Below are 57,671 nucleotides of genomic sequence, written 5' to 3' on the forward strand. Positions count from 1 at the left end.
CACATATTTCTCCTAGCCTAACATACATACATTTATCCCACAAATCCGAATTTGATAATTCGAATAGTCCTTTCTTTACTCATTTCGCCTCTAGTGCTATTAAATAATTGACAAAAGCAGAACAAACCACCAGCATATACTTCGCTTCTTCGAACGTAGAATTCTTTCCTCCTACATTTTTTGCATGTCGAATTCCACTTGCATCACTGGTATATCCATATAATGAGCTGTATGCCGCTTTTAATGCCGGATGTATTTTAATTCCTTTATCTTCTAATTTTTTCAACATGCTTCCAAGCGTGGCCTCTTTTCCTCCCGTTGAAGTTAATATTTCACAAATAGCCTCGACTGCGCTTATACTTTCTTTTATTGAATTTTCATAATCCGGATTTTCTCTATCTGCTAACAAAGTATTTGCCTTAACAATATGTTCTCGCACTGGCTGATACTTATTTTCTAGCGCTTCTCGTATCGCTGATACCTCATGTTTATCACTAATAGGCACTATTTTTTCGTCTATAAATCTATAACCTATGTATTCTCTTTCAAAAATCGAATTTACATAATCAAATAAAGAGTTATCTGTATATCCAACATACTCATTATAATAACTAGGATTGCTGCCTTTCAAATAATCATCCCAATATTGAACAATAGCTTCTGTTAATGTTAGCACATCATCATATTCATCATTTAACATCGTATTGTTAATCAATTTAAAAATTTCAGTATCCTTATATATTTTCTGTGAATTAACCGGTTCTGCGTATATTTCACCAAGAACAAATTTGAAAAAATTTTGTGTATTTCTTCCGCTATAACCGTACTTTAACTCCCCGCTATATATGTCCCCATATAATTCACTGATCAAGTTTTGCAATTGTATTCTTGTCCTTTGATCAAATTTTTTTAATTGAATCTCTACGCTTTCTGGTTTAATTCCATTTCTATCAGAAAATCCCCCACGTTTACTCACTCTAGGCAATTTGGTCCCCTCCTATTTCAATAATTTCTCCAGCTCATCCATCTCTTTCCCGATCTCCTGCTCCAATTGACGGATGTCTGCCCTGATCGGCTCAGCTGTGTTCGGTCTTGGTAAAGATCAGGATCGCCGTAGATACTCCTGATTTCAAAACAGATTTTAATTTCTTTTCATCACTTGACAACAAATGTATTTTTACGTAGTATAAATATTAAGAAATGGGTTTTCACCGTACAGTCTTATGACTCAAGCGGGCTGCTCGTTTCTTTTTTTATTTCTAAAAAATGTTTTACGTTTCTCGTCATCAGCGTCCTTCTTTCCCTTTATAAATTCAATAACCTCTCCAACTCATCCATCTCTTTCCCAATCTCCCATTCCAGCTGGCGGATATTTGCCATGATTTCCGATGTCGGCGGATACTCCACCGGGATGTATTCTACTTCTTTGTATTTGTTAATGCTGAGATCATACCCGTTCTCCACAATCTCTTTTTTCGGAACCAGGAAAGATTTGTCCGTGCGTTTTCTGTCCACTTCCTGATCGAGATGTTTAAATCGCTCTATGATATCCGGAATATCATTTTCCGCAATTGGTGACCGTTTGTCATCCAGGCTGAGGCCATCGGCGGTCATGTCGTAGAACCAGACCTGATCGGTTCCGCCATGTTCGGTTTTGGTGAAGATCAGGATCGCCGTTGATACTCCCGCGTAAGGCTTAAATACACCGGACGGCATGGAAACAACTGCTTCCAGTCTCTGGTTTTCTACGATTTCTTTTCGAATTGCCTTGTGCGCCGTAGACGACCCAAATAAAACTCCATCTGGTACAATGCAGGCACAGCGACCGCCGATTTTCAGCATCCGCAGAAATAATGCCAGGAATAACAGTTCTGTTTTTTTCGTCTTGCACACTTTCAGCAAATCACCGGATACGGACTCTGCGTCAAGGCTTCCTTTAAATGGAGGGTTTGCCAGAATAAGCGTATATTTATCTTTGTCGCCATTCTGATCAGATAAACTGTCTCTATACTCAATGAATGGATTGTCAATTCCATGTGTCATCATATTCATCGCGCCGATACGAAGCATCGTTCGATCCATATCGTATCCATGGAACATATGATTCATGTAGTGATCTTTTTTCTGTTTATCAAAAAAGATTTCTTCTTTTTTTGTTTCTTTTAAATACTCTCCTGCTGCAACCAGAAAACCAGAAGTTCCGCAGGCCGGATCGCAGATCATTTCACTGCTGGATGGATCCATCATTTCCACCATCATACGAATAATGTGGCGAGGTGTTCTAAACTGACCGTTACGGCCGGACTGAGCAATTTTCGAAAGAAGATATTCATACACATCTCCCCGTACATCGGTTGCCTGAATTTCGCTCATCATTTTATAAATTTCGTCCAACGAGTCTACCACCTTCGACAGTACCAGCGGTGTCGGCAGTTTAAAGATTGCGTCATCCATATATTTGGAATACGCACTGTTTTTGTCACTATGCAATGTCTTAATGAATGGAAATACCCATTCCTGCATCACAGAATACATCCGATCAGCAGGAAAGTCGTGAAATACCGACCATTTCAGCTGCGATCCGTCAATCGTTCTTTCTCCTATTTTTACTTCTTCCACGAAAATACTCTGATACGGCAGGCCAAGCATGGCACTCTCTTTGGCACGAATATTATCTGAGTCGTCCAGATCATGGATAAACATCAGATAGGTGATCTGTTCAATGACTTCCAGCGGATTTACAAGGCCTCCCGCCGCAAAAATATCCCACAATGCATCAATTTTATTTTTTAATTCACCAGTAATCATCTCTTCAACTTCTCCCTTTTGTTAATTATTATTCCATGTATATTTCGTATATCGCCCGCCGCCGATTTTCAGGATTTCACCAGACGATAGCAAATCAGCAAGTGCCCTCTGAACCGTTACCTGGCTGATGTCCGGACACATTTTTAATATTTCCATTTTGGTAATCTGCCCCGGTGTTGTACGAATGATTTCTTTTACACGATCCGGCTTTGACATTCCAGATGTTGTCAGCAGATTCACTCTGGAAGAAAAATCTCGGTATGCCGCAATCATAATGCTGAGCATGTATTTCACAAATGGCTCATAATCATTTTCGTTTTCATGCCATTGTTCGGAGCTCTGCCGCAGGCACTCATAATATTCTTCTTTTGTCGTTTCGATTAATTTCTCGATACTGATATATTTTCCTACAATATAGCCTGCCCGATAGTATAAAAGTAAAGTAAGCAGACGGCTCATTCTTCCATTTCCGTCATGCAATACCACATTGGGACTCACAAAGAAATCTATAATTGATTTCCACTTTTTGAGTACGTTCTTTGCCGGTTCCCTCTGCTTGATACACATATATACTGTCAATCAGTTCAACCAGCATAGAACGGTTTAACTCTGTTACGTTTTCATACTTGCGTATGGTTTCTAAAAATTGGTTTGTATTTTTCGTCTTGTAGTCCTCGGCTTCGATTTTCTCTTTTAATGCCTTACGCCTTTCTTCAAGTTCTCTCTGCTCATTTTCATAAGTTACAGACATTTTTTCAAAACGTCCATCAGAAATCTTTCCTGCTACATTCTGCTCAAACAGCTTCATTATGATACTGTCAATTTCAGCAATACGCTTTTCTGCCAGTTCCAATTCCTGTTTAAACTGCTTGATTTTCTTACCGCCGCCGGATTCACTCAACACCCTCATTTCTTCAATGAACTGGTCGCCTAATGTTTCCATATTCTTGATATGCTTTTGAATGTCGTCCATGACAATCTTCACTAATGCGTCATAGGAAATTGCATGAGTTGTGCAGAGGTTGCTGTTTCTGGCATATGTCCTGCAACGAAATCTCGGCTCTCTCCCGTTTGGATTGGAGAACGCCATATTGCGTCCACAGTCCGGGCATTTTACAAGCCCCACAAACATATTTGGTCGTCCAGTCTTATTTGGTCTTTTCTTTACACTGATGAATTTCTGTACCAGTTCAAAGGTTTCTTCATCAATGATAGTTTCATGGGTGTTTTTTACAACAATCCAATCTTCCTTAGGAACCGCTACCAGTTTTCTGTTCTTGAATGATTTTGTCTGTGTCTTGTGCGATACCATATGACCGAGATACACTTGATTTTCCAAAATCATCTTAACATTTTTTCCAACCCAGTCGGTAGGGAATCGGAACCCTGTGCTTGTTTCCAGCGTGCCATTCTTCATTGCTCTGTAGGCTCTCGGAATCAAAATCTTTTCTTCACACAATGTTCTTGCTATCTGATGAACACTGTTTCCCTGTTTCGACATTTCAAAAATACGCTTGACGATAGGCGCTGTTTCCGGGTCTATCAGTAGTTTACGCTTATTGTTCGGGTCAACCCTATAACCATACGGAGCGAATGAACCGCAGAACCCGCCACTTAAAGCAGTTGTTTTCTTGACGCTTCGGATTTTCTTTGAGGTATCACGTGCATAATACTCATTCATAATAGATTTGAATGGCATCATCTCGTTATCCTCATATCTTGTGTCAACATCATCATTCAGTGCGATAAAGAGAATGTCATTGTTCGGGAAGATTTCTTCCACGTAATACATGAACATGGCATTGTTGCGACCGAACCTTGACATATCCTTTACCATGATTCCACTAGGCTGTGTATCTTCCATAGCGTCCTCAATCATGCGGTTTAAATCCGGTCTGTTGAATGTTGTGCCGGAATAGCCATCATCTACATACTCGTCAATGATTTCAAATCCTTTTTCCTTTGAATAATATCGGAGCATTTGCAACTGGTTTGTGATACTGTTGCTTTCTTTATCAGCGTCACCATCATCTTTGGATAAACGTGCATATAATCTAACTCTTAATCTTGCTTGCTGTTTCGTCATTTTTACTCCTTTCCAACAGCAAACAAACAACTTATATCCTGTTAATATTATACCACGCTACTTAATTATTTTCAGCCGCTTATTACACTGTTCTCAATTTAATATCCATTGTTTTCCTGCTCGATTTCCTTTTGAATCAGCCTTTTAATCAAATGCTGCAAATCCACTGTACCGGAGAACACTGACGTTACATAAAAGGTCGTATTTCCTATTTTTATTGTATTGGACTGTACTGTTTTTCCTATAATCCCACCTCATTTCTTCCAACAAAAAAACACCATTTCTGGTGTCTTTCTGCTAATCTACACTGATTACTTTGCGTTCATACTTCTTTTCCTGCAAATCAATCTCCGCATAAACCATGTATTTGTCATTAAGTTCCGTCTGTCCAGTCTGAATACAGGTTGTCTGATGAATCTGGTTTATCCACTTTCCTTTCTCTGTGTCAGGACTTTCATGTATATGTCCGTGCAGAGAAAGAAGTGGATGTTTTTCTTTCAGAAATTCGTAAATATCAACAGAGCCTATATCCAAATCTTGATAGCGCAACTGTCCTAATCTCAATCCCGCAGGCGGCATGTGCATAACGTAAACCGCTTTTTGTCTATCGTCCGGCAATGGAAGTTTCTTCAGCACATCACACATATGCGGTAATTCTGTTCTGGAATATTCCAGCCAGTTGTAAATCCTGTCATAATCAACAGCATTAGAGATTCCGGCTACAGGACTTAACTGACGCTGCGGAATATAATGTGTTTCTGTAACAACCCTGTCTTTACAACCGAACGGATGGTCTAAAATATAGTTCATGCCGATAAATTCATATCCATTGACAGAAAATTTCCTACCAGCTATATTGCAGACATTTTCAAATCTGTCGCAAAGATTGTCAAACATTTCATCTGTTGCCAGTAAATCATCATTTCCAAGCATGGCAAGGTATGTGATGTCCTGCTTTTTCAGTTCCTCAAAATATTCATCAAGGAATCCATTGATAAAAAACGATTGCTCACTGTGGCGGTCACATTGTTTTGGTAACATATCCCCGCCATTTACAATGACTTTGATTTCCTTTTCAATGGCTACGTCCAGAATCTTTCTGTACTTCTTTTTATCTCCGTGTAAATCTGTAACATACAATATCTTCATATCACTTTCTACCCCTTTTAATACAACATTTCTTCCTAATCATAGTTAAAAGTATACCATATCAGAGATAGATTATCAGCAGCTTATATCTGACATACAGACTGCAAAATTTTTGCCTTATGCACCTCCTTTACTGTGTGTTTCCGAAGCAGTCAGATGGCTTTGGAAGCTCCACTGGACTTTCACCATTCTCATTCCTATGAGCAGAACCGCACCATGCGAGTGTATCATTATTCAGATATACAGGTCATGGCAGAACGACCATTCCACAAGTCGCTCTCGGATCATTGCATGAATCGCTCGCTTTTTTAGGTCATGGCGTACAATTTCCGCTGGCTCGCTGCATATCAAACGTATCTGACTGCTTTATTCAGTTGTCAAAGAACTACCGACTGTATTTGCCAGTCTATGAAAATCCACTACCTAGATAATGGACTTTCATAGATTGACAAGCGGAGCAGAGGAAAGGGGAAAATGCTCCGCCCGTCTGAATGATTAGATTACGACTATCTCAAAGTTTGCAATCATATCCATGACTGCTGCCTGTATTCTGCCTTTTAATTCAGAATCCACTACCATGTAGACGTTACCGTATTCGTCATACAATTTGCGTAAGCTCAACTTTGATATGTACCCGTCATAGAAATCCAAGATTTCCTGTATTGCAGTTTCATCACCATTCGTAGCCGCCACAATCACAGCAAACGGTATATGTTTTTGGTCTTTGTCCATGCTTATTCCTCCTCCATCATTTTTCGTAATTCTTCCAGAGTGCTTGTCCTGTGACGGTAAACAGTAGTGCGTACCACGTTCATAAGCTCTCCGATTTCTGCGTCAGACATATCCATAAAGTATGACAACAAAATGATATTGCGTTTTCTCTCTGGCAAACATTTGAGTGCTTTGCTTAACTGGTCGTCAGATACTTGTACTTCCATGCCAAGAACATTGAACGCTGTATAATCGCTGGAATACTTGTCATAAACGCCTGCTTTGTTCAATTCCAAATCTGAAATTTCAGAAAACGGAACTTCATGTTTCAAGCGTCTTGAAATATCACGGTTATACTTCATTGCTGCTCTTTTAATGACTTTCTTTGTAAGGCAATCAAACTGTGCTTGAATAGCCTGCTGGAAAGAAGATGACTTCATGCCGATTCACCTCCTTTCTGCGTGAGAGTAGATGAGGTTGTTTTCCCTCTATCCCCCTTTCCGCACAGTAGCTACCCACGCAGCAACTATTTGTTGCGTTTTCAGAAAAGATTTTGAAAAAAATTTTTAAGCAGCAAAAAAGCACAAGGACATAAAAGAAATGCTGTTCTTGTGCTTTTAAAATTGTTCCTGCTATGTAATGTAAAAAACCACATTCAAGAGTATATTGTGCCGCTTTGAAAGCTAAGATTTTTTTGACAATAACAGATATGTTGAAGATTGTCGATTATACAGGTCTTTCAATGCGGCTACCTCCCAGAGCCGCCAAACAAAACCAATATGCTATTTTTCATTGTTGGAAAAAGAAAAAGGCGGCTTTCCAAACCGCCATTTAAGTAAAGATATTTTTTGACACGCAAAAATGGTACTGTTAATAACGGTTTTTTTTATTTACCGCAGGGCAGTACCTTTTTGCTTTTATACGCATAATAGGAACTATCAAACCATGCTATACGTTTTTCTGTACCTGTTAGAAAATCAACAGGAACTGTAGAATATAGTGAGGTGATTACATATGCGTAAAAAGGAAGATAAGTACGATTTTAGAGCCTTTGGTCTTGCCATCAAAGAAGCTCGTATGAAACAGGGTTTAACCCGTGAACAAGTGGGAACAATGATTGAGATTGACCCACGTTATCTAACAAATATTGAAAATAAAGGGCAGCACCCAAGTTTACAGGTATTCTATGACCTTGTATCATTACTCAATATTTCCGTTGATGAATTTTTCCTGCCTGTGTCTGATCTGGATAAAAGTACCAGAAGACGACAGTTGGAAAAGCAACTTGACAACCTTTCCGATAAGGATTTAGTTATCATGGAAAGTGTTGCTGACGGAATCATCAAGTCTAAGGAAGTGGAGGGAAATTAACCCTCCATTTTTATATTCTTCTTAAATGAGTGTGTACCAGTTAAAATAGCTGTAATACAAGCGATTATATGGCTAATCAAAACTGCAATCCATATACCATTTAAACCAAGTCCGATATATGAAAAAACATAAGCTAAAGGTATGCGAACAACTAAATAATAGAAAATCATCAAAATCATACTCTTTGTAGGTTTTCCCATTCCATTCAAGCAGCCTAAATAACAATTTGTTACGGTATTTAATACATATCCAATACTAATAATAATGAAATATTCTTCTACAATCTGTGCTACAGGGTCGCTTGAAACAAATAAGCCTGCTAATTGTTTTGAAAAAATAATAATCAGAATTGAAAGTATAAATAAAACCGTAATCCCATATTTCAAGGATAATTTTAAATAGTCTTTTGCTCTGTCAACTCTTTTTGCACCAATACATTGTCCAACAATGGAAGTCAAAACCATATTAAATGCCATTGCAGGATAAAATAATATTGTTTCTAATTTTCCTGTAATGCCATATGCTGCAATGGCAGAAATACTATAAGTGCTGACAAGCGAAGTTAAAAAAGTGGTACTAATTGCCGGAATACTTTGCTGAATTACAGATGGTACAGCACTTTTTATTAGTGGGATAATTTCTTTTTTATCAAAATCCGCAAATGAAATTTTAAAAACATTTCGTTTCTTAATATAAATAATCATAAAAATTAAACACATTGATTGTGAGAGTAATGTCGCAATCGCAGCTCCATGAAATCCTATTTTAAGAATGAAAATAGGGTCTAAAACGATATTTAAAATTGTCGATATAAGCATAGCAATCACTTGAAATATTGTATTTCCAAAACTACGAAGAACCGCTGTAAAATATAAGTAAAGATATACAGCTATGTAACCTAAAATGTAAATTGATAAATAATCTCTTGCCATGTTCATTGTTTCCGCTGGCGTATTTAATGCTGCTAATATAACAGGCAAAAACAATTCCAAAATAAAAGTAATGAACAAAGAAAAAATTACTGCAATACAAAAGGACGTAGAAATCACTTTCTTTTTCTTTTGTTCGTTTCTAGCTCCTATTGCCTGCGAGAGCAAAATAGAAATTCCATTTGTTGCTCCCATCGCAACAGAAGTCAAAAGTAGTACGATAGGTGTAGAATTAGTTAATGCAGCATACGCTAATTCTCCGAGTAAATTTCCAATCCAAAGACTGTCAACCAAGTTATAAGCCATATTTAAAAACATGGCTACAATCATAGGTAGTGTCATTGCCAGCAAACATTTTTTTGTATTTCCGTTTATAAAATCTAGTTTTGTGTTCATATAATTCTCCTTACTGAATGAATTTCATTCATTTATTATTTAAAAATTTTCCCTGCCCGTAAAAGCAGGGGAAAGATTATAGCTTGAATAAGTCAAATAAAATTGCTTTTATCTTTCTGTTTTTTTCTTCTGGTGTTAAATTATCATCTGTCAAAATTCCAAGCTGACCGTATACACAAAAATTAGCATATGATTCTACATCAGAAATATTAAGTTCTCCTGTTACATTTGCTTTTTTTATCAGCTTTACAACGACAGGTACTAACTTTTTGCATATACTTAAAGAGAGCAAGTCGTGAAAAGTTTTATTTTTTTCATCATGGAATGTATCATAATATGTATCATTTGTGCTTTCTGATAATACTTCCATATGATTTAAAATATCCTTTATGGAATCCTGTTCGATATTGATGTTTGTTTTTAATTTATCGACTAATATATTTGCATACTCATTGACTGCTGTTTGAAAAAGAATATCTTTTGATGGAAAATAGCGGTAACATAGTCCTTGTGCCACTCCGATTTCTTTTGCAATATCAGATATGGACGTTTTTTCATATCCTTTTTCAGCAAACAATTTCATAGCGGTTTCTAATATTTCTTGCTTTCTTGCTTCTGGTTCTTTGGAAATACGCATACAATAACCTCCTTTTCTATAGAGTAGCATTTACAAAATAAAGTGTCAATGACTGATATTCACTCAATCTATTTAGTCGCAAATGACATACAAGAAGTAATTCCGATACGCTCCCAATTAACATTATGAAATTTCCTTAATAAAAGGTGAATCATTTCTTTTTTTGAATATATCTTTACATCACCCTCCTTGCTGTGCTTCATATACATGTTCATTAGTTGTCGTGCAAATAATGGTTGCCAGCAATCACCAATAATAATTATGCCACTGTCTTTTAAAACACGGTATGCTTCATCTAATACTTTTTCTGGTGCTGGATAATGATGAAAAGAATCATTACAAATGACAATATCAAATGTATTATTCTTAAAGGGTAAATCTTCTGTATCACCTATTACAAAATGAGCATTGTTAATCTTTTTTTTATTAGCCATATCAATCATTTTATCAGATATATCTATACCTGTTAAATCTTTTGAATGATATATTTGTTGTATTTGATAAAGAAGTTCTCCTGTACCGCACCCTAAATCTAAAATAGAAGAAAAATGTCTACCTTTTAGCATATTTAATATGTAAGGATAAAGGGTTCTGGCGTGTTGACCTTTTATATCCTTATCATAAGTAAGTGCTTGTTGGTTAAAAGCTATTTTTGACATTTCTTTTGTATTGTCCATAAATATAAGCCTCCTTTCAGTTTTGTATTATACAAGCTATTGAAACGAAAGTCAATGAATAATATTCATTCATTTATATGAAAAGACTTGCACTTCATTCATATATACGAAATGCAAGTCTTTCATCATACTATTTTACAATCTTCCAGTTACTATCTTTTTCCAGCGTCAAATCAAACTGTGAAATCTGTGTTGCCTTTGTCCTTTGGTCGAGATATTTTACCGATACAGACACTTTTACTTGTTCACCGTCCTGTGTGAAGATTGGATTTACCAGCTCCGAGAACACATACTCACAGTTTACAGGTTCCAGCACATTCCCCGATACATAGTAGGCAAGTTCTTTTTCTGTTGCGGTAGGATAGAGCTTAAAGAATGTTTCCAAGAACTCTGTCACTTCCTCCATAGTGGCAGCGTCCACCGTTCCGTCTGATTCCTTGACTTTTGGTTCATAGCTGGATTTTGTCGGTATGCTGCTGATGGTCGGATTCTGCGTGATAACCATGTTTCCGTCACCATCTACATGAACCACCACCATATAAGCGGAAGTGTAACCGATAGAAGTTTCGCCCTCCGTTACCGTCTGATCTACCGAGTAGACAACGGTAAAGTCGTCCGTTCCAGCCGCTTCAACCTCCCAAATCTTAACGTCCGTCACCGTAGAGCTTGTGGGTATATCCTGTCGTACCGTATCAACATTCAAATCCTGCAAGCTCTTTGTCAGATATTGGTTGATGGCTGCGGTTCGTTTCTCAATGGATTCCTGCGTATTGCTCCAAGAATAGTAGGACTTCGCAAAGGCTTTTACAAAGTTCTCTATCTTGTTGGTATCAACGATACGTTGCTCAATGACTTCTTTCTCATGTACCGTGTTCATATCAATGGCGGTGAAATTCTTATACACCCCAAAGCTGACGCTTGCAATCAGCACCAGCCATAAGGCAATCACGGTTTTCTTGTGTGTGCCGACTTTCATCACAGGCACTTTTTTCTCTTTCTTTGGTTTCGATTCCTTATCCTTTTTCTTAAATAGCATAGCACCATTCCTTTCTAATTGGTTTTCACCCGTCCGGCACCAATCAAGTGTTGCTGCCAGTACGAGCTTGTTAAATCTGCATATCCGATAGGGTCGCCAGCATGATACATTCTGTTGTTTCCAGCATAGATTCCTACATGAGTGACGTATGTTCCAGCGTTATAGGTTGAGTGGAAGAATACCAAATCACCAGCTTTTGCCTGTAACAGCGGTATGTGCTGCGTAGCGTCATACTGTGCCTGTGCGGTACGGGGTAAGCTGATACCAGCCTTTCCGTAGCACCACTGAACCAATCCCGAACAGTCAAAAGAAGTGTTGGGATTGCTGCCGCCATACACATACTTCCAGCCTTGATACTTCAACGCTTCATTGAAGATTGCCTGTGCGGTAGCGTCACTGAAACTAGGCACAGCCAAATACTGGCTGACTAATTTTACATAGAACATATTCCCGTACTTGTAACGCCAGCCGCCATTTTCTTTTATGGAAATGTCATTCTTATAGGTGACTTTGACACCGCCGGATTTACCCTTTGCGAAGCTGACCGCCAGCTCAAAGGTGTACTTCTTTCCGTGTTTTGCTACATAATCAATGAAGCCGCCACCATAGTTATAGGACTGTACCACTGTGTTGATGTCACAGTCTTTTGCTTCTGCGGATTTCAAAAGCTCCGAGAAGTATTTACACCCCTGTTTGATGGAATCCTCCACGGATAGGGAGTTAAGCGGTAATCCTAAAGATTCACTGGCTTGCATAACGTCTGTCGTGCCAGTGCCGCCGGATTCCACCTGCATAATCGCAAGCAGATAGTTCACATAGTCAGAGATTCTGTATTCCTTTGCATACTTTTCTACCGTAGACTGATGTTTCAATACTTCCGCTGATAGGTTCAGTCCAGAAAAATCAAGACTGGAAGAACCACTTTCTTCATCATCTGAGGTCACGATAAACAGAAACAGAAGCAGACAGATAATCACTGTGAAAATCCCACCGAACACAGCAAAATGCCTTAACTTCATTTCTTGCCGCCTTTCTTACTTGTAGATTTCTTCATTGTTGATTGATTTGTGGTCTTTTTCTGAACCGTCTTTGTCTGCTTCTGACGTTGTACCGTTTGCCTTGAAATATCTGTGGTAGCTTGTGAATGTTTATTTACTGCTGATGAAGCCTGTTTATCTGCCGGACGGGATTCTCTGACAACCTGTGTTCTTACATTCTCCTGTGATTTTGTCACAGGCTCCTTACTCTTGCTTGATTGCGGCTGCTCCTTTGTCACTGTGACAGGACGCTCTTTGACATTCTGCTCCGGCTTTAAAGCTGCCGCCTGTGAATCCGATTTTACAGGAACAGGCGTTGTGGCTGGTCGCTCATGCAACGGGGCAGCTCTCTTTGTCGCTGATCCGTTGCTTTGTCGCTCCTTATCCACAATCGGACGCTGCGGATTCTTTTTGTCTGACTGCGGCTGTTTCGATACCGATTTTTTATCCACAATTCCACGCTTTGAGGTAGACTGTGATTCCTGTGTATTGCTTTGTGAACTATGTACGATCTGTGAGGAATCCGTCTGACTTTTCTTATCCGGCAATGCAAGCGGCTTCTGTGATTTGGAATCCGGCAGAGCTGGCGGCTTGCTGTTACCTCCACTGGAAGAAGCAGAAGTATTGTGATTTGCTCTGGTATGCGTATTACCTGTCTGTTTGGTATTGTCTGCCTTTTTTGTAGAAGCAGAAGCCGCCGCAGCACCAGCTACACCACCAGCAGCACCAGCCGCCATTGTCCTACCGATTTTACGCTCCAAGCGTCTTGCCCTGCGGTTGAGGAACATATACGGGTGTCGCATGATTCGTCTGCTGACTTGCTGTGTATCGGAGGATTGCAGGCTGAACATTGCCATCAAGTCACCTAATTTAAAATAGATTCCGGCAAAGGTGACTATCTGTAGAAATGCCACCATGAAAAACGGATAGCCGGAGGAAATGGAATAAAACATAGTCGAGATACTAAAGGCTGTGGTAATAATCAGTGTGATTCCGGCTCTCATCATAATGGTATTGAACAGCTTCGTAAGAGCCTTTTTTGCCATGCCCTCATAAGTCGGTATCATGGAGAGGATAAAACTAATCGGCAGGAACATGGCGTAAATGATGAATAGCACCTGCGAGAAAATCATCATGCCGGTAAGCAGAAAGACAAATGCCGAGATACCAATATTGAAGATAAACAGGAACACTACCATACCTAAACGGGTCATGGTCTTTGTGACGCTCAAATAGTCATTGTCCTTATCCTCGATTTCCTCAATCACAACGTCCTCTCTGTCGTCCGTGTCTGGACTTTCCGATAACAGGCTTTCCACACGGTCAGAACCGAGCGTTTCTATATCCGATTCCCCGTACTGTAAAAGCAGCCACGGTTGTTTCACCTGTATGGAAAACAGGCTGTCTCTTATTAAATCTACGCTGTCTTTTCCTTTGCTGTTGGAATCGGGCAGCACGATTTTTGTACCGAGCGATAATGCCGAGCTGCTTATATCTGCGGAAAAGTCATTGATTTTGCTGATATAGTTTGGGGCATAGGCAATAAAGGACGCTGACAGAATAAATACCACAAGAAAGTTGATAACCGCATGAATGGCTTTTGTGGTTTCTCTTTTTAACAGTCCTGTGTATGCCACATAGATTCCCATTACCAGAATGAGGATAAGCAGGAATCCTACATAAAATCCCTCACTGGAAAAGCCATTGGAAGTCACACCAGCTAATGTCTGAATGTTCTTTCCGATAGAGCTTGCAGTATCAGAGATAAAGTCCAGCTTATAGGCTTCCTGTACTACATAGTCTGTCGCATTGGAGATATAAAGGCTCACCGTCCAGACAAAATTTGTGATAGCGTACAAGCCATACTGAATACTTTTCCCAATTCCATCAAGCCAGTTCCACGGTAGCCAATCCCAACTTGAATCCACATAGAAATCAAGCTGATAATTCTCTAGGGGATATTTAGAGTAGGCGTTGCTGTCGCTCACCGTATTATCCACCAGTCCAGCCGCATAAGTCACCGTTCCTGTGATGGATAAAATCATCAGCACGCCGAGAATCACACACAGAGCGATACCGAAGAATCGTAGGATTTTTCGTTTTCTCATAGGCTTCACCTCGTTTCTTCTGTCTGTACTGGCGGTCTGGTATCAAAGGCATGGAACAGGTCAGAGAATACAGGGTGAATCTGGATAACGCCCACACGCCCATACAAATCTTGAAACAGGCATTGTCCGTTTTCCAAATCCCTAAGTCGTTTCTGGTTGCCCTCGTCCTCCTTATCCACACCAAAAAATTCAAGGGTATTTTTGATTTCTTTTATATCTGTGCTACGAAAGGCAAACTTCAAGCCGATATTGTTCTTCATCTTTTCGTCGTCCACATCACCAGAGTTTTGTGTCACAAAGTACACAGCGGCATTCATGGAACGACCAGCACGAATCAGCTTGTTAGAGAGTGCTTTTCCCTGTGCTACTTGCAAGAACGTCCACGCTTCGTCCAAATCCACCATCTTGAAAATGCTCCTATCCGAATGGATAAAATCTAAGGCAAAGGTACTGATAACGATAAGCATTGCCACGGAAAGCAGCTCCATTGTGGTATATTCTTCAAATTTTGTGTCCTTGTCTGGCAATACAAGGTCAGCCACCTGTATGATGTTAAGCTGTCGGTCTAAACTGATGGATTGTTCCACATCACCGTCCGAGAATAACAGGTGTGCAAAATCATAGTCCGTCATGCTCTCAATATGGTCTGCGATATTCTCTGCCACGAGTGAACCATCTTTGCGGAGTTCATCAATGACACGGAGCAGTCCTCTTTTTTTGCTCTGGGTAACAGAACGGATTGCACGCCTTAATACAGGGAACTTCTCACCGTCACGGGAAGAAATACCTGTAAGGAATGTTAAAATATCAATCGCAAGGCTTTCAGCGTCTTTTGTACGCTTCATAATCACATAAGGGTCAAGAAGTCCTTTGTTCTTATTCTCGCTGGTAAGGTTGACGATTTTGATTTCATGTGCAATGTCGGGTAGTGTTTCCTGCCAGTTGCCACGCTCTGATTTAGGGTCTATAATGACCGCTTTTCCTCCAAACAGCACCGCATAATAGATGATAAGGTTGTTACAGAAAGACTTCCCACCACCGAGCGAACCGAGAAAAGCAGCCGCAAGAGCATTTGTCACAGAACCTTTTACGCCCTGTGCTGCAAGGCTAGGTTTTAGATAGACGTTCTTTCCTGTATCAAGGTTATAGCCGATATAGATACCATCCGTTTCCCCAAGCTGCTGTGTCGCACCGAAGCCAAGTCCGGCGAGAAAGTCCGGAGTGACGTATTGGATATAATCATTGATATATCTTTTGCTGGATGGGATAAACTCACCATGCAACCCCAACATATCACCGAATGGGCGAACCAGCTTGACGTTCAAATCATCATAGAAATCTTTGACTTCATCACAGCGGCGTTTCAATTCTTCCAGAGTGTCAGCCGCCACACGGATAACGTAGGATAATTTATACATGGATTCTTTGGACTGGTCTAAATTTGTTTCCAGTTCATTCACCGAATCCAGAGCGTCCATGACGTTACTTCCCGTTTCGTTGTTGGATTCCCAAGCATGATTATCCAAGTCTTTCAGCTCTTTCTTTTTGTTCCTAACAGTCGTCAGAGCCTTTTTGTTGGTGACGATTTCAACATTCATAGAAGTGGAAACGGGGAACGTGAATTGCTGTTGCTGATAATAAAATATCTCGCTTGACGGAAAATCCAGCTCACCCACGATATTGTTAATCGTGAAGTAGGCAACAAAAGTTGTCTGATCTTCACGCTCAATCTTTAGGTATCGCTGGTTTTCTTCAATCATGCAGCGTGTCGGACGGATAAGGTCATATCGTTTCACCAGTGTTTCACGCTTTGACTTTTTTATCGGGAGGTCATAACTGTAATCACTGTAGGCAACGCCGGTATTCCCGTAGATATGTTCCAAGAGGTAGCCGAAGTCGTTCTTATCTAGTCTGCGGAACTGAAAGCGGCGTGAGATTTTGCTTTCCAAGAGTTTTTCCATCTTTAGGAAACGGTTGATTTCATCATTACTCATGGAAACGAAGTCACCCATCAGCTTGTGATTGACTTCATAGATAAAATCCGCAAAGGTCATAGCTGCTGATTTTCGCATACCCTTGAAGCTGATTTCTTCCTCATTTACCAGCAGCTTGAAGCCAAGAAAAAAGCGGTAGTCAATCTGATTTTCACCAATCATCTCAACCAACGCTTCTGTCTGTTCATCTACCTTTTTACAGGCAATCTCTTTTAATCTGCCTGTGATTCCCTTTTTGGAACGCTCCTGTACTGCACGCAGGCTGTCCTCTGTGGCAATCTGTAGGGCATGGATTTTTCCGTCACGGTTCTGGGCGATAAGCTGACGGAAGTTGTCATGCACCATGTATTTTTCTTCTGGTGACAGGAACGAATAATTGTAAGGTGTCAGCTCATAGTAGGCAAAGCACTCACCGTCATGGTTGAACACCAGATTGTTTTCTATGTACTTAATCGGGAACATACATCACACTCCTAACTGCGGTCACGCTTGTATTGAATTTCTGATTTTTCAGTTTGATAGCTTTTCCTGCATAGGTCACTTTTGGTCGGAGGAAAAAGCTCACACAGGATTTTAGGAATCCAAAAGGCTTTTTTCCGTCAAAGGTCTTTTGCGATACAAACCAAGTGAACGCCACAGGGATTCCAAAGTATTTGAGAAATGCACCGTCAATCATGTTAAAGGGCGGTAGCTCCCCAAAGAGAATCACCACAAACAGCGACACCACGAACCAAGCCATCTGACTGAATGTGAGCGGGAACGGGAGTTGAAAGTCGTTGATTGCATAAATGACTTTTTCCACGCTCCATATGCTTGTATAGCTTTTGATTTTCTTCAATTTTCACAGCTCCTTTCTGTTCTAAAATGGAAACAGCAGCCTATGTTTCAAGGCTGATGCAAAAAAATAACCAGTGTCATTTCACTGGCAGATAAAAAATATTCAGTTGTAATTGTTAATACGGACATTCAAACACGCCATGATTGGTGACGACAAAACGCCCCTCTAAATCAAGGTCACGCCCGTAGGCTTCATAGTCTATGTAACTGCGGATTCTGTCTGGTATCTCACCCAGACTTTGACATTCATCTATGAAGTAATAGGCAACGTCTGTCATATCGTCACAATCGGGATAATGGATAATATCGTCTGCATGTTCGCACAAATCTTCCAAGCTGCTGTAATAGCCTAGCAGTTCCGATAATTCGTCCTGTATGTCCTCTGGTAAGTCCTCCACCATTTCACACAGGCGGTTGACTTCCTCAATGGGTGTGTACTCGTCAATCTCAAAGGGTAGTTCATAATCATGGATTGCGTATTCTTCGTATCTGTCATTCAAGCCGATACGTTCTGCCATCTCGTCATAATCAACGGGCGGCGTAAACCACGCACCCACAAGCTCACCCTCGTTGTATTTCCCAAGATTGGCGATATAGATTCGCATTTCTTCGATACCACATCACCCCTTTACTGATAGCGGAATACGCCGCTTGTGGTAAATAAGTATCTGTCGTCCATTTCCAGCTCACTACCATAGGAGTGATAGTCGATATGTTTCAACAGTTCGTGAGGAATCTCACCAAAAACATATTCTTCACGGATAAGGTATTCTGCCAGAGCTGCACCGTCACCCACATCATAGTAGCGTATCTCGTCCTTGTGGTCGATAAATTCCTCGAAGCTGGAAAACCATTTCTGCTGAATGGCTTTCATTTCATTGCCGATAGGCGTACCCTCCAATTCCAGCACCATGCGGCAGTTGGCGTTGATTTCCCAAAGTGGCATATCACTGTGTAAGTCAAAGGGCAGCTCATAGTCTGCAATCTCAATCTGTTCTTCATGTTCCACGCCGATTTTTTCTCGGACTTCCTCAAAGTCCACAGGGCAGTTGAACCAAGCACCGGAATATTCTTCGTCACCCTCACGATACGGTTTTGTATTGTTTAACAGGTAGATTCGCATTTCCTGCATGGTCTGTCACTTCCTTTCATCATATCCAGTATTCCCATTATAACAGCATAATCTACACCGAATACATAATGAGAAAACTTTTCTAACTGTTCTTTTGGATAATCAAGTGGTGAGTGCTGCTTGATGATTTCCCACACCATACGTTTGCGGTAGGGAAGGTCGGAAATATTTTCACAGCCGACACGCTCTTTCATATCCTCAAATATATCTGTTTTCATGTTGTCCTCCAATCTTAAAATTTGCATAGAAAAAGCAGCTAACTCAAAAGAATTAACTGCTCTTTGTCTATGATAATTTGATTCCTATTTGTTTCAAAATTAAAGTAAGTTCTTTTCGCTTTTCTGGGTCTGGTGTTCTGACTAAAGTATATCCTTCTTGCTGTATTTTTCTTAATATATCAAATGTAATATCTGCTCTAGCATTTAATTTATATAGAGTATCATCCGACATAGGTACTTTACGAAGATACCACCAGAAAGGTAAATCCAATTTACTTTTAGCATATTTTATAGTGTTGACAAAGTATGTGTCCTCATTATAGTAATTAAAATGTGGTTTGTCCTCTAAAAGATGTTTTTCCATATTTTCATAGAAATCATCTAAATGATTGTCAACTAAAATCTTTTCAAGTATTTGAGGAGGAATTTCACTCAAATACTCTGTTATCATACCAGTATTCAAAATATTTAAAGGCGTATAATAATATTTCTTTTTAGCGGAAAGAACAATGCTCAATACTACACTTTGATTATCAAATGCGTCAAAATATACATTGACATTAACATTGTGATATTGATAGTAAAATTTTAAGCAAGTAGCCTTTGTTTTTTTAGGAATACTGTTATAAATATCTACTAAATAGGCTTTTGTACTTTCTTTCACACAAAACACTCCTTTCAAATTCTGCTTAAATTATACTACTTTTACACAATAAATACAATTTACGCCCCGATAATCTTATTGAATAACTGCAACAGTACGTCTTTTACGCCAGAAGCATTGAATACCAAGCCGACAGCGATTAAGGCAATCACCAAGAATCCAATCAGTTTAGAAAACTCACGCTTGAATCCGAGATATACGCCGATAACCGCAATCGCCATGAGTACCAAACTCTGTGCGTTAGATAAAAACCAGTTGTATAAGTTCTGTCCGAAATTCATTATTTTCTGCTCCTTTCCATCATTTCAATTTCTCTTTCTGCAGCTGCTCCAAGTGAGAACAGGAATAAATCAAATAAGATAATCTCATAATGTTTCTACCTCCTTATGCTTTCACCATATCGTCAGCCGATAAGATATAGTTTGTGAATCCTCTTGTACCGATTTTGTAACCCTCTGCGGTGATTTTGGGATTGATAAGTTTTACTTTTTCCTCTGATTCAAAATTCTTCTCACCAGCAGAAGCAGGCAGCACCACGATAATATCATCTGCCCTCTGTACGTCCGAATAAAGGTTGAAGCTGCGGGAAACAACCGTCATACGTCCGTTAATCCTACGCTGTTCCACCTTATTCTCACCTGCAAACTCTAAGTTCCCGAATGTCTTTTCCATGTTTGGGATAACGTGTTTTAATTCCATAAATTGTTTACCTCTTTTCTTTTTGATTTTGATTGATTTGTTATATAGTGTCATTCTGCTATCGGGATAATATCTGTCTGCCTGTGAATTATCAAGGGCAAGCGTTGTGCTGAAAGCACCCTTGACAATCCCCATTCAGAAAGATAAATCGTAATCAAGCAGAAGTTAGATATAATGTCAGCCACAGACTGACGTTTCCATCATAGGCGGTGAACGGGTTGTTGCTTTCATAAGCTGTTACCTCCCGTATCAGTCAGATTTCTTTACTCTGCGGAATCTCTTATATCCGGCAAAGATAAGACCAGCAGCAGAAATTCCCATCATAGCGAATAATGCGACAAATGGCGTATTATCACCTGTTTTTGGTGAATCGCTTGTCTTTGTTGGTGTGCTAGGTTCTTCTGGTGTCGTAGGGGATTCTGGCTTCTCTTTGATAGTTACAGTCTGCCCCTCGTCCTTGATGTCCTTATGTTCAGCTACTTTGATAGGATTGTCTGGATTGGTTACGTCATATAATTCTTCAAAGGTCACAAGCTCTTTGCCGCCAAGCTCCGAAGCATTGAATATAAATTCAATCTGAACCTCCATTTTAGAATCCTCGGCAGTAAAGGTAAGGTCATTTTCTACACGCTTGCCATTCACTAGAAGTTCTGCATTTTCAGACTTCACCATTTCCCAACCTTTAAGAGTGTATTTCACGCCTTTTTCCAAGCCGTCTAAAGTGACCGTATCAACGATAGTTACTTTGTCGTCTGCTTCAATCGTCTTTTCACCTGTTGCCTTATCGGTAGCGGTTGTGTGCATAGTGATGATACGTTCCGTAATCGTCACTGTTTGCCCTTCGTCCTCAATGTCCTTGTGTTTTGCCACCTTTGTAGGCTCATCTGGATTGGATAAATCGTATAATTCCTCGAATGTTACTAGGTCTTTTCCTGCAAGCTCACTGGCATTGAATGTAAAGGCAATCTGGACTTCCATGCTAGAATCTTTTGCAGTAAAGGTATAGTCACTTTCTACAGGTTTACCGTCAATCAAAAGCTGTGCGTTTTCAGACTTCACCATCTGCCAGCCTTTGAGTTGATAGGTTGTACCTTTTTCCAAACCATCTAAAGTGACCGTATCAATGACAGTTACCTCTTTACCAGCAACAATCATCTTTTTACCTGTGGCTTTGTCGGCAGCGTTGGTATGAATTTCAATCACTCGTTCTTCGATAGTCACGGTCTGCCCCTCATCCTCAATGTCCTTGTGTTCTGCCACTTTGATAGGCTCGTCTGGATTGGATAAGTTGTACAATTCCTCGAATGTCACAAGGTCTTTTCCTCCAAGAGCAGAAGCATTGAACGTATAGGAAACCTCAACTTCCATTTCTGATTTTTTCGCAGTGAATGTGTAATTACTTTCCACAGGTTGACCGTCAATCAAAAGCTGTGCGTTTTCAGATTTCACCATTTGCCAGCCTTTCAACTGATATTTTGTGCCTTTTGTCAAACCATCTAAAGTCACAGTATCAACGATAGTCACGTTCTTTCCAGCAACGATTGATTTTTCACCTGTCACCTTATCTGTGGCAGTCGTATGGATAGTGATTTCTGGCTCGTATTCATCTGTAAGCGTACCTAAATCCACGACTACTTTATTTCTTGATACCACTACATCAAACGCCGGAATCAGCGTCATTCCCTTGTTGGAATCGCAGCGTAATTCTTCGATTGTGTAAGTATCGTAAAGCAATGCACCTTTGCTGTCGTCTGGTGTGGAAGTACCGAACCAGATACCGTCCTCGCTGGTCTTTCCGGCGTTGGTATTCTGTTTATGAGATACCCAATCAGAAGAAGTAGAGAACTGACCGTTTGCGTCCGTCACAATGATATGGCTCTCACCAGTCGTCTTGCTTGTGATCCTAAAGGGAACATTCGCAAGTCGCTTGTGAGTGCTAGCACCGATTTTTACACCCTCAATATCTCCACGCTTAATCTGGTTGTAGATGGAATGTGCTTCATCTGTTAAATCCACGATTTTTCCATCTTCTGTGATTTCAAATTCAATCGGTTTTGCACCGTCCGTCAAATATCCCTCTGGGGCGTTGCTTTCCTCAATACGGTATTTTCCGTATGGTAATGTATCGGCGGCAGTTGTAGCGATACCGTCAACGCCAGTATGGATTGTTTTGACGACTTCATTCTTGTTGTATAACTTGCCATCTACCAAGACAGCGTTATCATTTAAGGAAATGATTTCAAAGGCAGTATCTTTCAAAGTCGCACCGCCTTGTGCTTTTGTATCTTTGGTTTCAAGGTCACGTTTCTGGATTTTGACACCGCCACGGATAACCTTGTCTAATACGGAATACTGGTTGCTGCCGCTTAACGCTGCAAGCTCACCATCTTCTGTAATCTGTGCCACATAGACACCTTTTATCTGTTCAGAACTTCCGGCAGCCTGCATATAAGCACCCTCCAATAAGTAACCGTTTGGAGCTGTCTTTTCTTCTACAGTGATAGTACCAAGCGGCAAGCAGATAGTACCATTCTGTGTATAGAAGCTGTCACCCAATACCTTGTAGGAATCGGCTAATCTTGTGATGTAATGGACTTCATTGTTGCTGTCTTTTTCAGCGATTGTCTTTGTCGTCCATGTGCGTGTTGGTTCTGATGGAAGATTGTCTTTTGTATAGTAACCGTCATAATACTTCCAGACGAACTCCGCACCCTCTAAAGAAGCGTTACCCTGTGGCGTAGCTTTGGAAATTTCCATATCAATCTTGAAAAGCTCAACCAAAGTGTCAGTGACTTTTGGTTTGTCGCTGACTTTTAAAGTCGTAGTTTCATTAACCTTGACCGTCATAGTATAGACGTTCTTATCTAACTGGAATCCCTTTGGAGCTTTCGTTTCTTTCACATAGTATGTCGCAGCTCTTAATTCCACAGTGTCCGTATTACCATTGGCATTTGTCGTAAGTGTGGCAACAGATTTCGTGCAGCCTTTATCAGAATAGACACCATAAGTCGCACCAGAGAGAGAATAGCAGTCATTCCCGTTTGTGACTGTGGTATTACTGGAAGATTTCTGAATCTTGCCATTGCCGACAGCCAGCTCTGCGAAGAACTGTCCTAAATCCTGCCCCTCACCAGTGTAGATATAACCGTAACAGTCATAGCGTCCTTTATTTTCTCTTACAAAGGCTTTCGCTCCGGCGAATACTTCATCTTGCACGGATTTTGAGATTTCATCATAGGAAGCTCGTACATTGTCACAGCTCCACCCAAGATGGACGCTCAATCTCTGCCAGACTACAAGCTGTCTTAAAAGGTAGGCGTGCTGGCTGCTCAATCCTGTATGGCTTTTCGTATACTGTTTGACGTATTCAAGAGATAAAGCAACGTCCTCTATCTGGTAGGCAGTCATGCGTGTACTTGCGTCACTTCTGGTCTTATATCCATTCTTAAAGCCTGTGTTGATGTCGATACAATAAGCGTCCTCGCCCTCAACGGTCATATGCCCCTCATTAAATGTAGAGCCGATAGAACCATCATTCATTACTTTCTCAACAATGCCGACACGTTCCTCCGATTCTGTCCAGTATTGTGTTTCCGCAGCATGGACAGCAGTTGTGGGTAGAGCAGTAAAGACGGTTGCGAGAGTAAGAACACCTGTAAGCAATCGTTTCAATATCTTATTCATTTTTTGATTCTCCTTTCATTTGGGTAAAAAAATAGACGCTCATTTCTGAACGTCTGGAAATAAAAAAGGAATACCGTTTTTCAAGTATTCCTAATTCTATATGTTATTTAACTGTATTTATGTGATATGAAGTTGTTTGCTGCTGTTATGCCGCTATTTGTTGTTGGTATCTCAATGGTACATTTCCATCATTAAAAGGATGAATGCACAGAAAATCGAGAATGAACATGGGAATCAAAAGCAGTGGATCTATCTGTTCCGATCCCATCGCCTGTTCAAAGGCCGCACATAATGCTTCGACTGCTGCCGGTGTCTCCCATGCCGGAACCGGGCGAAATCGAATAAATGTATTTCCGATCGTATCCTCTTCTTCTATCACATTATCTACTGTTTTATACTTTCCGCCGATGTCATATCCTTCAAATTTGTACAGATCTCGATGAAGCTGCAAAAAAATGGACGGCTTGGGTGGAATGTAATCATGACTTTCATGAATTGTATTCAGCACATCCCGGTAACCGGCAATTTCACGCTCGCTGCGCGTTTTCGGTCTCGTCGTATCCCGCACCAGGGCTCTTAACCGTTCATCCGAAGTGTAAATACCCTCAATTTTGTTCGATGCTTCTGTACTCTGAATTTTTGCAATTTCAACAAGCTGATTCAGCGCATCCGCTTTTGCTTCGATGAACAAAGTCTGCTCTCCTTTGAATTCATGAATCTGCGTCAGATAAGATACTATTTCCGGCGTGAGTAATTTTTTCCACTTTTCCTGGTAAGTAAACTGTCTCATTTGCGTTCTCCAATATGTTGTATTTCTGCTATGATTTCAGTATATTCGTTAATTTTATCATTGTCAATTTAATTTCATCATTATGTATAAAATGATCAAATTAAGAAGCACACATGAGGTTTCATCCTATCATGCCAAGTAAATAGAATTTGACAAACGCTGCCATTTTGTTTAGATTAGAAGCAAATACGAAAGGACATCTTCATTCCCATGCCAGGTTTTATCTTACATCTCACCGCAGCCCAAATGCTGTTAAAGCACCTCCCGTCCCACCCGGATTTTCCATATCCGATTTCATCGGTAAATGATTTCCTAATCGGAAATCTTCTGCCGGATGCGACGCAGCAGAAAGAATCCTCCCATTTCCGCGACCCGCTTTACCGCGAAAAAATGATGGTATTCCCGGATCTTACACGGTTTACAGCGAAATACCGTTCACTTCTGCCAGATTCGAGCGCACTGGGATATTATTTTCATCTTTATATTGACCGGAAATTTTTTAAGGATTTCATTCCGCAGATTGTGGAATTTTATAATGCGGATGGGGAAATTACAGATATGAGAGATGAGATTGCAACGGTTTATATCAAAAAATCGCGGACATCCATTCCTTTTTCCAGATATCTCACAGAGGAGTATTATTACGGGGACTATACACGAATGAATACATATCTTGTCAACCGCTATTGCATCCCGCTCGATCTCAATCCTAACGTCACGAACCCTGGAATCACAGAAATTCAGTATGAGAACGTCCAACAGGTACTTGACCTCCTCCATCACTTCCTCTCCGTCCCGCCGGAAGCCGCGCAGGATCTGAAGGTCTTTCCGCTTGAAGAGCTGCTTGCGGCAATGGAGCAATATGTAGAAGAGTTTTTGGCTGTGCCGAATAAGTATATTCCTTGACGCTCCCCACAGCTAAAGCAGGGGGATTCTTGTTTCTTCCACTACTGCATTGACGAATACCTTACGGTACTGCAATGTCTTACACAGTGTCCACAAGCTATGTTTATCCTGTTCCCGTATGCCCTACGGTACAGCTTTTCATCTTTATGCAGACTGCATCTGCAGTGCTTTTTTCAGAATATTAATGCTTGCATTCGTATCCCGGTCATGAACTGCATGGCATTTCGGGCACTCCCAGATACGAATGCTCAGATTTTTTATCCGTGGATTTCTGTAGCCGCAAGAGCTGCAGGTTTGACTGCTCGGATACATCGTTGGTACTCTGTGAAGTTCATTTCCATACCAGCTGGCTTTATATTCCAGCATTTCGAAAAACTTTGCCCAGGAAACACTTGCTATGGATTTTGCCAGTTTATGGTTCCGGATCATTCCCTTCACGCTCAGATCCTCGATACAGATGGTTTGGTTTTCGCGCACCAGCATCGTTGACTGTTTCTGCAGGAAATCATTCCGCTGATTGGCTATTTTCTCATGCACTCTGGCTACCCTGAGCCGCTGCTTCCCGCGGTTATGGGAATCTTTCTGCTTCCGGGAAAGTCTGCGCTGTTCTCTTATGAGTTTTCGCATGGAGCGTTCCAGATATCTGGGATTTGATACCGTATTTCCATTGCTGTCAGAATAGAATGCTTTGATTCCGACATCAATTCCAATCGTTCCTCCAGCATTTGGGCGTGGTTCCGGTTCGAAATCAATATTTAAGACTGCAAAATATTTTCCGGCCGGTGTGTACTCAATGGTTACGTGATTAATTTTTCCCACTTCCATCGACTGGCGTATTTTGACAAATCCAAGTTTCGGAAGTTTGATATATCTTCCCACAATACGGATATTATCTTTTTGATTGACCGTTCTGTATGACTGGAACCGGTTATGTTTGCTCTTGAAGGTTGGATAGGAAGCACGTTTTTGAAAGAAATTCACAAAGCTCCGGTCGAGATCCCGCAGAGACTGCTGTAAGGCAATGGAATCTGCTGCTTTCAAAAAAGCAAACTCCTCCTGTCTTTTCAGTTCGGTCAGCATGGCGGAAGTCTGGGTATATCCAATCTTCTTCCCTTCTTCATAGCTTTCCTTGCGCATGGCAAGTCCCCGGTTGTAGATCAGCCGGCAGCATCCCAGCGTCTGGTGGATGAAGTTTTTCTGTTCTCTGTTCGGGTAGATCCTGAATTTGATCCCTTTTTGCATTAGCCCATCTTATCCTTTTGTCTCTGCGATGTTTTCTGGTTTTCGATATACTGTTTTACTGCTTCCAGCGGGGCACCGCCAACGGTAGATACAAAATAGCTGTTTGTCCAGAGCGTCGGCATTTTCGTTTTGAGATGGGGAAATTCCTGTCTTAAAATTCTGGACGTATAGCCTTTGAACGATTTTACAGCTTTGTGGATTCCAAACTGAGGGTCTACTTCCAGCAGCATATGAACATGATCCGGCATGATTTCCATTTCCAGAATCTCTACAGAAAGATTTGCAGCATACTCTGTGAGCAGTTCCTTCAACCTGGTATCTACACCATTGGTTAATACTTTTCGTCTATATTTAGGACACCATACTACATGGTATTTGCACGAATAGACGACATTGTTGTTTAATTTATATGTTGTATTCATGTTTGTATTATACTATATTTTTTCATTTAATACAACCACTATTTTGTCCATCTCAATTACTTGCGTAAATTCGATGGACGCGTCTTATATCCCCATAGCTGAAGCAAGGGGTTTTACGACGCATTGGATAATTTTCCATTTAAAAAGGAGCAGAACCCACACCGGATTCCGCTCCTTTTTCAGAATGTAATTTTATTTTATGTCTACCGCACTTTTATCCACTTTCTGCGGTCTTTTTTGTCAACGCTCCGCTCTATATATCCTTTTTCCTCCAGTCCGCGACACAGACGGCGGAAGCGTTTTGGTCTTCGATTCCAGCTCTGAGCTTGTAATTTTTCCGTTTTCTCTTACACTACATCTTGAACGATCCCTTCTCTGTCATCCGTATCCATTTGTTTTTTTCTTCGATATTCCGTCGGTGTCCTCCCATAATATTTCTTAAATGTTTTGCAAAAATAATCCATATTTTCAAATCCCGTCTCGCCGGAAATTACAGTTATCTTTTTCTCCGTCGTGGCCAGAAGCTTTGCAGCCTCCTGCAGACGATACTTCACCAGATAATGCACCGGCGTATCGTGAAGATATCTTCGGAACAGATTCAATGCCGTACTCTTGCTCACCATAGCCTGCCCGGCAATATCCTCCAAGGTAAGATTCTGTCGGAAATTTTGATGAATATATTGCATCATCAGCTGTGTTCTTCCCTGTGAGGATGCCGTATTTTCTCTTTTTTTCTGCAGCACTTCCGAATCCATGTGCAAATAAAGCAAGTGCCACAATTCCTGCGTCAGAAATAAAGTAACCAGTTCCCGGTCTTTGTCTGATTCCTGCGCTTTGAGAATTTTCTGCATGAGCTCCAGTGCTTCTGCCTGCCATTTTATTTCCCTGCAAAAGACAATGCAGTCCACCTTACACGCCTGTATCGGTGCAATGTATTTTTTGTAAATCAGGCTGTCTGCCGGAGCGAGAAATGTCGGTTTCAGAACGAAATTTGGCACAATCGCATGGCCTTCAGAAAAATAGCGATGCAAAATCTTTGAGTTAATAAAAATGCCCGTTCCCTGTCCCAGTGAAAACTGCTTTTCGCCAACCCAGAAGGTTGCTGTTCCCTCCTGTACAAAAACAAACTCAAACTCCACATGCCAGTGCCATTCTACACAATGAAAATCAAACAACGCAAGATCGTCGTAATACAATTGAAACGGATATTCACTGTTTCCATGCTGTATCGTTTCCATCATGCTTTCATCCGTTTGGATCTTGTTATAAAATGTATTAAATTCCATCTTTCCCCGCCTCCGTTTTTCAGGCACGCCCCTCTCTATTTTACGATATTATACAATAAACAGACGATATATTCCAGTGAAAGCGACACTATTTTACGTTATTATACAAAAAGAATCGTTGTCGCTCCATGGAACACGGTGAACGGCAACGAAACGAACACTACGGCCGCAGCAGTTCTGCCATTTTAAAAAACGGAGTATATCATCATGAAAAAGAACTACCACAAAACCTTAATTGCCTGTTATCTTGGATTTATCACGCAGGCAATTTCTGCAAATTTTGCACCTTTACTATTTCTTACCTTTCACAGAACTTACCATATTTCTCTTGGAAAAATTGCGTTTATCTCGACAGTATTCTTTTTCACACAACTTCTTGTCGATTTGTTCTGTGCCAGATATGTCGATAAAATCGGTTATCGCAGGTGTGTCGTTGCTTCTGAGATTCTTTCCGCCTGCGGCCTGATTGGACTTGCCTTTCTGCCCAATATTCTGCCAAATGCCTATGCAGGAATTTTGTTCAGTGCCATGATCTATGCCGCCGGAAGCGGACTGATTGAGGTTCTTGTCAGCCCAATCGTAGAGGCTTGTCCGTTTGACAATAAGGACAGCGTTATGAGTCTGCTTCACTCCTTTTACTGCTGGGGGTCTGTAGGCGTCATCTTACTTTCCACTGCTTTTCTGGCAGTTTTTGGTATGGAACGCTGGCCGATCCTCGCATGTATCTGGGCTGTACTTCCACTGTACAATACGTTTAATTTCCTTTCCTGCCCGATTGAATCACTCACCGGAAGCGAAGAAGGACTTACCATTCGTCAGCTGTGCCGTCTTCCCATTTTCTGGATTTCCCTTGTTCTTATGGTCTGCGCCGGAGCAAGCGAGATTTCGATGGCGCAATGGGCTTCCGCTTATGCCGAGTCTGCATTAGGTCTCTCAAAAAGCATTGGAGACATTGCAGGACCGTGCCTGTTTGCTGTGATGATGGGCATCAGCAGAACCTTCTATGGTAAATACGGGGAAAAAATTGACTTAACAAAATTTATGATCGCATCCGGTACACTTTGCCTGATCTGTTATCTGGCTGCAGCTCTCGCACCATATCCTCTTTTAAATCTTACAGGCTGCGTTGTGTGTGGTTTCTCCGTAGGAATTATGTGGCCGGGAACCATCAGTATTTCATCCTCTAAAATTCCACTCGGCGGAACTGCACTGTTCGCACTTCTCGCCATGGCCGGAGATATGGGCGGTTCCATTGGCCCATTTGTTATTGGATTTGTCACACAAAACACCGGCGACGATCTGAAGGCAGGTATGCTGGCCGGCTGCATTTTCCCTGCTGTACTGATTTTGTCTGTTTTTCTGCTCCGACAAAGGAACGCAGAGCAAAAATAAGCACCGAAGAGATACTGTAACGTGTCTCAGACACAGGAGCCGGACAGTCCGGCTCCTTTTTTTCATGTCTCTGCAATATTTCTCACAACTCCCGAAAACAGAATCGATCCGTCCTGCCCCGTGACAAGAAACAGGAATGGACGATCCAGTACGAAGTCGATTTCGTCGTCCGGTATTTCTGCTGCGGTTTCTGAAACGCCGAGTTCTGTATACGCTGCTCCGGTTACTCCGTTTTCGTCGATTTCAAGCATGGCGGCGTGGTCTGCTTTGCTCAGGTATAAATTCTCTTTGTCCCCTGTTAATGGGCTGAAATCTGCCAGATCCGCATCCAGTGCATCCGTTACACCCAGTGCGCGCACCGTTTCGATCAGGTCTGTTTTCTCCGATACTTTAAATTTAGGAACAGACAGGTTCACCATAGGGGAATACCAGTTATCACTGCTTTCATCCCGCCGTATAACCTTCATCAGATCCGGATCCGATACCAGTTCATTGACATCGGTATTTTCATCCGGAAGCAGGAAATACATGGAGCCGCTGTCCTGAAGGCTAAGGCTGACTGCACGGAAATGTTCGCCCTGGTAGACATCCATCCATTCCGTTTTCTTCATCATGTCCACAGTGGTATCTCCCGCAGCTCCGTGGAAGGTTTCCTTCTCTGTATTTACTTCCCAGAAATTCTCCCGCCACATCGCCTTATAATAGATGGTTGATACCAGTTCAAATACCGTTTCCGGGGCGATCGCCATATTTTCGGTGTATTCTTTTAAAAGCCCTCCGGTATTATCATCCGTCCAGGTCCGCAGAGCCTGATTCATCTCTTCCGATCCGGGAGTCCCACGGAAGGTCGATGCATAATACTGTTCCGCCAGCCGCTGCAGCGTTGTGTCATTGTATGTTTCCTCACCATCCAGCCACAGCGAATTTGCCAACACACTGTTCAGCGCGGGCGTGTCTGCATAATTGCTTTCCCAGAGTGAAGAAACATTTTCCCGCAACGTATCCATATCCTGAGCGCCAAGCATGTCGAGAATCTGCTGCCGCGTATTTCCATCCGAAGTTTCCGCCAGCATCGCAAACGCGATATACAGATTGATCGGCGAGCAGACGGTATTTTCATCTTCTGAAACCAGCATTTGTTTCATCAGGTTCTGATAATATGCATCCATTCCCGACTGCAGTTCTGCTGATTTTGCTGTCAACTCCCGGTACGAATCCCACCAGTCCCAGTGTGCATCGCTTTCCATGAATTTCTGTGCATCCATCGTCTGCGCCACAGATGCCGGATAAGCTGCCATAACCGTCTTTAGCCCCGACGGGTAACGGACTGCCGAACTCCCCTGTCCATTTCTCCATGTCGTAACCCCCAGCACAGCTCCGCCGATGATCACCGCGCAGGCTGCCGCGGCCGTCCATTTTTTCCATGCAGCCCTTCGTGAACGCTGATATTTCCCCGCGTTTTCCACCATACCAGGATCCAGATTTCCCAGCGTTTCAAATAATTCTTCTTTCTTCATACTTCGAACCCTCTTTCCGTCAAGTGTGTATGCAGTTTCCCGCGGATCCGGTTCAGCGTAACTGAAACATAGTTTTCGCTTCTGCCCAGACGCCCCGCGATTTCGCCGATACTGTCTACATACCAGTACCGCAGAACAAACATGCATCGTTTCTCCTCCGGCAGCTTCTGCAGAAACTGATTGATCTCCGCGATCAGTTCTTTCATCTCCCACTGCCGCTCAATATCATCTTTCCCCGAAACACATTCTTCCAGCTCGTCCAATACTGCATCCATCTGACTTCCTCCGCGTTTTTTGCGATGCATTTTTCGATACAGATCAAACGAAAGATTTCTCGTTATTTTTCCAAGAAATGTGGATAACAGAGACGGCCGGTGCGGCGGCATAGCGTTCCACGCGTGAAGCCAGGTGTCGTTGACACATTCTTCTGCATCCGCCGGATTCTGCAGAATATTCTGTGCAATGGACGTACAGTATGTACCATATTTCATCGCAGACTCGCTGATCGCTGTTTCGTTCCTGTCCCAGTACATTTGGACAATATGAGTATCCTCCATATGGAAATCCCCCCTTTCATCTATCATCACGCCATTTTGCAGAAAATCTTACACTTTTCAAAAGAAATTTCGGTTCAAAAAAGGGCGTGACCAAAGCCACGCCCTTCCATTCTTTTATTTTCTTTATGCCAGAATCGGTTTCAAAGCCTCTGCGAGTTTTTCTTTCTCTGCTTCTGCCTCTGCCAGATCCTTACCAAGTGTTGTGTAGTATACTTTGATCTTCGGCTCTGTTCCGGACGGGCGGACGATGACGGTTTCACCGTTTGCCAGCTTGTAGATCAGAACGTTTGCGGATGGGAGTCCTGTTTCTTCCGGTTTCTCGTAATCGGTTACTTTGACAACAGCGGAACCTGCGATCTCGGTCAGCGGCTCTTTTCGAAGGCCATCCATGATGCCGGCCATCTTGTCCATGCCGCTCAGACCCGGGAATTCGAAGCTGTCTACTTTGTTCAGATAACGACCGTACTCAGCATAGATCTCTTCCAGTCTCTGTTTCAGGGAGCTTCCGATGCTTCTGTAATAAGCTGCCATCTCGCAGATCAGCATGGAGCCGATGACTGCGTCTTTATCTCTTACATACGGACCGGCCAGGTATCCGTAGCTCTCCTCGAATCCGAAGATGAAGCGGTCTACTTCGCCGTCTGCCTCAAGGTTTGCAATCTGATCGCCGATCCATTTGAATCCGGTCAGAACGCTGCGGAGCTCCACGCCGTAGTGCTCGGCAACAGCATCTGCCAGTGGTGTGGATACGATGGATTTTACAGCAACCGGTTTCTCCGGCATGGTGCCTTTCTCGATGCGGCCTGCGCAGATGTAGTCGAGAAGCAGAACGCCGACTTCGTTTCCGGTTACCAGCTCATAGCTTCCATCCGGGCACTTCATGGCAATACCAACACGGTCTGCATCCGGGTCGGTAGCCAGCATCAGATCTGCGCCGGTTTCTTTTGCAAGATCCAGGCCCTTTTCCAGTGCTGCAAAGATTTCCGGGTTCGGATAGCTGCAGGTGGTGAAGTATCCGTTCGGGTACTCCTGCTCTGGAACGATGGTAATATCGGTGATGCCGATGTCTTTTAATACGCGTGTAACCGGTACAAGACCAGATCCATTCAGCGGGCTGTAAACAAGTTTCAGTCCGGCGGTTTTGCACAGACCCGGACGAACCTGACGGGATTCGATTGCTTCATACAGGGCATTCTTGCAGTCTTCTCCGACAAAACGGATCAGTCCTTCTTCCACGCCCTCTGCGAACGGCATATATTTTACGCCGGTCAGGATGTCGGTCTTCTGAATCTCTGCGTATACGATTGCAGCAGCATCGTCGGTCATCTGGCATCCGTCCGGACCGTAGGCTTTGTAGCCGTTGTATTTTGCCGGGTTGTGGGATGCAGTAACCATGATACCTGCGTTGCAGTTGTAGTAACGGGTTGCAAAGGAAAGTGCCGGTACCGGCATCAGTGCGTCGTAAATTCTGACTTTGATTCCGTTTGCTGCCAGAACGCCTGCTGCTGTTTTTGCGAATACATCGCTCTTGATACGGCTGTCATAGCTGATGGCTACCGTCTGGTTTCCGCCCTGTGTTTTTACCCAGTTTGCAAGACCCTGTGTTGCCTGACGCACTACATAGATATTCATACGGTTTGTTCCTGCGCCAAGTACACCACGAAGTCCTGCGGTTCCGAATTTCAGAGATACAGCAAAACGGTCCTTGATCTCCTCATCGTTTCCTTCAATCCGTGCCAGCTCCGGGTTCAGATCTGCGTCTTCCAGATCAGCTGCCAGCCATCTCTTATACTCTTCCAGATACATGTGTTTATCTCTCCTGTTCTCTTTTATTTTATGTCCTGCTATGTAATGTCCATCCTAATGCAAGCATAAGTACACTATAGTCATAATATACCATAGCCAGCCCAAAACAGCAATTAAATTTGGTCATTTAAGCAGAATTTTACCGTTCTTTTTCTCTTTTTTTCGACTGTGTCGACTGTTTTCAGACAGAACAGGAGCAAAACAGATTTATCAGCCTTTTTATTCCTCTCCCGGTCTGTGATGATAATCAAATCCACATTTTTCCAGAAATGCCCGAGCGATTACCGTCGCACCGATCTGGTTCGGATGAATTCTGTCCCAGGCGATGTAGGAAGAATGGCGGTACTGGAAATAATCATTGAATACAGCCTGCAGGTCGATGAAGCGGCAGCCGTATTTTTCAGCCAGCTCACTGCAAATGGCCCCGTAGGTGTCCATGCGTTTTCTCATCCAGTCCTCTCCATTTGGCTCCATGTAGTATGGGGTCATAAGGAAAATACCTTTTACGTTGTCTTTTACGGAAAGAATCATCTTCTCGACGTTGGAACGGTACTCCTCCGGGGATACCTGCTCGTCCGGGATAGCCGGGCTGTCGAACTGTCTCCAGACGTCGTTGATGCCGATGCAGATAGATACCCAGTCCGGTTTTAAGGATACAACATCGCGGTCGAAGCGCTGCAGCAGGTCGCGGCTTGTGTTTCCGCTGATACCGGAGTTTGTCACGCGGATATATATCTCCGGGTAGAATGCTGCGAGCATGTTCTCGACAATTCGAACGTAGCTCTTTCCGACATTTTCAAATAAACCTTCCCCCACCGGCTGTGCACTCTCCATATCCGTTACAGAATCTCCTGCAAATACAATCCGGTCCATGTGTTCAAAAATCATTTCTGTACCTCCTCTGATCCTAATTTTTTAAACCTTCTGAGCCCCATTATAGTCTTGCCGTTTCGACTGTGCAAGGCAATCTTTGCGAATCCCACCACTTGGCGGACGCAAAAATTCCCGGCGGCAAAGCGCCGTTTTTTGTGCCTTGCTGTCGGGAATTTCATCTTTCTTTTTCTTACTCAATCCCATCCATATAAGCATTGTAAATCACCGGATCAATATTCTCCTCGATCGACTCATACACGCTCTTCGACGCCTCTCGGATCTCCGCTCTTGTCTGGTCATCAAGAGTCAGGATCTTCGTTCCGCTCTCCTCGATCGTCGCAATTTTGTCGGCGATACGGGCATCGGACTGTTCTCTTGCGTACTCGGTCGCAATCTTTGCGGCCTCTGTCATGATCTCCTGCTCGTCTTCCGGCAGATCCCGGAAGAAATCGTCGTTGACAATCAGGGAAATCAGATGCGGCAGATGGTTCGTTTCCACTACGTAATCCTGCTGCTCATACAGATTATTCGAAACGATGACCTCATACGGGTTCTCCTGCGCATCAATCGTGTGCTGCTGCAGGCCGATGTAAACCTCACTGAAGCTCATCGGCGTCGGGTTGGCACTGATGGCTTTCCAGAATGCCAGATGGTAGCTGTTCTCCATGGTACGGATCTTCTGGCCCTTGAAATCCGAAAAGCTGTAAACCGGCTTATTCGTACTCATGACACGAAATCCCTGATCCGCCATACCGAGCAGGTGATAGCCGCCCTCTGTGTAAACATTGCTGATCAGATCGTAAAACTCCGGATCATCAATCTTCTCACGGCATTCATCGAGAGAATCAAACACACACGGCAGATCAAACACGGCAAGATCCCCCATAAAGGAAACCTGCGGTGCCGTATTCTGTACGACAAACGGAATATCACCATCGGCACACGTTTCAAGCAGATCGCGGTCGCCGCCGAGCGTTGAGTTTGCGTAAACCTGAATTTTCATCCTTCCATCGCTCAGCTCTGAAATCTCTTCCGCAAACTTCTCGGCGAAAATCTGTGTTACCGTATCCTCCGGGCTCGCCGTTGCCAGCGGCCAGGAATAGCGCTGTGTCGTCTCTTCCCCGGAAGAGCCGCAGCCGGCAAGCGATGCGCCAAGTGCAACGACAGCGGCAAGTACCGTCGCTGTTCGGAAAAGCTTTTTCTTTTTTATCATCTTTTTCATTGTCCCTCGCTCCTCCCTATAAAATTCCAACCGAAATTGCCGGGATAAACGTAATCAGCAGCAGCGCCACGAGGAAGAAACCGATCATCGGCATTGCCTTCTTCGCAATCTGCATAACCGGAACGTCGGTCAGGGAGCTTGCCACGAACAGATTGACACCGATCGGCGGTGTTACGAAACCAATCGCAAGGTTGACAACCATGATGACACCAAACTGAATCGGATTCATGCCGATCGCCTGTACAATCGGCAGAAGGATCGGCGTCAGAATCAGAATCGCCGGGGTCGTATCCATAACCATTCCGACAATCAGCAGGAATACATTGATAATCAGAAGAATCGCAACCGGACTGTGGAAGTTGTTCAGGATAAACTCGCTGACCGTCTGCGGTACCTGCATCAGCGTCAGCACACGGGAAAATGCCGTCGATGCCGCCAGAATAAACAGGATCGGGGTGAAGGTACGAATCGCCTCAACCAGAATGGACCAGATGTCGCGGATGCGGATACTCCTGTACACAAAAAGGCTGATGATCAATGCATAGAATACGGAGATAACAGCCGCCTCAGTCGGGGAAGCGACACCGCTGTAGATACAGCCAAGGATGATCACCGGACTGAGCAGTGCAAAAAAGCTCTCTTTTAAAACGCGAAGCAGGCCTTTGTCATGCAGCACTTTGACTTCTGCATGGATCTTCTCTTTGTCCTCCCCATACCGTTTGCAGTGATAAACGGCATAAACCATCAGCAGCAGACCGATCATCAGACCCGGTACAATTCCGGCAAGAAACAGGTCACTGACCGAAGCGCCGGAAGCCATACCGTACATGATGAACGGAATACTCGGGGGAATGATAACGCCAAGGCCGCCGGCAACTGCCACAATCGCTGTGGAGAATGTCAGATCATAACCAAGGGTAGTCAGAATCGGGATTGTCATGCTTCCGACAGCGGCAACGGTCGCCGGAGCGGAACCGGAAATCGCACCGTAAAAAAGGCAGGTGACGATAACGGCGCACGGCATACCTGCGGTGAATTTTCCGAGAAAATAGGCAAAGACATCAAACAGTTTTTTGGAGATGCCTCCCTTAGCCATGATGATACCGGAGAGGACGAACATCGGAACTGCCAGCAGAGGGAAGGAATCGAGTCCTCCGAACATGGCACGGATCAGATATTTGGCTCCTACCGTAAAAGACGGGTCAAACACCGACGGAAGCACAGATGTGATTCCAAGGGTAATCGATACCGGAACAGCGATGACCAGCAATGCAACAAAAATCAGAAATAATACTACGACTGGCATTAGCGTTCCTCCTCATTCGAATTTTTAATCGTATGGATGCGGTTGTCGATACCCGCGTTCAGGGCATTTTCTGTGGCGTTATCTGCTCCGGCATTTGCCTCGATGAAGGATTCCGGCGTATTTCGCTCCGGATGCGCCGGGTCGAAAACGTTCTCACCGCGTGCCACACGGAACTCGATCATCCACCGCTGCAGAACGCGGAATGCAACCAGCACAAAGGAGACGAGCGGTGCTGCCTGGATAAAGTACATCGGAATTTTGCAGGCCGGGGAAAGCTGGCCGCTTTTAACTGACGACATCATATAGGAAAAAGCAAACGGAATCATATAGATGAAAAAAATCAGTTCAAATGTATGATTCACAATTTTGAAGATGGCTTTTCCTCTCCGCGGGAAAATCGCAACAAACTGCTCGATCTTGATGGAAAGGCATTTTTTGCTGCAGTAGCTGACGCTTAAAAAACCGCACCAGATAAAAATATATCTGGTCAGCTCTTCCGACCACGACAGCGACATGCCAAGGACGTAGCGGCAGAAAACCTGAATTCCCATGATCAGCGTCATGGCGATCAGACCGATCACAAGAAGAAATTCTTCCAAGTTTTCATCCAGCCAGTGAAATACTCTCTTCATAAAAGGCATACCTCCGTTAAATTTATAACAGAACAATAATACAAAAGGGACATCGGCATCAACAGCAAAGCTAAAAATACCGGTGTCCCCTAAAGAAAAAACGGTTACATGGCTTTGTGAAGCAGATCCAGAACGGTGCTCAGATCATTCACACCCATCTGACCCGGTGCGGATGCTTTCTTTGCCGCGCCGAAGGTCATGGAAGAGCCAAACACCTCACCGCAAAGACGGCTGATCACGCCGGTGCCTGCCATCGACATGGTGATGATCGGTCTGTCCGCATAATTGGTGGTCATTTCCTCTGTTGCCGCAAGCAGGGTCAGAACGTCTTTCTTATTCTGCGGCATAACAGCGATCTTCGGAATATCTGCGTTCATATCCTGCATTTTGCGCAGTCTGTAGATGATGTCTGCTTTTGCAGGAGTTTTGAAGAAATCATGGTTGGAAGCAACAACCTTTACGCCTGCAGCGTGTGCGCCGTCGATGATTTTCTTTACGATCTCATCTCCGGTGAAGATCTCAACGTCAATCAGATCAACGTATCCGGTCTGTGCTGCCTTGATGTTCAGCTCAGCGTATGCTTCCGGCTCGATAGCTTTCTCGCCGCCCTCTTTGGAGGTACGGAACGTCATCAGAATCGGAATATTGCCGAGTGCTGCACGAAGGTCTTTTAATGCATCTTCTACCTGTGCGAAGTCGAATACGCCTTCAAACCAGTCTACACGCCACTCTACAACGTCAACCGGAATCGAATGGAAGGTTTTTGCTTCTTCGATGATATCGTTTTTGGTAACTCCTACGATCGGAACGATGATCTTCGGTGCACCGGCACCGATTTCAATATCACGAACTTTTACTGTATTCATGTGTTTTTCCTTCTTTCTTCAATATTAACCCTGACTTTTCTTTTGCAGGCTTTTCTTTTTCACGCCCGGATTACTTGGCTCTTCGTACTCCGCAATCCTTAATCTCATTTTAGTTGTCCTGCTGCGCAAGTTCAACCATTTTTTTATAGCGAATGTTTACAAACAGTCCAAGTGCAACGCCAACTGCGGTCAGAACGATGTTCATGGTCATAACGCCGGACGGCTGCATTTTAGATGCTGCGGTCAGGATGGTGTAGTTGCAAAGAGAAGATGCAATCATAACCAATGCGGTTACGGTTCCTTTGATTTTCGGGAACAGCATATTGCAAACGGAAGTTGCGATCTGAAGCAGTCCGCCTGCGCCTGCCCATCCGATAATGAAAGCACCGGCAATCATCAGCGGTTTGCTCTGTCCCATCAGGACAGCAATCATAGTTACAAGGCAAATGGCCGGGTAAACAACGATGAAACGAACATCTTTGATTTTTCTGGTCAGGAACGCTGTTACGATCAGTGCCAGCATGGTTCCTGCAGAATAATAGGTCTGCATGATGGACGGATCAGCCCAGCCTACATTCTCTTTTGCAAAGTTCTGTGCACAGTTCAGCCACAGCTGGAAGGTACCGGTGCAGGTGAATCCGATCAGGATCATGGCGATGGATTCGAAGGAGAAATGTGTATGTTTCAGGCTGTCGATCAGACCCTCTTTTTTACCGGATGCTTTCTGGTCAGCATCTGGCAGCGGGAACAGGAATACCAGTACAAAAAGTACGATATACGCAATTCCGCATCCATAGAATAACGGATTGTAGGAGGTAAGGCCGGCTGCGGTAGAAGTAACAGCTACACCAAGAACAAATGGAAGCAGCATCTGAGCGATTGCGATGAAGAATTTGATTCCCATGGTAGCAACGCCAGGAGCTTTGTAAATAATCTCGGATACTGCCGGGTAAATACCGGTATCCAGGAAGGAGTTTGCGATACCGCCGATGATGGCGCATACGTAAGCGATGGTGTAACCGCCGTGTGTTCCTGCATTAAATGCAAGAGCAAGGCCGATCAGGTAAATTGCATAAGAAGCACTTCCGATTGCGGTGGAAATGCGGCGTCCGAGCTTGTCGGACAGAGGACCTGCAAATGGCAGGGCGATCAGACGGCCAAGACCGAGTGCTGCGGAAATTGCGGTAATTGCCATTGCTTCCACTCCCCATGCTGCTGCCAGAGCCTCTTTGATGACTGCCTGGCCCAGGATGGAGCATCCAACACCGTGGATAAAGTAGTTCAAGTACAGAATTAATGCACTTGGCAGGTATTTCTTGTTCATGGTTTCTCTCCTTTTTAAATAGATTATGTTGAGGTCAAATTGTCTTTTTCCTCTGTTCGGTTCATCCTTTTGTTTTGTCACAAACAACAGATTACCAGTTTCGTGAATGTTAAAAAAATAACATTTGCCTTTATTTTAACAGTGAAAACGTGTACGGTCTAATGCTTTTAAAGGAAAAAACCAATGCATTGAATGCATTGATGTGGTATACTTGAGTTATCATAATAAGAGGAAGCAAAGACTTTCTTACGGAATCATTTTTTCAGGAGGAAAAACCACATGACACTGAATCAGATTCTCTATTTCCGAAAGGTTGCCCGGCTGGAAAATTATCACCAGGCAGCGGAGGAACTTTATATTTCCCAGCCATCCCTGAGCCGTTCCATGGCTGCCCTTGAAAGTGAGCTTGGGATCACACTGTTTGAAAAGAAAGGGCGCGGTGTTGTCCTTACCAATGCCGGCCGCCTTTTTCTGGAGCATGCAGACCGGATCGCAGGCGACTGTGACATTGCGGCAGGCAAGATGAAAGAGCTCGCCTCCGGTGGCGGCAAAATCAACATCGGTTATATTTTTCCACTTGCCGGACATTATATTCCGCACAATGTCCGCACCTTTCTGGACAAAGAAGAAAATAAAAACGTTGCCTTTAGTTTCTGGCAGAACCATACCCCGGCCATTGCACAGAAGGTGAAATCCGGCGAACTTGATCTTGGGTTTGGCGGCTTTTTAAAGCGCGACGACATGGAGTTTTTTCCGTTGATCCAGCAGCCGCTTGTCATTGTGTCCCCGGAACAGCATCCGATTGCCGATGAACCAGAGGTTCCGCTTGTAAAGCTTACCCGTTATCCGGTGATCGGCTACGACCGCGCCTCCTGGATGGGAGCTTATACCGGTCATCTCTACCGAAAATATCAGCTTCATCCGAATATTATCATGGAATGCCCGGATGAATATTCGATTGTGGCACTGGTGCGTGAAAATTTCGGTATCGCGCTTATGCCGCGAACCGATATTCTGGAACAGGCAGACGGCATCCGTATCCATACGCTGAACGGTCTCGAGATTTATCATCAGACCTTTATGTTCTGGATGAAGAACCGCTACCGGCTTCCGGCTGTCGAACGTTTTACCGAATATATGAAACAGCACGCTGACATTATCGAAGAAACCGGAAATGATAGCGAAAACGTATCGAAAGTTTATCTGAAAGATATTGTTAATTTTTAGTCGAAAGCGTTATGATGGATTTGTCACAAACAGAGGATTACCGCTCATGTAATGAATAAGGAGAATTTTTCATGAAGAGTGCTTACCCAAAAATTTTTGAACCAATTACCATCAAACGAACAACGATTAAAAACCGTATTGCAATGACCCCGATGGGAACCAACTACGGTGAGACAAGCGGTGAAATGAGTAACCGTCATATGAACTACTACTCTCTCCGCGCAAAAGGCGGCGTTGGTCTTATTATTCTGGAGAACGCCAACATCGAGTACCCGGTCGGTTCCAACGGAACCAGCCAGATCCGTATCGACCACGACAGCTTTATGCCGCGCTACTATCAGTTAGTCGAAAACCTTCATAAAAACGGTGCTACCGTAGCGATCCAGATCAACCACGCCGGAGCTTCCGCATCTTCCGCAAGAACCGGTATGGAAACCGTTTCTTCTTCCAACATCCCGACAAAAGCCGGCGGAGAAACCCCTCGCCCGATGACAAAAGAAGAAATCATGACAACCGTGAAAAAATACGGCGAAGCTGCAAAACGTGTGCAGGCCATCGGCTTTGATGCCATTGAAATCCACTGCGGCCACTCCTACCTGATGAGCCAGTTTATCTCCCCGTATTACAATAAAAGAACCGATGAATTCGGTGGTTCTGTAGAAAACCGCCTGCGCTTCCCGCGTATGGTCCTCGAAGAAGTACGTAAAAACGTCGGACCGTGGTTCCCGATCATCGTTCGTATCTCTGCCGAGGAGCGTGTTCCGGGCGGAAACACACTGGAAGATACCCTGGAATACCTGGAGTACCTGGATGAGTTCGTAGATATGTACGACGTATCCTGCGGTCTCAACCCATCCCTGCAGTATCAGATCGACTCCAACTTCCTGCCGGATGGATGGCGTTCCTACATGGCAAGAGCCGTAAAAAATAAATTCAAAAAACCGGTTATCAATGCTGGTAACTACCGTGACCCGAAGGTCGTTGAAAAAGTTCTCGAGAGCGGCGATGTAGATATCGTTGGAATGGGACGCGGCCTGATCGCTGAGCCGAACTGGGTGAAAAAAGTTGAAAACGGTGAGGAAGATCTTCTTCGGAAATGTATCTCCTGTAACGTTGGATGTGCCGGAAACCGTATCGGCGTCAACCGCCCGATCCGTTGTACCGTAAACCCGGCTGTTCCGGAAGGCGATATTTACAAAGCACTGAAAGTAAATAAAAACTGCAACGTTGTTGTTGTCGGCGCCGGTACTGCCGGTATGGAAGCAGCCTGCACCGCAGCAGAAGTCGGATGCAACGTTTTCGTACTTGAGAAAAACGATCACATCGGCGGTCTTTCCACTTTCATCTCCGATCTTCCAAGCAAGACCCGTATGAAAGATTTCCCGAAATACCTTGAGGCAAGAGCCGCCAGACTGAAAAACCTGTATATTTTCCTCAACACCGAAGCTACGGTGGATAAGATCAAACAGTTCAAACCGGACATCATTGTAAACTCCACCGGTTCCGTTCCGCTTGTTCCACCGATCAAAGGCCTGAAAGAGAACATCGATGCCGGAAACGTAAATACCATCTTTGGTATGATCAACAATGTAAACGCCGGAAAATATCCGGAAGAAGCCTGTCAGGGCAAGAAAGTCGTTGTAGTCGGCGGCGGTTCCGTAGGACTTGACGTTATTGAATACTTTGCACCGAGAGGCGCCGAGTGTACCATCATCGATATGCTGCCGCAGATCGGTATGCTTGCAGACCCGATCACCAAATGCTCCATGCGTGAGACACACGACAAATACGGTGTAAAAGAATATGTCAACACTGCTCTTCAGGAAGTAAAAGAAAACGCATTCACTGTAAAGCTTCCGGACGGAACCATCCAGGATCTCACCTTCGATTACGGATTCAACTGTCTTGGAATGCGCTCCAATAACCCGATTCTGCCGGAGCTTCAGGAAGCATTCGCTGATACCCATACTTATATTTATACCATCGGCGATTCCGTCCGCGCACGCCGCATCATGGAAGGTACCATGGAAGGCCGCGCGATCCTGAATGTACTGGAGTCCCAGGGCTACCTGCATCTGGAGCCGCTTGAGTAATCACTGAATCACTTTCTTACACAATATAAAAAAACAGAAAAGAGGAAAATATCATGCCAAATATTACAGGACATACCGAATTAGTTGGATTAATGGCTTACCCGATCCGTCACACCCAGTCTCCGACAACCCACAACCTTGCATACGACAAAAACGGAGATGACGTCATTCAGCTTGCTTTCGAAGTTGATAACGATTCTTTAAAAGATGCTGTGCAGAGTATCCGCGCGCTGAAAATGCTCGGTTCCAATATTTCCATGCCAAACAAAACTGTTGTCCACAAATATCTGGACGAAGTAGATGAAGCAGCTAAGTTATGCGGCGCTATCAATACCGTAGTCAACCTCCGCGACGAAAACGGTCAGGTAACCGGAAAACTGAAAGGCTACAACACCGATGGTATGGGATACTGGCAGGCACTGACCGAAGAGGGCATCGATTTCAAGGGAATGAAGATGGTCCTGATCGGAACCGGCGGTGCTGCTACTGCAATTGCAGTGCGCGGTGCTCTGGATGGAGTTGCAGAAATTGAAATCTTCAACATCAAAGACAAATTCTACAGCCGTGGAGAGGAAATTGTTGATCTGATCAATAAGAACACCAACTGCAAGGCTACCATGAACGATCTGGCAGACAAAGACCTCCTGAAAGAAAAAATGCACGCAGCTGACCTGTTCTGCGATGCTACCGGCGTAGGAATGCATCCACTCGAAGACCTTTCCAACATTCCTGATCCTTCCTTCTTTAAAAAAGATCTCATCGTAACGGATACCGTTTACGCTCCGCGCGAAACCGTTATGATGAAACAGGCAAAAGAAGCAGGATGTGAGAAAGTATTCAACGGCATGGGCATGATGCTGTTCCAGGCACTCATCGCAATCAAGCTGTACACCGGAAAAGATACTCCGGTTGACTACATGAAAGAGAAACTTGGAATCTGATTTCCGGGCGAATCTTTTCCATCTTAAACCTTAATCAAAAACCAACACGAAAAGAGGAAATGAACTTTGCGTCATTTCCTCTTTTTTTCTTGCTTTCTTTCGGCATCTGGAGTATAATTCACTTCATATAGTAGCAGTTTAAAGTGCTACAGCACGATTTATCATCATGCGGAAATACGAGGAGAGAGAGGATTTCAAATTATGTCAAAACACATCACAGGACACACCGGATTATTATGTTTACTCGGAAGCCCGGTTGCACACAGTGTTTCTCCGGAAATGCACAACGAAGCATGCGACCAGCTCGGCCTTGATTATAGCTACCTTGCCTTTGATGTACCGGAAGACAAAATGCCGCAGGCAGTCGAAGGACTCCGCACCATGGGTGCAAGAGGCTGGAACATCACCATGCCTGGCAAAAATATCATGTGCAAATTGGCAGACAAGGTTTCTCCTGCTTCGGAGATCTCCGGCGCATGTAATACCATCGTCAACGACAACGGCGTTCTCACCGCTTACACCACCGACGGTGTCGGCTTCATGAGAGCAGTTGCAGAAAACGGCGTAGACATCATCGGCAAAAAGATGACTCTGCTCGGTGCCGGCGGCGCTGCTACTGCAATCCTGGTACAGGCAGCCCTCGACGGCGTGGCTGAGATCAATGTATTCAACGTCAGAGACAATTTCTTCGGAAGAGCCGAGGAAATCGTTGCAAAACTCAATGAGCGTACTTCCTGCAGGGTTACCCTGCAGGACTTCTCCGATCCGGAAGTCCTTCGCGCATCCATCGCAGACAGCGCCATTCTTGTCAATGGAACTTCCGTCGGAATGGCTCCAAAAACCGAGAACACCATCATCACCGACACAACGATGTTCCACAAAGACCTCTTCGTTTTCGATGTGATCTACAATCCGCAGGAAACCCGCCTGCTGCGTGAGGCAAAAGAGGCTGGATGCAAGACCGGAAACGGTATGTACATGCTGTTATACCAGGGAGCTGCTTCCTTCAAACTGTGGACTGGCGAGGATATGCCGGTTGAGATCATCAAAGAGAAATACTTCTCCGGAAAATAAGAAGAACTCCTGCTTTGCCGAATTTTCCGCCTGCGGCGGGTCGCTTCGGCGACACGCGCAAAAAGCGACACGAACAAGAAACGGCAAAAGGCTTTTGCCACGGATTTTTATCCGCTGGCAGAAGCCTTTTTTATAATCTTTTTTATGATCTTTTTTTGATCAGCCCGCTTTCTGTACTTCATCAAGCTGTGCTGTATACAGTTTATAATAATGGCCTTTCTTTGCCATCAGCTCATCATGTGTTCCGCTCTCCATAATACCGCCGTTATCGATATACATAATCTTATCGCAGTTGCGGATCGTAGACAGACGATGCGCAATGATAAATGAGGTTCTGCCCTTCAGCATGGCATTGAGTCCCGTCTGCAGTGCTTTTTCGGTCTGTACGTCAATGCTTGAGGTCGCCTCATCGAGAATCAGAATGGCCGGATCGGAAAGCAGGGTACGCGCAAACGAAATGAGCTGCTTTTGTCCCTGGCTCAGCATGGAACCACGCTCCCTTACCTCCGTCTGATAGCGATCCGGCATTTTGCTGATAAACTCGTCCGCACAGACAGTTCTGCTCGCCTTCACAATCTCCTCATGCGTTGCGTCAAGCTTTCCGTAACGGATATTATCCTCAATATCTCCCGAGAAAATAAAGCTGTCCTGCATCATAATACCCATCTGCTCACGCAGGGAATGAATGGTCACCTGCGAGATATCCTGTCCATCGATCAGGACGCGACCGCCATTGACATTGTAAAACCGTGAAATCAGATTGACAATCGTACTCTTTCCGGCTCCGGTCGGTCCGACAAGCGCCACACTCTCACCCGGTTTTACCGTAAACGAAACATCGTTTAAGATCTGTTTTGACGCATCGTACGAGAAATTTACGTGATCGAAGGTCACCTCACCGCGGATTTTTGGCATTTCAACGGCATCTTTTGCATCCTTTACCGTCACCGGCTCATCCATCGTCTCAAAGATACGTTCCAGATACGCAATGTTGTTGATAAAGTTATTGAAGATGTTTCCAAGGTTCATGATCGGCTGCCAGAAATACGATGCATAGCTCGAAATCGCTACAATCGTACCAACCGACTTATTTCCCTGCCCGAAAAGGATCAGACCGGACAGAAAAATGGCAGCACGCACGCAGACGGAAATTGAATCGATACCCGGCCATACCAGGTTGGAATAGCGAACTGCTGTATTCCATGTTCTGCGGCAATCCTTGGAAAGATCTTTGAAAATCTCCGCGTTCTCATCCTCTCGTGCAAAGATCTGCGTAATGCGGGCTCCGACAATATTCTCCTGCAGATAGGCATTCAGGTTTGAGTTCTTGTTCGAAACTGCCTGCCATGCACGTCTCTGTTTATTCTTGATCCAGACCATGAAAACGCACAGCACCGGCACGCCGCAGAGCACGACAAATGCCATCTGCACATCAACCAGAAACATGAAAATCACGATAAACAGAAGGTTGAAGCTCTCCAGAACGATGTTGATCAGACCATTTGACAGCATATCCGATACCGAGTTGACGTAGTTGACAACCCGAATCAGGATCTTGCCGTGCGGGCGGTCATCGTAATACTGGAACGGCAGCTCCTGCAGATGTGCAAACAAATCTTTTCGGATATCATAGATGATACTCTGACTGACATCCACCATAATGCGGCTTCGGATTGTTGTGAAGATCACGCTCACCAGATAGATGCCGACCAGCATTCCCACAAGAGAAAATAAAAGCCTCTCGTTTTTCTCCGGAATTGCAAGGTCCAGCGCCCGCTGGATAATCATCGGCGCCACATAGCCGGACGCACCGCCGATGCCACTCAAAAGGATCGCAAAAACCATCCGTTTTGCATATTTTTTGATATAGGATGAAGCTCTGAGCAGATGCTTGATGTCAAACGGCTCTTCGAGCACTTCATCCTGCTTGTATGTATTTTTTGCCATTGCTTCCCCTCCTACAGTTCATCCACACCGGTCTGCAGCTTCACCAGTTCATAATAGTAACCCTTCTTCTCCATCAGTTCCTCATGTGTTCCCATTTCTTCAATATAGCCATTTTGCAGAACAATAATCTTGTCCGCTGTTTTCGTTGTCGAAATTCGCTGTGCAATCACAATCTTGGTACATGGAAAATCAAGCTCCCGTAAGGACTGCTGAATCTGTTTCTCTGTTTCCATATCAACCGCCGATGTTGTATCGTCAAGAATCAGAACCGATGGACGGATAGCCAGTGCTCTTGCCAGAGAAATTCTCTGCTTCTGGCCTCCGGAAAGACCAACACCGCGCTCTCCGACCAGGGTATCGTAGCCCTCCGGCATCTTTGAAATGAAATCTGCCGCAGCGGAATACCTTGCAAACTTGACAACCTCGTTCATCTTGATCGAATCATCGCCGTAGGCAATGTTTCCCTCGATCGTGTCAGAATACAGCAGAACATCCTGCGTGGCAAGTCCGATCTGTTTTCGGAGATCATACAGCTTCAGCTGTTCTACAGGAATTCCGTCAATCCGGATCTGTCCTTCTGTCGGCTCATAAAACCGCGGGATCAGATTGATCAGCGATGTCTTGCCGCAGCCGGTCTCGCCCATGATCGCAACCGTCTCGTTCGGATGGGCCGTGAAGGAAATATTGTGCAGAACCGGCAAATCACCATCCTCGTATTGGAAGGAAACGTTATCAAACTCGATTTTGCCTTCAAACCGCTCCGGATGGGAAACGGCATTTTCTTCGTCCCTGATTTTCGGTTCGGAGTAATACAGCTCCATGACCTTTTTCGACGCTGCTGAGAACCGCTGAAATTCGTTCATGATATTTCCCATCTGACGCATCGGATTGGCGATTGCCCAGATGAGGCCTGAAAATGCCACATAGTCTCCCATAGTAAGCTGTCCTCTGATCATAAAAACACCGCCGACTGCGAGCAGGACAACCGGCATCAGGTTCGCAATACTCTCGACAATCGGGAAAAATTTCAGCCATACCATTCCGGTTGCCTTATTCGTCTCCGCATAGTCGGTATTGGCACGGTCGAATTTCTCGATTTCGTAATCTTCTCTTGCAAACGCTTTGACAACGCGGTTTCCGGAAATATTCTCCTGTGCGCATGTATTCATCTGTGCCAGTTTTTCACGCAGCGCCGCATGCATCGGGGCAACGCGGTTCCGGAACAGATAGATAATCCAGAATACAAACGGTGAAATCACAAGAACGCACAGTGCCAGCTTCCAGTTCGTATACAGGAAGAAAACGGCCGCTGCAGCAAACAGAGAAAATGACTCAACCACCATTCGTACAACCCATGCAACCATGTGACGCACCGCATCCAGGTCTCCTGTCTGCCGTGTCATCAGATCTCCTGTCCGATAGGTACTGTAAAACGTCATATCCTGACGCTGAAGCTTGTCGTACAGATAATTCCGCACCCGGTACAGAACACTCTGCGACACCGTCTCATAGATCATACAGCTGCCATAAACAACGATAACACGCAGGAACGTAAAGCCGACCATCGCAAACAGCAAGCGGTAAAGCAGGTCACGGTGTACCTGAAGATTTGTCGCCGCGTTCTCCCCCGTTAAAAACAGATCCACAATTTTTCCCGAAAAATAGGGAATCGTAAGCTGCAGAATATTGTACAAAACGGTTCCGAGAATACCGACAAAGTACAGCGCCCGTTTTCCCTCCATGTTTTCCCACAGCCACGCAATTTTGTTTTTCGGGAATTGTTTCGTGTTGCTTTTCATGTTTTCATATCCCCCCTTATCTTAGGAAATTGAGTTACCAAATTCAGCATTAATTTTCTTTCAAATGCTTTCGCCATTGTATCAATTTTCATTTGGATATGATATAATGCGACTGTACAAAAATAGAATGTTTCTATTTTTCCGAAACTGATATTCCCAGAAAAATACTGAATATTTTTTACCTGAAGGGGGACTTTTCCGTTGAAGAATCTTTTTGAATACAGTGACATCCTGCACTCGCCGATTGAAGCCTTTTCCTGCTGCTCCGACAGTTTTTCCATGCCGGTCAAATCCCACTGGCACTATTTTACGGAGGTTCTTTATCTGCAGGAAGGTTCTCTTCTCGTGAGCTGCAACGATTCCGTCTACCACATAAAACCGGGCTCTTTCATCCTGTTTCCTCCACAGACGGTCCACGCACTTGCCGCAGACCAGGATCGGCCATTCCGCTATTTCTGTATCAAATTCAACCTGAACCGCATCCAGCTCACCGGAAGCTACCTTCCGAACCTGAGCTTTGCTTTCCATAAAATCGCCACGATGACCTATCCTTCGCTTTTGTTTACGCAGGAAGATCTCTCAGAGCTGAATCTCCATGATTTTTTTGTAACCCTTGAGAGGGAGGCTCTTGAAAAGAAATACGGTTATGATGCCTATATCTATTCTCTCTTTTCCACACTGTTTCTCCGGCTTCTGCGTATCTGGCACTGCCAGGGAATCTGTTTCAATCCCGAATCGATTTCCGAGAGTGAGGAACAGAGTATGCAGGATATCCTCGTCTATCTCGACCGCCATTCCCAGGAAAACATCAATATCGAGGCACTGGCACATAAATACAACATGAGCTACTCCTATTTTGCCAAACTTTTTCTGAAGCATTACGGGCAGAGCTGTAAGCAGTATATCGAGTTTATCCGCCTGAACAAGGTTGAAAACCTGCTTCTTTTTACCGACTATGACCTGAACTATATTGCAGCCGAGACCGGCTTTGCGGACTGCAGTCATCTGATCCGCACCTTTAAAAAGCGGTACCAGATCACCCCGCGGCAATTCCGTCAAAAGCACCAGACCACGGTTTCCTCGTCTCTCCCGGCGAAGCTGGGATAATCTGAAAATGAAAAAACCCTGCAAAAGCAGGGCTTTGTCTATAGTCTGAAATCTCCCGGAGTTTTTCCGGGAGATTTTTTTCACAGGACGCCTTTTCTGATCAGAAAATAACGCTTTTAGATATTGAGCAGATCACTGAATACCTTCAGTGCTCCGTCTGTCTCGTGAGCCAGAACGCGTTTTGCAAGGACTTTACCAAGCTGTACGCCTTCCTGGTCGAAGCTGTTTACGTTCCACAGGAATCCCTGGAACATGATCTTATTCTCGAAGTGTGCAAGCAGTGCTCCCAGCGTCTTCGGATTTACCTGATCTCCGATGATGATGCTGGACGGACGGCCGCCTTCGAAGTTTTTGTTTTTATTCTCATCTGCTTTACCGCAGGCAAATGCAACGATCTGAGCTGCTACGTTTGCGCAGAGTTTCTGCTGGCTGGTGCTGCCCTGGATGTCGACATCGGTCTCCATCTGGTTATTGCGGAATCCTACAAACTGCAGCGGAACGATATCAGTTCCCTGATGCAGCAGCTGATAGAAGGAATGCTGTCCGTTGGTACCTGGCTCGCCGAAGAGAACCGGACCGGTCGGGTAATTGACCGGCTCGCCGAAGCGGTTGACCGATTTACCGTTGGACTCCATATCTACCTGCTGTAAGTGAGCCGGGAAACGGTTCAGTGCCTGGGAGTACGGAAGAACTGCAGTGCTTGGATAGCCAAGAACGTTTCTCTCGTAAACACCGATCAGCGCATCGAGCATCTCCGGGTTCTGTAATACGTCTTTGTTTGCAGAAAGTTTATCTTCTGCTGCAGCGCCCTCGAGGAATGCTGCGAATACTTCCGGTCCGAAAGCCAGGGACAGAACAGCGCCGCCGACTGCGGATGTGGAAGAATAACGGCCTCCGATATAGTCATCCATGAAGAATGCTGCCAGATAGTCGTCGCTCTTTGCCAGCGGAGAAGTCTCACTGGTAACGGCGATCATATGCTTGGATGCATCCAGGCCTGCATTTTTCAGAGCGTCTTTTACGAAGGACTCATTGGTCAGAGTCTCCAGTGTGGTTCCGGATTTGGATACCAGAACGAAGATGGAATGTGCTACGTCGATCGAATTCAGAACAGCTGCTGCGTCATCCGGGTCAACGTTGCTGATGAATTTTGCTTCCATTTTGAAGCAGCCGTTTTTCTTTGCCCAGTTTTCCAGAGCCAGATACATCGCACGCGGGCCAAGGTCGCTTCCGCCGATACCGATCTGCACAACGGTGGTGAATTTTTCACCTGCTGCGTTGGTGATCTCACCTGCATGTACTTTGTTCGCAAACTCTGCGATGCGGTTCTGCTGCTCTACGTAGAAAGCACGTTTGTCTACGCCGTCTGCCGTAACGGTGTTTCCGAGCTGGCCGCGGGTCAGCTGATGAAGCACGAGACGGTTCTCTCCGGTGTTGATGACAGCACCGTTGTAAAGCTCCTCAAATTTTTCAGAAAGCTGTGCCTCTTCTGCCAGTTTTACGAGTGCGGCAAGGACATCCTCATTCACCTGTTTTGCTGCGTAGTTATACGCAAGTCCTTCTGCCATCGGAACGCTGTAAGATTTTACGCGCTCTGCTCCGTTTTCGCCGGACATCACCTCGGCAAGATTGACACGCTCCACTTTTTTCAGCTCCTCAAAAGAAGCCAGTTTATCAAGATTGTTCCAGGTAACCATTGTTAAGTTCCTCCTGTTTTTTTATTTTGTCTCTCTATTCCGTCCGCGGAAACATTTTTATTCCCGCTATTATACCAATGAAACAGACTGCTTGCTAAAAACAGTCTGTTTCGTGATACTTTTTTATTTCGTATAGTTATAAGAAAGAGCTCTTGCGATCTCCCACTGATATTCCGGCAGAGTCTTTGTCATGGACAGTGCCTCATCGATATCGTAATCTACATACTCACCGTTCTTGTATGCAACAACGCGGTCTGTTTTGCCTTCCAGAAGAAGGTCAACTGCGTAAGCACCCATGATGGACGCATATACACGGTCTTTACATGTCGGGCTTCCTCCACGCTGCATATGTCCAAGGATCGTTGCACGGGTCTCGATGCCGGTTGCAGCTTCGATTCTGCGCGCCATGCTGGTGGAATGGCCGATGCCCTCAGCATTTACGATGATATGATGTTTTTTGCCTTTTCTACGGTTCTCGATGATGTTGTTGATGATCTTCTGCTCATCGTAATCGTATTTCTCCGGAAGAAGAATATCCTCTGCGCCGTTTGCGATACCGCACCAAAGAGCGATATATCCGGCATTACGTCCCATAACCTCGATGATCGAGCATCTCTCATGGGAAGTGGAAGTATCTCTTACTTTATCAATGGCTTCCATTGCAGTGTTTACCGCGGTATCAAAACCGATGGTATATTCTGTGCAGGCGATATCCAGGTCGATGGTTCCCGGTACACCTACGGTGTTAATTCCAAGAGCTGCCAGTTTCTGCGCTCCTGCAAAAGATCCGTCTCCGCCGATAACTACCAGTCCGTCGATGCCGTGTTTTCTGCAGACATCTGCAGCACGTTTCTGGCCTTCCAGTGTACGCATCTCTGCGCAGCGGGCGGTATAAAGGATGGTACCTCCGCGCTCGATGGTGTCGGATACATCGCGGGCTGTCATGTCGATGATTTCTTCGTTCATCAGTCCGTCGTAGCCTTTCAGGATACCTTTCATCTGAACGCCCTTCTGCAGACCTCTTCTTACGGCTGCACGGATCGCTGCGTTCATACCTGGTGCATCACCACCGCTGGTAAGCACTCCGATTGTCTTTACCTTGTTAGTCGTTGCCATATGAATTCCTCCATCTCATCACACACATTAATAAACGAGTAGTTTTATTTATTAATCACACACAGTTTTATTTTAAAGCATTCAGGCCCTTTTTTCAATACTCTTTTCTACAACTTTCACGTTTCCGGTACCGAATTTTGCCTGAAGTGACGCCACCAGACGGGCATCTGCCTGCACATTGCGGCTCGGCGGCAGTTTTTTCATCGCTTTGATCGATTTGATGTAGAGAATCACGCTGTCCTTGCCGTCGGATTCATGCAGCATCTGGTACAGATCCGCCACTTCTCTCTCGTACGTTTCCTTGTCCGGGAACTGGATCCAGAGCTCTTTCGGGATGCCAGCAAACGGGAAAATTTTCTCGCAGATCAGCTTGCTCGGCTTATCATCCTCCGCGGAAACACGGCCCTGGATGAAGACACGCGCATCGGTCTGCATCATCGGTGCGTTTTTCTCGTAATCGCGCGGGAATACGACGATTTCCATACTGCCGACGAGGTCCTCGAGTGTGAGAAATGCCATTGTCTTGTTATTCTTTGTATATTTGATTTTTTTATCCGTGATAATGCCGCCGACAATCTCTTTCGCGCCGTCGGTGACGGATGGGAAACCCGTCTCCTCATCCGGCTGGAAGTCTGTCGTTACCGCGGAAATGTTCTTCCGCCAGCACTCCTCCTGCTCCTCGAGCGGATGACCGCTGACGTAGATGCCGAGCACCTCTTTTTCGAGCGCCAAAAGATCACTCTTTTCGTATTCTCCGACATCCGGGTACACCGTTTCATACGACCGTTTGGTCGTCTCATCTACGAAGTCAAACAGACTCATCTGGCCGCTTAACGAATCTTTTTTCTCGCGCGCCACATCATCGAGCACATTGGCGTAGACGAACATGAGCTGCTTTCTCGTCACGCCGAAGCAGTCGAATGCGCCCGCCTTGATAAAGTTCTCGACGGTCCGCTTGTTGACTTCTTTTCCGCTCAGGCGCTCCGCGAAATCCTTTAACGAGCGGAACGGTCCGTTTGCACTCCGCTCCTCCACGATCGCCTCCATGACCGGCTTTCCGATGCCTTTGACCGCCGCCATGCCATAGCGGATCGCCTGGCCGTCTACCGTGAATTTTCCTTCGCTTCGGTTGATGTCCGGCGGCAGAATGGAAATGCCCATCTGCCGGGAACTCAAGATATACTCTGCGACTTTTCCCGGGTTATCGATGCAGGAGGTCATCAGAGCCGCCATGAACTCAACCGGGTAATAGTATTTCAGCCATGCCGTCTGGTACGATACGAACGCGTACGCCGCCGCATGGGATTTGTTGAAGGCGTATTTCGCGAAGTCGATCATCTCGTCGTAGATCTTGTTCGCTGTCTTCTCATCAATGCCGTTTTTGATACAGCCCGGCACGCCCTCGGCCTCGTTTCCATAAACGAAATTCTGGCGCTCTTTTTCCATGACAGATGCCTTTTTCTTCGACATCGCACGGCGCACCAGATCGGCCCGTCCAAGCGAATAGCCCGCCAGTGCCTGTACGATCTGCATAACCTGTTCCTGGTAGACGATACAGCCGTACGTCGGCTCCAGAATCGGTTTTAAGAGCGGTGTATCGTACGTAACGGATTCCGGGTTGTTTTTTCCTTTGATGTACTGCGGAATAAAATCCATCGGGCCCGGACGGTACAGGGAAATTCCGGCGATGATATCCTCGAGGCTCTGCGGTTTTAACTCCTTCATGAAGTTTTTCATTCCCGCACTCTCGAGCTGGAACACACCGACCGTTTTCGATGCGCCGATCATACCGAGCACTTTCGGATCGTTGTAATCGATGTGAAGCAGATCAATTTTCTTATTGCTGTAACGCTCTGCGAGCTTTGTCGCATTCTGAATGACGGTCAGGGTCCGAAGTCCTAAGAAGTCCATTTTCAGAAGTCCCAGTTCCTCGAGCGTCGTCATCGTGAACTGCGTGACGATCGTTCCGTCGCTTCCTCGCGAGAGCGGCACAAATTCCACCAGCGGACGCGAGCCGATGACAACACCGGCGGCGTGCATCGACGTGTGGCGCGGCAGACCTTCAAGTCTCCGTGACATGTCGATCAGATGTGCAACCTCTTCATTGCCCTGATACAGCTCCCGCAGCTCGTGGTTCATCTGCAGTGCCTTGTCGATCGTGATATTCAGCTCATTCGGAATCATCTTCGCAATCGAATCGACCTGTGCATACGGCATATCCAGCACACGGCCGACATCGCGGATGACACCGCGCGCCGCCAGTGTACCGAATGTGACGATCTGTACAACGCGGTCCTTGCCGTATTTTCTCGTTACATAGTCGATGACCTCCGGGCGGCGTTCGAAGCAGAAATCCACGTCGATATCAGGCATGGTAACTCGTTCCGGGTTCAGGAAACGCTCGAACAGGAGCTGGTACCGCATCGGGTCCAGCTGTGTGATGCCAAGGGTGTAGGAAACAATACTTCCGGCCGCCGATCCTCGTCCCGGTCCGACCATGATGTCGTGGTCGCGCGCAAATTTGATGAAATCCCACACGATCAGGAAGTAATCGACGTAACCCATCGTTTTGATCGTATCAAGCTCGTATTTCAGCCGCGCCTTCAGTTCATCTGTCGCCGGGTGATACCGTTCCTCGAGGCCGTCGTAGCAGAGCTTATTTAAGTATTCCCAGGAAGTGTATCCCTCCGGCACATCGAATTTCGGAAGTTTTGTGACACCAAATTCGATCTCCACATTACACCGGTCTGCAATTTTCTGTGTATTTTCGATTGCCTGCGGTGCATACGGGAAGAGCGATGCCATCTCCGCCTCGGATTTCACGAAATACTGTCCGCCCTCGTAGCGCATGCGGTCCTCATCCGTGATCTTCTTTCCGGTCTGCAGGCACAGAAGAATATCGTGGGAATCCGCATCTTCTGCGTACGTGTAGTGAATATCATTCGTCGCCACCAGCTCGATGCCGGTTTCTGCCGAGAGGCGCATCAGCTGCTGATTGACCATCCGCTGCTCCGAGATGCCGTGATCCTGCAGTTCCAGGAAGAAATTGCCTTTTCCGAAAATCTTCTCATACCGCAGTGCGGCCTCTTTTCCCATCTCGTACTGGTTCCGCACCATCGCACGCGCCACCTCACCTGCAAGGCAGGCGGAAAGCGCGATAATGCCCTCGTGATACTTTTCCAGAATCTCCATGTCGACACGCGGCTTATAGTAAAATCCATCGATAAAGCCCGCCGAAACAATCTTCATCAGATTGGAATAGCCCGTATTATTTTCCGCCAGCAGAACCAGATGGTAGTACCGGTCCTCTCCGCGGCTGGTTTCGCGGTCGAAACGGGAACCCGGCGCCACGTAAACCTCACAGCCGAGGATCGGCTTGATGCCCTGCGCGCGGGCTTCTTTATAAAAATCGATACAGCCGAACATGACGCCGTGATCGGTGATCGCGGCGCTGTTCATGCCAAGCTCCTTGACTCTGGCAACGTACTCTTTGATCTTGTTCGATCCGTCCAGAAGGCTGTATTCGGTATGTACATGTAAATGCGTAAAACTCATCGTTTTCTCCTCTATTTTCCAAAGGCATGTTCCGTTGTCTCCAAGATCGTCTGCACCAGGCTGTCCGGCTCGATCGGCTTGGTCAGATGGCTGTTCATGCCCGCCGCGCGGCATCCCTCTTTGCTCTCTTCGGAGGACTGCGCCGTCATCGGGATGATCGGGACTTGTTTTGCTTCCGGAAGCTCCATGGCGCGGATCTGCTGCGCTGCCTCAAGGCCGCCCATCACAGGCATCATCAGATCCATTAAAATCACATCAAATTTCTGCGGATTCGCCGCATACTTTTCGACCGCCTCGCGGCCGTTCCATGCCTCTTCCACCGTCGCACCGTGATCGGTCAGGTAAAACTCGGCGATTTCCATGTTGATCTCATTATCCTCGACAAGCAGAACGTGGAAGTGGACAAGCTCTTTTCCTGCGATCCGTGTCTTTACTTCCTGAATCCGCTGTCCCTCGCAGTCAATGTAAAACGGAAGCCGGAATACATACGTCGTTCCGACGCCCTGCTGGCTCGTTACCTCGATCGTGCCCTGCATTTTTTCGATCAGTTCTTTGACGATCGACATGCCAAGGCCCGTTCCCTTGTACTGCGTTCTCGCACCGGACTTCTCCTGTGTGAACGGATGGAACAGCTCTTTTTCGATAAATTCGCTGCTCATTCCGATGCCGCTGTCCATGATGCGGAACTCGTAGACGACCCGGGTTCCGTCGCAGGAGACTTCGCCCGCATACGTATCGATCATTCCGCCTGGCTTGTTGTACTTGATTGCATTGCTGAAGAGATTCAGCATAATCTGCCGC

49 protein-coding genes (1 of these 49 running past the window's edge) are annotated in these 57,671 nt (G+C 44.8%); 8 read left to right on the forward strand and 41 right to left on the reverse strand.

Annotation, left to right across the window (positions count from 1 at the left end; translation table 11 throughout):
- Nucleotides 1-79 precede the first annotated feature (79 nt).
- The 7 genes from DWX00_RS16095 to DWX00_RS16130 form a co-directional block, all read right to left on the reverse strand.
- The gene (locus DWX00_RS16095) at nucleotides 80-976 is read right to left on the reverse strand and encodes an AbiJ-NTD4 domain-containing protein (RefSeq protein ID WP_243038041.1); all 897 of its coding nucleotides are present in this window, start codon (nucleotides 974-976) and stop codon (nucleotides 80-82) included.
- A gap of 329 nt (nucleotides 977-1,305) precedes the next feature.
- Nucleotides 1,306-2,808, reverse strand: coding sequence for a class I SAM-dependent DNA methyltransferase (locus DWX00_RS16100; protein WP_118595748.1), 1,503 nt, complete (start codon nucleotides 2,806-2,808; stop codon nucleotides 1,306-1,308).
- Nucleotides 2,809-2,829: 21 nt separating this feature from the next.
- Nucleotides 2,830-3,267, reverse strand: a complete 438-nt coding sequence (locus tag DWX00_RS16105; protein ID WP_118595749.1) for a hypothetical protein — start codon at nucleotides 3,265-3,267, stop codon at nucleotides 2,830-2,832.
- 13 nt (nucleotides 3,268-3,280) lie between these two features.
- A complete protein-coding gene (locus DWX00_RS16110; RefSeq protein ID WP_118595750.1) occupies nucleotides 3,281-4,894 on the reverse strand; it encodes a recombinase family protein in 1,614 nt (537 codons plus the stop codon).
- Nucleotides 4,895-5,191: 297 nt separating this feature from the next.
- Complete coding sequence (locus DWX00_RS16115; protein WP_118595751.1) at nucleotides 5,192-6,043, reverse strand: metallophosphoesterase family protein; 852 nt, start codon at nucleotides 6,041-6,043, stop codon at nucleotides 5,192-5,194.
- A 495-nt stretch (nucleotides 6,044-6,538) separates the two neighbouring features.
- Nucleotides 6,539-6,775, reverse strand: coding sequence for a helix-turn-helix domain-containing protein (locus DWX00_RS16125; RefSeq protein WP_005335589.1), 237 nt, complete (start codon nucleotides 6,773-6,775; stop codon nucleotides 6,539-6,541).
- 2 nt (nucleotides 6,776-6,777) lie between these two features.
- On the reverse strand, nucleotides 6,778-7,194 hold the full coding sequence (locus tag DWX00_RS16130; RefSeq protein ID WP_005335591.1) for a sigma-70 family RNA polymerase sigma factor: 417 nt from the start codon (nucleotides 7,192-7,194) through the stop codon (nucleotides 6,778-6,780).
- A 574-nt stretch (nucleotides 7,195-7,768) separates the two neighbouring features.
- Here DWX00_RS16130 and DWX00_RS16135 point away from each other — a divergent pair.
- Nucleotides 7,769-8,125: a helix-turn-helix domain-containing protein gene (locus DWX00_RS16135; protein WP_032091080.1), complete on the forward strand. Its 357-nt coding sequence runs from the start codon at nucleotides 7,769-7,771 to the stop codon at nucleotides 8,123-8,125.
- Here DWX00_RS16135 and DWX00_RS16140 read toward each other — a convergent pair.
- The 16 genes from DWX00_RS16140 to DWX00_RS16215 all read right to left on the reverse strand — a co-directional run bounded on the left by DWX00_RS16140 (nucleotide 8,122) and on the right by DWX00_RS16215 (nucleotide 24,963).
- Nucleotides 8,122-9,450 (reverse strand): MATE family efflux transporter, encoded by a 1,329-nt coding sequence (locus DWX00_RS16140; RefSeq protein WP_032091081.1) that lies wholly within the window; start codon nucleotides 9,448-9,450, stop codon nucleotides 8,122-8,124. The two genes, DWX00_RS16135 and DWX00_RS16140, sit on opposite strands and share 4 nt — an antisense overlap.
- 76 nt (nucleotides 9,451-9,526) lie before the next feature.
- On the reverse strand, nucleotides 9,527-10,087 hold the full coding sequence (locus tag DWX00_RS16145) for a TetR/AcrR family transcriptional regulator (RefSeq protein WP_032091082.1): 561 nt from the start codon (nucleotides 10,085-10,087) through the stop codon (nucleotides 9,527-9,529).
- 68 nt (nucleotides 10,088-10,155) lie between these two features.
- Nucleotides 10,156-10,764, reverse strand: coding sequence for a class I SAM-dependent methyltransferase (locus DWX00_RS16150; RefSeq protein ID WP_118011478.1), 609 nt, complete (start codon nucleotides 10,762-10,764; stop codon nucleotides 10,156-10,158).
- A 130-nt stretch (nucleotides 10,765-10,894) separates the two neighbouring features.
- Nucleotides 10,895-11,800 carry a conjugal transfer protein gene (locus DWX00_RS16155; RefSeq protein WP_118595752.1) on the reverse strand — a complete coding sequence of 302 codons (906 nt, stop codon included), beginning with the start codon at nucleotides 11,798-11,800 and terminating at the stop codon, nucleotides 10,895-10,897.
- 14 nt (nucleotides 11,801-11,814) lie between these two features.
- A complete protein-coding gene (locus DWX00_RS16160) occupies nucleotides 11,815-12,819 on the reverse strand; it encodes a bifunctional lytic transglycosylase/C40 family peptidase (protein WP_118595753.1) in 1,005 nt (334 codons plus the stop codon).
- On the reverse strand, nucleotides 12,816-14,945 hold the full coding sequence (locus tag DWX00_RS16165) for a CD3337/EF1877 family mobilome membrane protein (protein WP_118595754.1): 2,130 nt from the start codon (nucleotides 14,943-14,945) through the stop codon (nucleotides 12,816-12,818). The genes DWX00_RS16160 and DWX00_RS16165 overlap by 4 nt, the downstream gene beginning before the upstream one ends.
- Nucleotides 14,946-14,950: 5 nt before the next feature.
- Complete coding sequence (locus DWX00_RS16170) at nucleotides 14,951-17,401, reverse strand: ATP-binding protein (RefSeq protein WP_118595755.1); 2,451 nt, start codon at nucleotides 17,399-17,401, stop codon at nucleotides 14,951-14,953.
- Nucleotides 17,388-17,777: a conjugal transfer protein gene (locus DWX00_RS16175; protein WP_021865983.1), complete on the reverse strand. Its 390-nt coding sequence runs from the start codon at nucleotides 17,775-17,777 to the stop codon at nucleotides 17,388-17,390. The genes DWX00_RS16170 and DWX00_RS16175 overlap by 14 nt, the downstream gene beginning before the upstream one ends.
- A gap of 115 nt (nucleotides 17,778-17,892) precedes the next feature.
- Nucleotides 17,893-18,381, reverse strand: coding sequence for an antirestriction protein ArdA (locus DWX00_RS16180; RefSeq protein ID WP_005335611.1), 489 nt, complete (start codon nucleotides 18,379-18,381; stop codon nucleotides 17,893-17,895).
- 23 nt (nucleotides 18,382-18,404) lie between these two features.
- Entirely contained in the window at nucleotides 18,405-18,899 is a 495-nt protein-coding gene (locus DWX00_RS16185) for an antirestriction protein ArdA (RefSeq protein ID WP_005335613.1), read from the reverse strand.
- Nucleotides 18,881-19,126 carry a hypothetical protein gene (locus tag DWX00_RS16190; protein WP_015530244.1) on the reverse strand — a complete coding sequence of 82 codons (246 nt, stop codon included), beginning with the start codon at nucleotides 19,124-19,126 and terminating at the stop codon, nucleotides 18,881-18,883. The genes DWX00_RS16185 and DWX00_RS16190 overlap by 19 nt, the downstream gene beginning before the upstream one ends.
- Nucleotides 19,127-19,193: 67 nt before the next feature.
- Complete coding sequence (locus tag DWX00_RS16195) at nucleotides 19,194-19,790, reverse strand: hypothetical protein (protein WP_005335616.1); 597 nt, start codon at nucleotides 19,788-19,790, stop codon at nucleotides 19,194-19,196.
- Nucleotides 19,791-19,849: 59 nt separating this feature from the next.
- Nucleotides 19,850-20,071: a hypothetical protein gene (locus DWX00_RS16200; RefSeq protein WP_008393067.1), complete on the reverse strand. Its 222-nt coding sequence runs from the start codon at nucleotides 20,069-20,071 to the stop codon at nucleotides 19,850-19,852.
- A 103-nt stretch (nucleotides 20,072-20,174) separates the two neighbouring features.
- Complete coding sequence (locus tag DWX00_RS16205) at nucleotides 20,175-20,489, reverse strand: YdcP family protein (RefSeq protein ID WP_005363246.1); 315 nt, start codon at nucleotides 20,487-20,489, stop codon at nucleotides 20,175-20,177.
- Between the two features lie 249 nt (nucleotides 20,490-20,738).
- A complete protein-coding gene (locus DWX00_RS16210; RefSeq protein WP_118595756.1) occupies nucleotides 20,739-24,173 on the reverse strand; it encodes a VaFE repeat-containing surface-anchored protein in 3,435 nt (1,144 codons plus the stop codon).
- Between the two features lie 145 nt (nucleotides 24,174-24,318).
- Nucleotides 24,319-24,963, reverse strand: coding sequence for a Fic family protein (locus DWX00_RS16215; protein WP_118595757.1), 645 nt, complete (start codon nucleotides 24,961-24,963; stop codon nucleotides 24,319-24,321).
- Between the two features lie 210 nt (nucleotides 24,964-25,173).
- Here DWX00_RS16215 and DWX00_RS16220 point away from each other — a divergent pair, with 210 nt between their 5' ends.
- Nucleotides 25,174-25,869 carry a hypothetical protein gene (locus DWX00_RS16220; protein WP_118595758.1) on the forward strand — a complete coding sequence of 232 codons (696 nt, stop codon included), beginning with the start codon at nucleotides 25,174-25,176 and terminating at the stop codon, nucleotides 25,867-25,869.
- 144 nt (nucleotides 25,870-26,013) lie between these two features.
- On the opposite strand, the gene tnpB is transcribed toward DWX00_RS16220, so the two are convergent.
- The 3 genes from tnpB to DWX00_RS16235 all read right to left on the reverse strand — a co-directional run bounded on the left by tnpB (nucleotide 26,014) and on the right by DWX00_RS16235 (nucleotide 28,819).
- Nucleotides 26,014-27,111: an IS200/IS605 family element RNA-guided endonuclease TnpB gene (gene tnpB / locus DWX00_RS16225; RefSeq protein ID WP_118595759.1), complete on the reverse strand. Its 1,098-nt coding sequence runs from the start codon at nucleotides 27,109-27,111 to the stop codon at nucleotides 26,014-26,016.
- Nucleotides 27,111-27,533: an IS200/IS605 family transposase gene (tnpA, locus tag DWX00_RS16230; RefSeq protein ID WP_118595760.1), complete on the reverse strand. Its 423-nt coding sequence runs from the start codon at nucleotides 27,531-27,533 to the stop codon at nucleotides 27,111-27,113. The genes tnpB and tnpA overlap by 1 nt, the downstream gene beginning before the upstream one ends.
- A 347-nt stretch (nucleotides 27,534-27,880) precedes the next feature.
- The gene (locus DWX00_RS16235; RefSeq protein ID WP_118595761.1) at nucleotides 27,881-28,819 is read right to left on the reverse strand and encodes an AraC family transcriptional regulator; all 939 of its coding nucleotides are present in this window, start codon (nucleotides 28,817-28,819) and stop codon (nucleotides 27,881-27,883) included.
- 207 nt (nucleotides 28,820-29,026) lie between these two features.
- Here DWX00_RS16235 and DWX00_RS16240 point away from each other — a divergent pair, with 207 nt between their 5' ends.
- A complete protein-coding gene (locus DWX00_RS16240; protein WP_118595762.1) occupies nucleotides 29,027-30,211 on the forward strand; it encodes an MFS transporter in 1,185 nt (394 codons plus the stop codon).
- A 62-nt stretch (nucleotides 30,212-30,273) separates the two neighbouring features.
- On the opposite strand, the gene DWX00_RS16245 is transcribed toward DWX00_RS16240, so the two are convergent.
- From DWX00_RS16245 to DWX00_RS16285, 9 genes are all read right to left on the reverse strand, one after another.
- Nucleotides 30,274-31,728 carry a serpin family protein gene (locus DWX00_RS16245; protein WP_118595763.1) on the reverse strand — a complete coding sequence of 485 codons (1,455 nt, stop codon included), beginning with the start codon at nucleotides 31,726-31,728 and terminating at the stop codon, nucleotides 30,274-30,276.
- A complete protein-coding gene (locus DWX00_RS16250; protein WP_118595764.1) occupies nucleotides 31,725-32,285 on the reverse strand; it encodes an RNA polymerase sigma factor in 561 nt (186 codons plus the stop codon). The genes DWX00_RS16245 and DWX00_RS16250 overlap by 4 nt, the downstream gene beginning before the upstream one ends.
- A 123-nt stretch (nucleotides 32,286-32,408) precedes the next feature.
- The gene (locus DWX00_RS16255; RefSeq protein ID WP_118595765.1) at nucleotides 32,409-34,091 is read right to left on the reverse strand and encodes a phospho-sugar mutase; all 1,683 of its coding nucleotides are present in this window, start codon (nucleotides 34,089-34,091) and stop codon (nucleotides 32,409-32,411) included.
- 219 nt (nucleotides 34,092-34,310) lie between these two features.
- Nucleotides 34,311-34,979 (reverse strand): SGNH/GDSL hydrolase family protein, encoded by a 669-nt coding sequence (locus tag DWX00_RS16260; RefSeq protein WP_118595766.1) that lies wholly within the window; start codon nucleotides 34,977-34,979, stop codon nucleotides 34,311-34,313.
- A 175-nt stretch (nucleotides 34,980-35,154) separates the two neighbouring features.
- Nucleotides 35,155-36,186: a TRAP transporter substrate-binding protein gene (locus DWX00_RS16265; protein ID WP_243038040.1), complete on the reverse strand. Its 1,032-nt coding sequence runs from the start codon at nucleotides 36,184-36,186 to the stop codon at nucleotides 35,155-35,157.
- A 16-nt stretch (nucleotides 36,187-36,202) separates the two neighbouring features.
- On the reverse strand, nucleotides 36,203-37,492 hold the full coding sequence (locus DWX00_RS16270) for a TRAP transporter large permease (protein ID WP_118595767.1): 1,290 nt from the start codon (nucleotides 37,490-37,492) through the stop codon (nucleotides 36,203-36,205).
- The gene (locus tag DWX00_RS16275) at nucleotides 37,492-38,124 is read right to left on the reverse strand and encodes a TRAP transporter small permease (RefSeq protein WP_117510066.1); all 633 of its coding nucleotides are present in this window, start codon (nucleotides 38,122-38,124) and stop codon (nucleotides 37,492-37,494) included. Before DWX00_RS16275 ends, DWX00_RS16270 begins: the two co-directional genes overlap by 1 nt.
- A gap of 104 nt (nucleotides 38,125-38,228) precedes the next feature.
- Nucleotides 38,229-38,990, reverse strand: a complete 762-nt coding sequence (gene aroD / locus DWX00_RS16280) for a type I 3-dehydroquinate dehydratase (RefSeq protein WP_055226275.1) — start codon at nucleotides 38,988-38,990, stop codon at nucleotides 38,229-38,231.
- Between the two features lie 109 nt (nucleotides 38,991-39,099).
- A complete protein-coding gene (locus DWX00_RS16285; RefSeq protein WP_055226273.1) occupies nucleotides 39,100-40,314 on the reverse strand; it encodes an MFS transporter in 1,215 nt (404 codons plus the stop codon).
- 279 nt (nucleotides 40,315-40,593) lie between these two features.
- On the opposite strand from DWX00_RS16285, the gene DWX00_RS16290 reads away from it, so the two are divergent.
- The 4 genes from DWX00_RS16290 to aroE all read left to right on the forward strand — a co-directional run bounded on the left by DWX00_RS16290 (nucleotide 40,594) and on the right by aroE (nucleotide 45,649).
- Entirely contained in the window at nucleotides 40,594-41,541 is a 948-nt protein-coding gene (locus DWX00_RS16290) for a LysR family transcriptional regulator (RefSeq protein WP_118595768.1), read from the forward strand.
- A 71-nt stretch (nucleotides 41,542-41,612) separates the two neighbouring features.
- Nucleotides 41,613-43,634 (forward strand): oxidoreductase, encoded by a 2,022-nt coding sequence (locus DWX00_RS16295; RefSeq protein WP_118595769.1) that lies wholly within the window; start codon nucleotides 41,613-41,615, stop codon nucleotides 43,632-43,634.
- 50 nt (nucleotides 43,635-43,684) lie between these two features.
- Nucleotides 43,685-44,575, forward strand: coding sequence for a quinate/shikimate dehydrogenase (locus tag DWX00_RS16300; RefSeq protein ID WP_334291836.1), 891 nt, complete (start codon nucleotides 43,685-43,687; stop codon nucleotides 44,573-44,575).
- 201 nt (nucleotides 44,576-44,776) lie between these two features.
- A complete protein-coding gene (aroE, locus tag DWX00_RS16305) occupies nucleotides 44,777-45,649 on the forward strand; it encodes a shikimate dehydrogenase (protein WP_118595770.1) in 873 nt (290 codons plus the stop codon).
- 159 nt (nucleotides 45,650-45,808) lie between these two features.
- Here aroE and DWX00_RS16310 read toward each other — a convergent pair whose 3' ends face one another.
- On the reverse strand, nucleotides 45,809-47,596 hold the full coding sequence (locus DWX00_RS16310) for an ABC transporter ATP-binding protein (protein WP_055267792.1): 1,788 nt from the start codon (nucleotides 47,594-47,596) through the stop codon (nucleotides 45,809-45,811).
- A gap of 11 nt (nucleotides 47,597-47,607) precedes the next feature.
- Nucleotides 47,608-49,395 carry an ABC transporter ATP-binding protein gene (locus DWX00_RS16315; protein ID WP_055267790.1) on the reverse strand — a complete coding sequence of 596 codons (1,788 nt, stop codon included), beginning with the start codon at nucleotides 49,393-49,395 and terminating at the stop codon, nucleotides 47,608-47,610.
- Nucleotides 49,396-49,596: 201 nt separating this feature from the next.
- Between DWX00_RS16315 and DWX00_RS16325 the strand changes: the two genes are divergently transcribed.
- Nucleotides 49,597-50,502 carry an AraC family transcriptional regulator gene (locus DWX00_RS16325; protein WP_055267788.1) on the forward strand — a complete coding sequence of 302 codons (906 nt, stop codon included), beginning with the start codon at nucleotides 49,597-49,599 and terminating at the stop codon, nucleotides 50,500-50,502.
- A gap of 116 nt (nucleotides 50,503-50,618) precedes the next feature.
- Here DWX00_RS16325 and DWX00_RS16330 read toward each other — a convergent pair whose 3' ends face one another.
- The 4 genes from DWX00_RS16330 to DWX00_RS16345 form a co-directional block, all read right to left on the reverse strand.
- The gene (locus DWX00_RS16330) at nucleotides 50,619-52,199 is read right to left on the reverse strand and encodes a glucose-6-phosphate isomerase (RefSeq protein ID WP_022462042.1); all 1,581 of its coding nucleotides are present in this window, start codon (nucleotides 52,197-52,199) and stop codon (nucleotides 50,619-50,621) included.
- 123 nt (nucleotides 52,200-52,322) lie between these two features.
- Entirely contained in the window at nucleotides 52,323-53,315 is a 993-nt protein-coding gene (pfkA, locus tag DWX00_RS16335; protein WP_055226266.1) for a 6-phosphofructokinase, read from the reverse strand.
- 81 nt (nucleotides 53,316-53,396) lie between these two features.
- Nucleotides 53,397-56,870, reverse strand: coding sequence for a DNA polymerase III subunit alpha (locus DWX00_RS16340; RefSeq protein ID WP_117813078.1), 3,474 nt, complete (start codon nucleotides 56,868-56,870; stop codon nucleotides 53,397-53,399).
- Nucleotides 56,871-56,881: 11 nt separating this feature from the next.
- Nucleotides 56,882-57,671: the 3' end of an ATP-binding protein gene (locus DWX00_RS16345; protein ID WP_118595771.1), read on the reverse strand. It continues 2,387 nt past the right edge of the window; only the last 790 of its 3,177 coding nucleotides appear in the window; its start codon lies off the right edge, out of view; the stop codon is at nucleotides 56,882-56,884.

This window comes from Blautia sp. AF17-9LB (assembly GCF_003479185.1).
Classification (GTDB): Bacteria; Bacillota; Clostridia; order Lachnospirales; family Lachnospiraceae; genus Fusicatenibacter; species Fusicatenibacter saccharivorans.

Excerpts from the sequence above, each read along its gene's own strand:
- DWX00_RS16275 (WP_117510066.1), bottom strand. The coding sequence starts at position 38,124 with ATGAAGAGAGTATTTCACTGGCTGGATGAAAACTTGGAAGAATTTCTT.
- DWX00_RS16135 (WP_032091080.1), top strand. The coding sequence starts at position 7,769 with ATGCGTAAAAAGGAAGATAAGTACGATTTTAGAGCCTTTGGTCTTGCC.
- DWX00_RS16220 (WP_118595758.1), top strand. The coding sequence starts at position 25,174 with ATGCCAGGTTTTATCTTACATCTCACCGCAGCCCAAATGCTGTTAAAG.
- aroD (WP_055226275.1), bottom strand. The coding sequence starts at position 38,990 with ATGAATACAGTAAAAGTTCGTGATATTGAAATCGGTGCCGGTGCACCG.
- DWX00_RS16340 (WP_117813078.1), bottom strand. The coding sequence starts at position 56,870 with ATGAGTTTTACGCATTTACATGTACATACCGAATACAGCCTTCTGGAC.
- tnpB (WP_118595759.1), bottom strand. The coding sequence starts at position 27,111 with ATGCAAAAAGGGATCAAATTCAGGATCTACCCGAACAGAGAACAGAAA.
- pfkA (WP_055226266.1), bottom strand. The coding sequence starts at position 53,315 with ATGGCAACGACTAACAAGGTAAAGACAATCGGAGTGCTTACCAGCGGT.
- DWX00_RS16130 (WP_005335591.1), bottom strand. The coding sequence starts at position 7,194 with ATGAAGTCATCTTCTTTCCAGCAGGCTATTCAAGCACAGTTTGATTGC.
- DWX00_RS16255 (WP_118595765.1), bottom strand. The coding sequence starts at position 34,091 with ATGTATCTGGAAGAGTATAAGAGATGGCTGGCAGCTGATCTGGAAGAC.
- DWX00_RS16215 (WP_118595757.1), bottom strand. The coding sequence starts at position 24,963 with ATGAGACAGTTTACTTACCAGGAAAAGTGGAAAAAATTACTCACGCCG.
- DWX00_RS16260 (WP_118595766.1), bottom strand. The coding sequence starts at position 34,979 with ATGATTTTTGAACACATGGACCGGATTGTATTTGCAGGAGATTCTGTA.
- DWX00_RS16290 (WP_118595768.1), top strand. The coding sequence starts at position 40,594 with ATGACACTGAATCAGATTCTCTATTTCCGAAAGGTTGCCCGGCTGGAA.
- DWX00_RS16205 (WP_005363246.1), bottom strand. The coding sequence starts at position 20,489 with ATGGAATTAAAACACGTTATCCCAAACATGGAAAAGACATTCGGGAAC.
- DWX00_RS16105 (WP_118595749.1), bottom strand. The coding sequence starts at position 3,267 with ATGAGCCGTCTGCTTACTTTACTTTTATACTATCGGGCAGGCTATATT.
- DWX00_RS16315 (WP_055267790.1), bottom strand. The coding sequence starts at position 49,395 with ATGAAAAGCAACACGAAACAATTCCCGAAAAACAAAATTGCGTGGCTG.
- DWX00_RS16310 (WP_055267792.1), bottom strand. The coding sequence starts at position 47,596 with ATGGCAAAAAATACATACAAGCAGGATGAAGTGCTCGAAGAGCCGTTT.
- aroE (WP_118595770.1), top strand. The coding sequence starts at position 44,777 with ATGTCAAAACACATCACAGGACACACCGGATTATTATGTTTACTCGGA.
- DWX00_RS16180 (WP_005335611.1), bottom strand. The coding sequence starts at position 18,381 with ATGCGAATCTATATCGCCAATCTTGGGAAATACAACGAGGGTGAGCTT.
- DWX00_RS16240 (WP_118595762.1), top strand. The coding sequence starts at position 29,027 with ATGAAAAAGAACTACCACAAAACCTTAATTGCCTGTTATCTTGGATTT.
- DWX00_RS16170 (WP_118595755.1), bottom strand. The coding sequence starts at position 17,401 with ATGTTCCCGATTAAGTACATAGAAAACAATCTGGTGTTCAACCATGAC.
- DWX00_RS16265 (WP_243038040.1), bottom strand. The coding sequence starts at position 36,186 with ATGAAAAAGATGATAAAAAAGAAAAAGCTTTTCCGAACAGCGACGGTA.
- DWX00_RS16115 (WP_118595751.1), bottom strand. The coding sequence starts at position 6,043 with ATGAAGATATTGTATGTTACAGATTTACACGGAGATAAAAAGAAGTAC.
- DWX00_RS16145 (WP_032091082.1), bottom strand. The coding sequence starts at position 10,087 with ATGCGTATTTCCAAAGAACCAGAAGCAAGAAAGCAAGAAATATTAGAA.
- tnpA (WP_118595760.1), bottom strand. The coding sequence starts at position 27,533 with ATGAATACAACATATAAATTAAACAACAATGTCGTCTATTCGTGCAAA.
- DWX00_RS16210 (WP_118595756.1), bottom strand. The coding sequence starts at position 24,173 with ATGAATAAGATATTGAAACGATTGCTTACAGGTGTTCTTACTCTCGCA.
- DWX00_RS16100 (WP_118595748.1), bottom strand. The coding sequence starts at position 2,808 with ATGATTACTGGTGAATTAAAAAATAAAATTGATGCATTGTGGGATATT.
- DWX00_RS16110 (WP_118595750.1), bottom strand. The coding sequence starts at position 4,894 with ATGACGAAACAGCAAGCAAGATTAAGAGTTAGATTATATGCACGTTTA.
- DWX00_RS16150 (WP_118011478.1), bottom strand. The coding sequence starts at position 10,764 with ATGGACAATACAAAAGAAATGTCAAAAATAGCTTTTAACCAACAAGCA.
- DWX00_RS16165 (WP_118595754.1), bottom strand. The coding sequence starts at position 14,945 with ATGAGAAAACGAAAAATCCTACGATTCTTCGGTATCGCTCTGTGTGTG.
- DWX00_RS16185 (WP_005335613.1), bottom strand. The coding sequence starts at position 18,899 with ATGCGAATCTACCTGTTAAACAATACAAAACCGTATCGTGAGGGTGAC.
- DWX00_RS16155 (WP_118595752.1), bottom strand. The coding sequence starts at position 11,800 with ATGCTATTTAAGAAAAAGGATAAGGAATCGAAACCAAAGAAAGAGAAA.
- DWX00_RS16140 (WP_032091081.1), bottom strand. The coding sequence starts at position 9,450 with ATGAACACAAAACTAGATTTTATAAACGGAAATACAAAAAAATGTTTG.
- DWX00_RS16160 (WP_118595753.1), bottom strand. The coding sequence starts at position 12,819 with ATGAAGTTAAGGCATTTTGCTGTGTTCGGTGGGATTTTCACAGTGATT.
- DWX00_RS16245 (WP_118595763.1), bottom strand. The coding sequence starts at position 31,728 with ATGAAGAAAGAAGAATTATTTGAAACGCTGGGAAATCTGGATCCTGGT.
- DWX00_RS16250 (WP_118595764.1), bottom strand. The coding sequence starts at position 32,285 with ATGGAGGATACTCATATTGTCCAAATGTACTGGGACAGGAACGAAACA.
- DWX00_RS16295 (WP_118595769.1), top strand. The coding sequence starts at position 41,613 with ATGAAGAGTGCTTACCCAAAAATTTTTGAACCAATTACCATCAAACGA.
- DWX00_RS16270 (WP_118595767.1), bottom strand. The coding sequence starts at position 37,492 with ATGCCAGTCGTAGTATTATTTCTGATTTTTGTTGCATTGCTGGTCATC.
- DWX00_RS16190 (WP_015530244.1), bottom strand. The coding sequence starts at position 19,126 with ATGAAAACAGATATATTTGAGGATATGAAAGAGCGTGTCGGCTGTGAA.
- DWX00_RS16330 (WP_022462042.1), bottom strand. The coding sequence starts at position 52,199 with ATGGTTACCTGGAACAATCTTGATAAACTGGCTTCTTTTGAGGAGCTG.
- DWX00_RS16235 (WP_118595761.1), bottom strand. The coding sequence starts at position 28,819 with ATGGAATTTAATACATTTTATAACAAGATCCAAACGGATGAAAGCATG.
- DWX00_RS16125 (WP_005335589.1), bottom strand. The coding sequence starts at position 6,775 with ATGGACAAAGACCAAAAACATATACCGTTTGCTGTGATTGTGGCGGCT.
- DWX00_RS16200 (WP_008393067.1), bottom strand. The coding sequence starts at position 20,071 with ATGAATTTCGGACAGAACTTATACAACTGGTTTTTATCTAACGCACAG.
- DWX00_RS16285 (WP_055226273.1), bottom strand. The coding sequence starts at position 40,314 with ATGAACAAGAAATACCTGCCAAGTGCATTAATTCTGTACTTGAACTAC.